At 63.2% G+C, this 56,379-nt stretch carries 51 protein-coding genes, 1 other RNA gene and 1 pseudogene (1 of these 53 only partly in view); 37 read left to right on the forward strand and 16 right to left on the reverse strand.

Annotated elements, in window-relative coordinates:
• Window positions 1–184 precede the first annotated feature (184 nt).
• Window positions 185–466, forward strand: a complete 282-nt coding sequence (locus ACWGTO_RS10945; RefSeq protein ID WP_454574862.1) for a hypothetical protein — start codon at window positions 185–187, stop codon at window positions 464–466.
• Between the two features lie 566 nt (window positions 467–1,032).
• Here the strand turns inward: ACWGTO_RS10945 and ACWGTO_RS10950 are convergent.
• Window positions 1,033–1,227 carry a hypothetical protein gene (locus ACWGTO_RS10950; RefSeq protein ID WP_454574863.1) on the reverse strand — a complete coding sequence of 65 codons (195 nt, stop codon included), beginning with the start codon at window positions 1,225–1,227 and terminating at the stop codon, window positions 1,033–1,035.
• Window positions 1,228–1,501: 274 nt separating this feature from the next.
• Here ACWGTO_RS10950 and ACWGTO_RS10955 point away from each other — a divergent pair, with 274 nt between their 5' ends.
• The gene (locus ACWGTO_RS10955; protein WP_454574864.1) at window positions 1,502–1,732 is read left to right on the forward strand and encodes a hypothetical protein; all 231 of its coding nucleotides are present in this window, start codon (window positions 1,502–1,504) and stop codon (window positions 1,730–1,732) included.
• A 75-nt stretch (window positions 1,733–1,807) separates the two neighbouring features.
• Here ACWGTO_RS10955 and ACWGTO_RS10960 read toward each other — a convergent pair whose 3' ends face one another.
• Together ACWGTO_RS10960 and tsaA are read right to left on the reverse strand one after the other, a co-directional pair.
• The gene (locus ACWGTO_RS10960; protein ID WP_454574865.1) at window positions 1,808–2,122 is read right to left on the reverse strand and encodes a DUF2293 domain-containing protein; all 315 of its coding nucleotides are present in this window, start codon (window positions 2,120–2,122) and stop codon (window positions 1,808–1,810) included.
• Entirely contained in the window at window positions 2,119–2,625 is a 507-nt protein-coding gene (gene tsaA, locus ACWGTO_RS10965; RefSeq protein WP_454574866.1) for a tRNA (N6-threonylcarbamoyladenosine(37)-N6)-methyltransferase TrmO, read from the reverse strand. The genes ACWGTO_RS10960 and tsaA overlap by 4 nt, the downstream gene beginning before the upstream one ends.
• 167 nt (window positions 2,626–2,792) lie before the next feature.
• Between tsaA and ACWGTO_RS10970 the strand changes: the two genes are divergently transcribed.
• Together ACWGTO_RS10970 and metF are read left to right on the forward strand one after the other, a co-directional pair.
• Window positions 2,793–3,815, forward strand: a complete 1,023-nt coding sequence (locus tag ACWGTO_RS10970; RefSeq protein WP_454574867.1) for an ArsR/SmtB family transcription factor — start codon at window positions 2,793–2,795, stop codon at window positions 3,813–3,815.
• Window positions 3,815–4,732, forward strand: coding sequence for a methylenetetrahydrofolate reductase [NAD(P)H] (gene metF, locus ACWGTO_RS10975; protein WP_454574868.1), 918 nt, complete (start codon window positions 3,815–3,817; stop codon window positions 4,730–4,732). The genes ACWGTO_RS10970 and metF overlap by 1 nt, the downstream gene beginning before the upstream one ends.
• Window positions 4,733–5,129: 397 nt before the next feature.
• Here metF and ACWGTO_RS10980 read toward each other — a convergent pair whose 3' ends face one another.
• Entirely contained in the window at window positions 5,130–6,047 is a 918-nt protein-coding gene (locus tag ACWGTO_RS10980; protein WP_454574869.1) for a DMT family transporter, read from the reverse strand.
• A 211-nt stretch (window positions 6,048–6,258) separates the two neighbouring features.
• On the opposite strand from ACWGTO_RS10980, the gene ACWGTO_RS10985 reads away from it, so the two are divergent.
• Both ACWGTO_RS10985 and ACWGTO_RS10990 read left to right on the forward strand, forming a co-directional pair.
• Window positions 6,259–7,479, forward strand: a complete 1,221-nt coding sequence (locus tag ACWGTO_RS10985) for an alanine racemase (protein WP_454574870.1) — start codon at window positions 6,259–6,261, stop codon at window positions 7,477–7,479.
• A 97-nt stretch (window positions 7,480–7,576) separates the two neighbouring features.
• Window positions 7,577–7,954 (forward strand): hypothetical protein, encoded by a 378-nt coding sequence (locus ACWGTO_RS10990; protein WP_454574871.1) that lies wholly within the window; start codon window positions 7,577–7,579, stop codon window positions 7,952–7,954.
• Between the two features lie 434 nt (window positions 7,955–8,388).
• On the opposite strand, the gene ACWGTO_RS10995 is transcribed toward ACWGTO_RS10990, so the two are convergent.
• Entirely contained in the window at window positions 8,389–9,618 is a 1,230-nt protein-coding gene (locus ACWGTO_RS10995; RefSeq protein WP_454574872.1) for a lytic murein transglycosylase, read from the reverse strand.
• Between the two features lie 92 nt (window positions 9,619–9,710).
• Window positions 9,711–10,514, reverse strand: a complete 804-nt coding sequence (locus ACWGTO_RS11000) for a glycoside hydrolase family 25 protein (RefSeq protein ID WP_454574873.1) — start codon at window positions 10,512–10,514, stop codon at window positions 9,711–9,713.
• A 310-nt stretch (window positions 10,515–10,824) separates the two neighbouring features.
• Between ACWGTO_RS11000 and ACWGTO_RS11005 the strand changes: the two genes are divergently transcribed.
• Complete coding sequence (locus ACWGTO_RS11005; RefSeq protein WP_454574874.1) at window positions 10,825–12,204, forward strand: serine hydrolase domain-containing protein; 1,380 nt, start codon at window positions 10,825–10,827, stop codon at window positions 12,202–12,204.
• Window positions 12,205–12,238: 34 nt separating this feature from the next.
• Here the strand turns inward: ACWGTO_RS11005 and ACWGTO_RS11010 are convergent, their stop codons facing one another.
• The 5 genes and pseudogenes from ACWGTO_RS11010 to ACWGTO_RS11030 all read right to left on the reverse strand — a co-directional run bounded on the left by ACWGTO_RS11010 (window position 12,239) and on the right by ACWGTO_RS11030 (window position 18,659).
• Entirely contained in the window at window positions 12,239–12,547 is a 309-nt protein-coding gene (locus ACWGTO_RS11010) for a HigA family addiction module antitoxin (RefSeq protein ID WP_454574875.1), read from the reverse strand.
• Window positions 12,548–12,555: 8 nt separating this feature from the next.
• A pseudogene (locus ACWGTO_RS11015) lies at window positions 12,556–12,851 on the reverse strand (type II toxin-antitoxin system RelE/ParE family toxin).
• 152 nt (window positions 12,852–13,003) lie between these two features.
• Window positions 13,004–13,669, reverse strand: a complete 666-nt coding sequence (locus ACWGTO_RS11020) for a class I SAM-dependent methyltransferase (RefSeq protein ID WP_454574876.1) — start codon at window positions 13,667–13,669, stop codon at window positions 13,004–13,006.
• Window positions 13,666–14,913 carry a DUF3419 family protein gene (locus tag ACWGTO_RS11025; protein ID WP_454574877.1) on the reverse strand — a complete coding sequence of 416 codons (1,248 nt, stop codon included), beginning with the start codon at window positions 14,911–14,913 and terminating at the stop codon, window positions 13,666–13,668. The genes ACWGTO_RS11020 and ACWGTO_RS11025 overlap by 4 nt, the downstream gene beginning before the upstream one ends.
• 98 nt (window positions 14,914–15,011) lie before the next feature.
• Window positions 15,012–18,659, reverse strand: a complete 3,648-nt coding sequence (locus ACWGTO_RS11030; protein WP_454574878.1) for a hydantoinase B/oxoprolinase family protein — start codon at window positions 18,657–18,659, stop codon at window positions 15,012–15,014.
• 176 nt (window positions 18,660–18,835) lie between these two features.
• On the opposite strand from ACWGTO_RS11030, the gene ACWGTO_RS11035 reads away from it, so the two are divergent.
• The 5 genes from ACWGTO_RS11035 to rnpB all read left to right on the forward strand — a co-directional run bounded on the left by ACWGTO_RS11035 (window position 18,836) and on the right by rnpB (window position 22,058).
• The gene (locus ACWGTO_RS11035) at window positions 18,836–19,036 is read left to right on the forward strand and encodes a hypothetical protein (RefSeq protein WP_454574879.1); all 201 of its coding nucleotides are present in this window, start codon (window positions 18,836–18,838) and stop codon (window positions 19,034–19,036) included.
• Between the two features lie 200 nt (window positions 19,037–19,236).
• Window positions 19,237–19,956 carry a TerB family tellurite resistance protein gene (locus ACWGTO_RS11040; protein WP_454574880.1) on the forward strand — a complete coding sequence of 240 codons (720 nt, stop codon included), beginning with the start codon at window positions 19,237–19,239 and terminating at the stop codon, window positions 19,954–19,956.
• Window positions 19,953–20,720, forward strand: a complete 768-nt coding sequence (locus ACWGTO_RS11045; RefSeq protein WP_454574881.1) for an N-acetylmuramoyl-L-alanine amidase — start codon at window positions 19,953–19,955, stop codon at window positions 20,718–20,720. Before ACWGTO_RS11040 ends, ACWGTO_RS11045 begins: the two co-directional genes overlap by 4 nt.
• Window positions 20,721–20,905: 185 nt before the next feature.
• The gene (locus ACWGTO_RS11050; protein WP_454574882.1) at window positions 20,906–21,610 is read left to right on the forward strand and encodes a lytic transglycosylase domain-containing protein; all 705 of its coding nucleotides are present in this window, start codon (window positions 20,906–20,908) and stop codon (window positions 21,608–21,610) included.
• Window positions 21,611–21,660: 50 nt separating this feature from the next.
• Window positions 21,661–22,058: RNase P RNA component class A (gene rnpB, locus ACWGTO_RS11055), an RNA gene on the forward strand.
• A gap of 68 nt (window positions 22,059–22,126) precedes the next feature.
• On the opposite strand, the gene ACWGTO_RS11060 is transcribed toward rnpB, so the two are convergent.
• Window positions 22,127–23,242 carry a cystathionine gamma-lyase gene (locus ACWGTO_RS11060; protein WP_454574883.1) on the reverse strand — a complete coding sequence of 372 codons (1,116 nt, stop codon included), beginning with the start codon at window positions 23,240–23,242 and terminating at the stop codon, window positions 22,127–22,129.
• A 404-nt stretch (window positions 23,243–23,646) separates the two neighbouring features.
• Here ACWGTO_RS11060 and mraZ point away from each other — a divergent pair, with 404 nt between their 5' ends.
• The 21 genes from mraZ (at window position 23,647) to ACWGTO_RS11165 (ending at window position 49,925) form a co-directional block, all read left to right on the forward strand.
• Window positions 23,647–24,120, forward strand: a complete 474-nt coding sequence (mraZ, locus tag ACWGTO_RS11065; RefSeq protein WP_454574884.1) for a division/cell wall cluster transcriptional repressor MraZ — start codon at window positions 23,647–23,649, stop codon at window positions 24,118–24,120.
• Window positions 24,117–25,133 (forward strand): 16S rRNA (cytosine(1402)-N(4))-methyltransferase RsmH, encoded by a 1,017-nt coding sequence (rsmH, locus tag ACWGTO_RS11070; protein WP_454574885.1) that lies wholly within the window; start codon window positions 24,117–24,119, stop codon window positions 25,131–25,133. The genes mraZ and rsmH overlap by 4 nt, the downstream gene beginning before the upstream one ends.
• A gap of 4 nt (window positions 25,134–25,137) precedes the next feature.
• The gene (gene ftsL, locus ACWGTO_RS11075; protein ID WP_454574886.1) at window positions 25,138–25,533 is read left to right on the forward strand and encodes a cell division protein FtsL; all 396 of its coding nucleotides are present in this window, start codon (window positions 25,138–25,140) and stop codon (window positions 25,531–25,533) included.
• 14 nt (window positions 25,534–25,547) lie between these two features.
• Window positions 25,548–27,272, forward strand: coding sequence for a peptidoglycan D,D-transpeptidase FtsI family protein (locus ACWGTO_RS11080; protein ID WP_454574887.1), 1,725 nt, complete (start codon window positions 25,548–25,550; stop codon window positions 27,270–27,272).
• A 54-nt stretch (window positions 27,273–27,326) separates the two neighbouring features.
• Window positions 27,327–28,781 carry a UDP-N-acetylmuramoyl-L-alanyl-D-glutamate--2,6-diaminopimelate ligase gene (locus ACWGTO_RS11085; protein WP_454574888.1) on the forward strand — a complete coding sequence of 485 codons (1,455 nt, stop codon included), beginning with the start codon at window positions 27,327–27,329 and terminating at the stop codon, window positions 28,779–28,781.
• On the forward strand, window positions 28,778–30,211 hold the full coding sequence (locus ACWGTO_RS11090) for a UDP-N-acetylmuramoylalanyl-D-glutamyl-2,6-diaminopimelate--D-alanyl-D-alanine ligase (protein ID WP_454574889.1): 1,434 nt from the start codon (window positions 28,778–28,780) through the stop codon (window positions 30,209–30,211). The genes ACWGTO_RS11085 and ACWGTO_RS11090 overlap by 4 nt, the downstream gene beginning before the upstream one ends.
• 18 nt (window positions 30,212–30,229) lie before the next feature.
• Window positions 30,230–31,312, forward strand: coding sequence for a phospho-N-acetylmuramoyl-pentapeptide-transferase (gene mraY, locus ACWGTO_RS11095; protein ID WP_112394568.1), 1,083 nt, complete (start codon window positions 30,230–30,232; stop codon window positions 31,310–31,312).
• Between the two features lie 8 nt (window positions 31,313–31,320).
• On the forward strand, window positions 31,321–32,721 hold the full coding sequence (gene murD / locus ACWGTO_RS11100) for a UDP-N-acetylmuramoyl-L-alanine--D-glutamate ligase (RefSeq protein WP_454574890.1): 1,401 nt from the start codon (window positions 31,321–31,323) through the stop codon (window positions 32,719–32,721).
• On the forward strand, window positions 32,721–33,872 hold the full coding sequence (gene ftsW / locus ACWGTO_RS11105) for a putative lipid II flippase FtsW (protein ID WP_454574891.1): 1,152 nt from the start codon (window positions 32,721–32,723) through the stop codon (window positions 33,870–33,872). Before murD ends, ftsW begins: the two co-directional genes overlap by 1 nt.
• 1 nt (window position 33,873) lies before the next feature.
• The gene (gene murG / locus ACWGTO_RS11110) at window positions 33,874–34,998 is read left to right on the forward strand and encodes an undecaprenyldiphospho-muramoylpentapeptide beta-N-acetylglucosaminyltransferase (RefSeq protein WP_454574892.1); all 1,125 of its coding nucleotides are present in this window, start codon (window positions 33,874–33,876) and stop codon (window positions 34,996–34,998) included.
• Window positions 34,998–36,404, forward strand: coding sequence for a UDP-N-acetylmuramate--L-alanine ligase (gene murC / locus ACWGTO_RS11115; protein ID WP_454574893.1), 1,407 nt, complete (start codon window positions 34,998–35,000; stop codon window positions 36,402–36,404). Before murG ends, murC begins: the two co-directional genes overlap by 1 nt.
• Entirely contained in the window at window positions 36,401–37,366 is a 966-nt protein-coding gene (murB, locus tag ACWGTO_RS11120; RefSeq protein WP_454574894.1) for a UDP-N-acetylmuramate dehydrogenase, read from the forward strand. Before murC ends, murB begins: the two co-directional genes overlap by 4 nt.
• Window positions 37,367–37,821: 455 nt before the next feature.
• Window positions 37,822–38,748, forward strand: a complete 927-nt coding sequence (locus ACWGTO_RS11125) for a D-alanine--D-alanine ligase (RefSeq protein WP_454574895.1) — start codon at window positions 37,822–37,824, stop codon at window positions 38,746–38,748.
• On the forward strand, window positions 38,736–39,677 hold the full coding sequence (locus tag ACWGTO_RS11130) for a cell division protein FtsQ/DivIB (RefSeq protein ID WP_454574896.1): 942 nt from the start codon (window positions 38,736–38,738) through the stop codon (window positions 39,675–39,677). Before ACWGTO_RS11125 ends, ACWGTO_RS11130 begins: the two co-directional genes overlap by 13 nt.
• Window positions 39,674–40,981: a cell division protein FtsA gene (gene ftsA, locus ACWGTO_RS11135; protein ID WP_112560390.1), complete on the forward strand. Its 1,308-nt coding sequence runs from the start codon at window positions 39,674–39,676 to the stop codon at window positions 40,979–40,981. The genes ACWGTO_RS11130 and ftsA overlap by 4 nt, the downstream gene beginning before the upstream one ends.
• 66 nt (window positions 40,982–41,047) lie before the next feature.
• Window positions 41,048–42,697 carry a cell division protein FtsZ gene (ftsZ, locus tag ACWGTO_RS11140; protein ID WP_454574897.1) on the forward strand — a complete coding sequence of 550 codons (1,650 nt, stop codon included), beginning with the start codon at window positions 41,048–41,050 and terminating at the stop codon, window positions 42,695–42,697.
• Window positions 42,698–42,972: 275 nt separating this feature from the next.
• Window positions 42,973–43,920 carry a UDP-3-O-acyl-N-acetylglucosamine deacetylase gene (gene lpxC, locus ACWGTO_RS11145; protein ID WP_436260620.1) on the forward strand — a complete coding sequence of 316 codons (948 nt, stop codon included), beginning with the start codon at window positions 42,973–42,975 and terminating at the stop codon, window positions 43,918–43,920.
• Between the two features lie 263 nt (window positions 43,921–44,183).
• The gene (locus ACWGTO_RS11150) at window positions 44,184–45,053 is read left to right on the forward strand and encodes an outer membrane protein assembly factor BamD (protein WP_181055762.1); all 870 of its coding nucleotides are present in this window, start codon (window positions 44,184–44,186) and stop codon (window positions 45,051–45,053) included.
• Window positions 45,054–45,243: 190 nt separating this feature from the next.
• Complete coding sequence (gene recN / locus ACWGTO_RS11155; RefSeq protein ID WP_454574898.1) at window positions 45,244–46,917, forward strand: DNA repair protein RecN; 1,674 nt, start codon at window positions 45,244–45,246, stop codon at window positions 46,915–46,917.
• Between the two features lie 111 nt (window positions 46,918–47,028).
• On the forward strand, window positions 47,029–49,233 hold the full coding sequence (gene ligA, locus ACWGTO_RS11160) for an NAD-dependent DNA ligase LigA (RefSeq protein ID WP_454574899.1): 2,205 nt from the start codon (window positions 47,029–47,031) through the stop codon (window positions 49,231–49,233).
• Window positions 49,230–49,925: a DUF2461 domain-containing protein gene (locus tag ACWGTO_RS11165; protein ID WP_454574900.1), complete on the forward strand. Its 696-nt coding sequence runs from the start codon at window positions 49,230–49,232 to the stop codon at window positions 49,923–49,925. Before ligA ends, ACWGTO_RS11165 begins: the two co-directional genes overlap by 4 nt.
• Window positions 49,926–49,943: 18 nt before the next feature.
• On the opposite strand, the gene ACWGTO_RS11170 is transcribed toward ACWGTO_RS11165, so the two are convergent.
• A complete protein-coding gene (locus ACWGTO_RS11170) occupies window positions 49,944–50,702 on the reverse strand; it encodes an SDR family NAD(P)-dependent oxidoreductase (protein ID WP_454574901.1) in 759 nt (252 codons plus the stop codon).
• A gap of 122 nt (window positions 50,703–50,824) precedes the next feature.
• On the opposite strand from ACWGTO_RS11170, the gene ACWGTO_RS11175 reads away from it, so the two are divergent.
• Window positions 50,825–51,553: an AzlC family ABC transporter permease gene (locus ACWGTO_RS11175; RefSeq protein ID WP_454574902.1), complete on the forward strand. Its 729-nt coding sequence runs from the start codon at window positions 50,825–50,827 to the stop codon at window positions 51,551–51,553.
• Window positions 51,550–51,846: an AzlD family protein gene (locus ACWGTO_RS11180; protein WP_454574903.1), complete on the forward strand. Its 297-nt coding sequence runs from the start codon at window positions 51,550–51,552 to the stop codon at window positions 51,844–51,846. Before ACWGTO_RS11175 ends, ACWGTO_RS11180 begins: the two co-directional genes overlap by 4 nt.
• 4 nt (window positions 51,847–51,850) lie before the next feature.
• Here ACWGTO_RS11180 and ACWGTO_RS11185 read toward each other — a convergent pair whose 3' ends face one another.
• The 3 genes from ACWGTO_RS11185 to ACWGTO_RS11195 all read right to left on the reverse strand — a co-directional run bounded on the left by ACWGTO_RS11185 (window position 51,851) and on the right by ACWGTO_RS11195 (window position 55,313).
• A complete protein-coding gene (locus ACWGTO_RS11185; protein ID WP_454574904.1) occupies window positions 51,851–53,695 on the reverse strand; it encodes an aminopeptidase P family protein in 1,845 nt (614 codons plus the stop codon).
• A gap of 84 nt (window positions 53,696–53,779) precedes the next feature.
• Entirely contained in the window at window positions 53,780–54,652 is an 873-nt protein-coding gene (locus tag ACWGTO_RS11190; RefSeq protein WP_454574905.1) for a 50S ribosomal protein L11 methyltransferase, read from the reverse strand.
• Between the two features lie 82 nt (window positions 54,653–54,734).
• Window positions 54,735–55,313: an SCO family protein gene (locus ACWGTO_RS11195; RefSeq protein ID WP_454574906.1), complete on the reverse strand. Its 579-nt coding sequence runs from the start codon at window positions 55,311–55,313 to the stop codon at window positions 54,735–54,737.
• Window positions 55,314–55,493: 180 nt separating this feature from the next.
• On the opposite strand from ACWGTO_RS11195, the gene ACWGTO_RS11200 reads away from it, so the two are divergent.
• Window positions 55,494–55,997, forward strand: coding sequence for a CreA family protein (locus ACWGTO_RS11200; RefSeq protein ID WP_454574907.1), 504 nt, complete (start codon window positions 55,494–55,496; stop codon window positions 55,995–55,997).
• Window positions 55,998–56,065: 68 nt separating this feature from the next.
• Window positions 56,066–56,379: the start of a transferase hexapeptide repeat family protein gene (locus ACWGTO_RS11205; RefSeq protein WP_454574908.1), read on the forward strand. 328 nt of this gene lie beyond the right edge of the window; 314 of the gene's 642 nt are visible here — the first part of the coding sequence; the start codon lies at window positions 56,066–56,068; the stop codon falls past the right edge of the window.

Raw genomic sequence — 56,379 nt, forward strand, 5'->3', positions numbered from 1 at the left:
TCCAACGCCCCGGGCCAACTGCGCCTGCCGCTGCCGTGAATGGAGCGGCAGGCTTCTTCGGCGGCGGCCTTTGGTGACCCATATGGGATCAGTTAGTTGGCACCGCAATTGCATAGAGAAGATATGGTTGGGGGTGGGTGAGGGTCCGCCACTTCATCGCGAACGACGGAACGGGGTAAAGCAAATGCGGATGCTGGTCGGGCCTGCCAAACGGGAAGGAACTTCTCGAACCATCTTCGATCGACCTTTGATCGACGGCCATGTCAAACCTGGAACAGGCGGCCCGGTGATAACGATTGAAGCAGAGGGCATTTACTCGGAAGATTCGAAATACCGATACCAAATTGAATTTACGCTGGGTGAACTTGAGGCACTTATCGGAAGCAGCGGCCCGGCACCTGGGGCGGGTAGGCCAGTAAGCACCGGGCCTAACCGGCAGGGGCATCAAGATGGCGGCGCCGGCTGAAGGAAGGTATACGCGCCCGCTAGTACTGGCGGAACACAACCAAATGAACGAATGACGCAACCAAAGGGTGGAAAGCCTTTTGCATTTGGCGGACTTATATCACTCCGAACGCGGCGGGCATTGACCCGGAGACGTTTCGGGAGGCTTTGCGTGGTTGCGATTTCGTAAGGCACAAGCGCAATGACGATTGGACGGTTGAGGTTGACGCCGCGAGCACGAGTCGATGCGCACCCTAGTGCTGATACGCGAAGAACGAGCCTAAGCCTCGGAAACTGTAAACTCTGCGCAATCGTAACGACCGGGATAACGCATCGGAAAGCCCGTGTCGTAACCGTTGGTTCAACCATTGCCGGTATAACAAATGGTGGGAGCGGCTCCGACACACTGTGGCGGGTGGGTTGCCGGAGCCGCCTGCGCAGCCTCGTGGGCACTTTGACCGCGCCGTCTCATTCTGGGACAGCGCGGTCAATGATTCGTTAAAATCTTCCGAAACTAATAAAGCTTGCGCTAATTGACTCGCCGGCTGTGAGCCGCGGACCCTCCAAATAGCCCCAGGGGGCCGCCTGCTACAGACTGAAGGTGTACTCGAAAATATGCCCTCGTTTCTCGTCGGCCACTTTGATCCACACGGTCTCGTGTGTGCGCAGGGTCACGTCACGTTCAGTCGCGTCCCGTGCCGCCCGCAACGGCGTTTTAGCATTGATGACGTGGGTTGCCGTGACCACGTCACCGCTCATTTCTTCAACCTGATATGTCGGCAAATCGCGCTCCTTGGGGCGGTTGTCAGGCGGAACGTGGAGGCTTGGCGTTTTGTTGCAATAGGGGACGACGATTTCCGGCTTGCAAATCGAAGTTAGCCAGACTTGGGCCCAAAAAAATGCCCAGCCGAAGGAGCCGGGCAGTTTGTCTTGGGAACCACTGAGAGGTATCAGTAGTTGCGATATTGCCGCCCCAACATGACGACCGAATGAATTCCAGGCAATGTCCCCCCAGCCGCGTTCCAGCGTTCCTAATTTTGGAAAGGAGGAGACCTCTATGAAAACTTCAGAGTTGCACGATGTCGCCGCCACGCTCGCACGGATAGCGACCCCGGCGATGGCGCCGAAGGAACTAGTCAAGGCGGTGAGGGCGGTGCACCCAAAGGCCTCCAGAAAAGACATAGCTCGCGCAGCGTTCTATTCGATTATCGCCAACACAGAAGAGGCCGCCAAGGCCAAGCATCTACAGGCGTTTGCCATCGCTGAACGTATCGAAAGTGAGACGTAGTTCGCGCGGCCCTAGGCGGACGGCCAGCCCTACAACGCTGTCGCCGTTCTGACCCGGCAATAGCCGGTAGCGGCTTCATTCTTCTTCATCATCGGCTTCGAGCAGGCGTGTTGCCCGCCAGCGGGTCAGCACCATGTTGGTCTGCTCGATGACGAAGAACCGCGCCGAGTCGCGGTCATAGCCCTCGGCCAGCAGCTTTTCGTAGTCGGTATGACCGTGCCTGATATGGGCTATCGTTGCCAGCCATACGGCAATGCCCGGCGGCAGTGTCTTCATATGTACGGCGCCGGCCTCGGCGCGGATTTTCTCCATGTCGGCATAGGGCGCCAGCGGCAGCAGTGCGGTCAGTGCTTTGGCGATGGCGCGGCGGCGGCCGGTGGGCGCGCTCACGTCTCGTCGCGCCCGGCGATGGTCGCCTCGGCAAACGCGTCGGTCGAGGCGAAGTAGGGTTTGATGTCGATCACGGGCGTGCCGTCGAGCACATCGATGGCGTCGATGTCGATGCGGCCATTGCCGATGTCGACCGCGATCAACCCGGCGACATGCAGCCCGATCGGGTTCGGCCGGGCGGGGGAGCGCAGCGAGAAAACGCCTTTCGGTTCAGCCGCATGGCGCGGTTTCTGCACAATCAGAGTCCGCGGCGCGTAATGCAGCCAGGACAGGATGACGATGTGGCTGGCGCGCTCCAGCGCAAGCAGGCCATCGCGATAGGATGGGTCGATGAATACTGTCGCGGCCTGTCCGGTTTCGCGGGCCGCTCGCATGTTCTTCGGGCAGCTTTTCCGCGTGGTCCATGGCGAGGCGATGCGGCCGATGAACACGATGTGGCCATCCGGCGGCATATCGGCCGGGTCTGCCTGCAGGAGCTTTTCGCCGTCGCGCGTCTCGAACATGGCTTTCGCCTCTAGCACAGGTTTCCAGTCGATCGTGACGGAAAAGCACTTCCCGGGCGCGAGGATCATGGGTGCGGCATTTTCTTGTCAGGAAGCGACATAGGCCTTGCCATGCCGTCAAAGCTGACATAAACATATGTTTATATCTTTTCAACGAGAATACGCCCATGCATGTTTCGCTCGATACGATGGTGGATACGTTGAAGGCGGCGGCCGAATCGAGCCGCCTGCGCATCCTGGCGCTGCTGTCGCGCGGCGACCTCACCGTGTCCGATCTCACCGAGATCCTCAGCCAGTCGCAGCCGCGCGTGTCGCGCCATCTAAAACTGCTGCTGGAGGCCGGGCTGATCGGTCGCTATCAGGAGGGCTCCTGGGCGTTCTTCCGGTTGTCGGATACCGATTCTGCCCGCGACTTCGTCATGGGGCTGGTCTCCGGCATTCGCGGCGCCGATCCGCAGGTCGAGCGTGACCTCGAACGACTGGCTGCCGTCAAGCGCAAGCGGCAGGACCGTGCGGCCGAATATTTCTCCGAAAACGCCGCCAGCTGGGATCACATCCGCTCGCTGCATGTGCCGGATCGCGCGGTGGAAGCCGCACTCCTCAAGCTGGTCGGCAAGCGGCCGTTCCAGTCGATGCTCGACCTCGGCACCGGTACGGGGCGGCTGCTCGAGATTTTCTCGCCGCTCTACCGGCGCGGCGTCGGCATCGACATGTCGCGCGAGATGCTGACGGTGGCGCGCGCCAATCTCGACAGGGCCGGCATTGCCAATGCGCAGGTCCGCCAGGGCGACATCTTTGCGCCGCCGGTCGAGCGCGATGCCTTCGATCTCGTCACCATCCATCAGGTGCTGCACTATCTCGACGACCCGGCACGCGCCATTCGCGAGGCGGCGAGGCTGTTGCGCCCGGCGGGCCGCCTGGTGATCGTCGACTTCGCGCCGCATGCGCTGGAATTCCTGCGCGACCAGCATGCACATGTCAGGCTGGGCTTTTCCGACCGGCAGATATCGGAGTGGTTCGCCGAGGCTGGGCTCGACCTAGAAGATGCCCAGGAGTTCGAGCCACGCGGCGGCAACGAGGCCAGGCTCACCGTCAAGCTGTGGCTCGGCCGCGACCGCCGCATGCTGATCGCCGAGCCTTCAAACGACACACTACCGGCCAAAGCATACCAGATTGGGGAAACCGCCTGATGAACCAGTTCCGCTTTTCCCGCCGTCCCGACATTGGCGACAAGGTCCGCGTCTCCTTCGAGTTCTTCCCGCCAAAGACCGACGAGATGGAAGCCAGACTCTGGGACACCGTCACCAGGCTCGAGCCGCTGAAGCCGAAATTCGTTTCGGTGACCTATGGCGCCGGCGGCTCGACACGCGAACGAACGGCCCGCACGGTCAAGCGCATCCTCAACGAGACGACGCTGACGCCGGCGGCGCACATGACCTGCGTCGACGCCGCGCGCCATGAGGTCGACGCCGTGGTCCGAGAATTCGCGGAAATGGGCGTCCGGCGCTTCGTCGCCTTGCGTGGTGATCCGGTGGCGGGTGTCGGCACCGCGTACCGGCCGCATCCTGATGGCTATGCCAATGGCGCCGAACTCGTCGGGGCGCTGAAGGATGCCGGCGATTTCGACATTTCGGTCTCGGCCTATCCGGAAAAGCATCCGGAAAGCCCCGACTTCGCCACCGACTTCGACATGCTGAAGCGCAAGGCCGACAATGGCGCGACGCGGGCGATCACCCAGTTCTTCTTCGACAACGATCTCTACGAGCGTTACGTCGAGAAGGCGCGCCGCGCCGGCATCTACATCCCGATCGTGCCCGGCATCCTGCCGGTGCACAATTTCACCCAGGTCGCCAACTTCTCGGCACGCTGCGGCGCACTGGTGCCGGCATGGCTGGCCGAACGGTTCGAGGGGCTGCAAAACGACCCGCAGACGCATGCGTTGGTAGCGTCGGCGGTAGCGGCCGAGCAGGTGCTCGACCTGGTCGAGCGCGGCGTCAGCGACTTCCATTTCTACACCATGAACCGCGCCGATCTGGTGTTCGCCATCTGCCATATGATCGGCATCCGCTCTCACGAGGCGGAAGTGGCGGGGTCAGCGGCAGCTTGATTTGAGCTGAAATGCAAAAGGCCGGGCGAAAAACCCGGCCTTTCGAATAGCTTAGACTATTTTGGTGCTGTCTTCTTCCGCTCTGGCGGTTACGGAAGAACGCCTATGATAAGGGCGCCAATAAATGCGAATGCAGCACAGATCATCAATGCGTTGATTGGCCTCGTGAGTCCCATGTCATAGCCTCCTCTATGAAAGAGCTATGGGCGGAGTCTAGGGTCATTTGTGCCACAGGCAAGCGGAAAATATGCTGCAATGCGACGTGATTGTGGAATTTGCGACCTGCCATTTGGCGTTAGGTATTGAAACTCTTCGGCAAATCCCCGCTGGCGGGCTGTGAATAAATTGTGACGGGGCTGTGGCAGAAGCGTGGCATAGCAGCGCTACCAGACCAGTTCTAGCGCCGACCGAACAACCGTCCGTCGATCGTCACCAACCCGAAGGCGATCAGCGCCATGCCGAAGAACTCGAACAGCGCGAGCCGTTCGCCGAGGAACAGCAGGCCGAGCAGTATGGCGCTGGCCGGGACAATGAGCGTCACCAGCGACGCGTTGGTGGCGCCGGCCGAGGCGACCAGGTTGAAATAGAGGATGTAGGCGAAGGCGGTGGACAACAGCGCCAGCGCAAACACCGCCGCCCAGACCGGCGGCGAGGCCGAGAACAGGCCGGCCGGGCCGTAGGTGAACAGCACGACCGGGATCATGATAATCGTCGACGCGGTCAATTGTCCGGTGGCGATGACGGGCGAGGGCACGCCCTTGAAGCGGCGGGCAATCATCAGCGCAACGGCGTAGGACAGCGAGGCGCCGATCAGCGCGAATTTCGCCCAGACCGGGCCACCAAGCCCGGCAAGCAGGCCGGGGCCGATCATGACGGCGGTGCCGGCGATGCCGAGCCCGATGCCGGCAAGCTTGTTCCAGGATAGTTTTTCGTCCGATGTCAGCGCGTTGGCGAGGATCAGCGTCCAGAACGGCGTCGTTGCGTTGAGCACCGAGGCGACGCCGGCGCCAAGCGCGGTCTGGCCGGCGAAGATCAGTGAGAACGGCACGACATTGTTGGCAAACGCCAGCAGGAAAAACAGGCCGGCATGCGGCAGAGCGAGGCGGAAGGACGGGCCGCGAATGGCGAGATAGAGCTGAAGCGCTATGGCCGCGATGGCGACGCGAAACAGCACCAGCACCAGCGGATGCATCTCGGCAACGGCGATGCGGGCAAAGAAGAACGAGCCGCCCCAGATGGCGCCGAGCAGCAGAAGCTGGCCCCAGTCCCTGAGCGCCATCGGTCCGCGCGGCACGGCCGTAGTGGCTATTGCCATTGTGAAATATCCTCCCCAAGACGGCATGGATGCCAGCCGCTCAGGCAGAAGGCATATCGGGTTCGGCGACAAGGGCCACCCGAAACCTGATCGTTGGCAAACGCTCGATCCGACGCTAGCGGAAGCGTCAATGCCCGCCAGACACAGAATTGTTTTCTTTAGCCGTTAGCTTGGATTAATTGTGCGCAGCCGAGAAGTTAGGGATTCGTCCATGCAGCGATTCGAGAATGCCCGCGAGGCGGCGCTGGCGCTTCGTCCGGACGACCCGGTCTACTGCTTTCGCCCGCAGGTGCTGAAGGCGGATGCCAAACAATTCATGGGCATGTTTCCCGGCAAGACCGCCTATGCGGTCAAGACCAATGGCGAGCAGATCGTGCTGAAGGCATTGATCGAAGCCGGCGTCACCGCCTTCGACGTGGCCTCGCCCGGCGAATTCGCCGCCGTGCGAGCGGTCTCGCCCGATGCCGAAATGCTCTACATGCATCCCGTCAAGGCGCAGTCGGACATCAGGCTGGCGCTGGAGAAATACGCCATCCGCGTCATCTCGCTCGACCATGAGGACGAGATCACCAAGCTGACGAGGGTGGTGCGGGCGCTCGACATCGATCCGGGCGCCATCAGCGTGTTCGTGCGCATCCAGACCAAGGGCTCGGCGGCCTACGAACTGTCGAAGAAATTCGGCGCCGGACCAGCCTATGCGGTGGAGCTTGCCGAGCGGCTCAACCGCACCGGCTACAAGGTTGGGCTTTGCTTCCATGTCGGCAGCCAGATCGAGGATCCCGACACCTATGAGCGGGCGATGGCCTCGGCCGACTGGGTGCGCAACCGGCTGACCTTCGACATTGCCGGTCTCGATGTCGGCGGCGGTTTTCCCGCCGAATATGGCCATGATCCCAACCGCAAGCAGATCGAGATGCCGTCGCTCGGCCAGATCATGTCGCGGCTGTCGGGCGACCTCAGGGAATATCAGTTCGACCAGATGCCGCTGGTGGCCGAGCCCGGCCGGGTGATCGTTGCGCGCTGCCTGTCGTTGATCGTGCGCGTGCTGCTGCGCAAGGGCAAGCGGCTCTACATCAATGACGGCATCTGGGCGTCGCTGTCGGATTCATGGACCGGCAAGATCACGCTGCCGGCGCGTTTCATTCCCGATCCGGCGATCCGCTCACGCAATGGCGAGGAGAAGAACATCGTGCCGTTCAAGGTCTGCGGCGCAACCTGCGATTCCGTCGACATCCTGTCCCGGCCCTTCTGGTTGCCGGAAACCGTCGACACCGGCGACTGGATCGAGATCGGCCATATAGGCGCCTATTCGCTGTCGTTGAGAACCCGGTTCAACGGGTTCTATCCCGACACTTTCGTCGAGGTGACGACGCCCTTCGACGAAGGCGACGCGCCGCAGGGATTTGCAAGTTTGGAGACGATGGCGGATTAGGTAGTGCTAATATTGCGACGGCGACAACCTGCGTGCTGAATATAGGTTGGAAGTGGGGATTATTTATGCTTTGTTGCGCTCATGGATTGGGGGCAACATGAAAAACAAAGCTACTTTGAAGCTTCACTGCATTGTGTCAGCGGGTCTCACTTCTCTCATTTTGTTTTCAAACCCGGCAAGCGCAAACCAGACGGATTGGATCAGGCTGGACAGAATTGAATCTTTTTCCAAAAGCGTGAGGTCTTTCGGGCACAATGGGCTCGTTACCGGCGTGAAGTGCGGTATTGTCGATGGCGGACCCTCGATGAAGTTTACCTATGAATTGGTTCCATACCAGGTTCATTATAGATACGCTTGGTCGACACTTGGCGAAGCTGATTACAAGGCGACGGCCAAGGGAGTATTCAAGCCGGGTGTAAAAGTCCTGACCTGCCACATGAAGAATTTCTACTACGCGACGCAGAACATTCGATAGGCAAACCGGAAAGCGTTGCCTACCACCCGATCATCTCCACGAAATCGTCGAATTTCTCGATCCCCAGTGACGCCGCATAGCGTCTGGTGAATTTGGCCGGCTTGAAGGGCATGGAAAAGTAGTTGAACTCCCATTCTTGGCCTCGAAAGCGATAGTCGATCCGCAAGGTCTCGCGATTGATTTCGTTGGGTTGTTCACCCTGACAATCAGCGTGTGCATCGAGGTCAGAGCATGCAATCTGCCCTCGGCATATTTGGCTCGGATGTGGCGAATTAGGTCGACCATCGGCTGTCGGTCGAACGCGTCCTTTGGTTAGCGAGACATGGAATGCCTCGTTATCAGGCCATGGCCTAGGAGTTGCGGTAGACGCGCGTAGCTGTTCTTTGGATCGAAACGGCTCATGCACGGCTCCCCCGACCCGATGACGTCAACGGCTACAACTTTGCCAGCAGTTCCGGCGTCGGCCAGCCGTCGACCGGCATGCCGAGCCGCATCTGTTCCTTGCGGATGGCTTCGCGGGTGTTGGTGCCCAGAATGCCGTCGACGGTGCCGACGTCATAGCCCCTGGCCTCGAGCTTGGTCTGCAGTTCCTTCATCTGGTCGCCGTTGAGCCCGGTTTCGGGATTGCGCGGATCGAACTGCTTTGCCCCGGCCAACCGTGTGGCAAAGTTGGCGGCGGTCAGCGCGTAGGTGAAGGACTGGTTCCATTCGAGATAGACGTCGAAATTGTCATAGGCGAGGAAAGCAGGGCCCTTGCGGCCCATCGGCAACGCCAGGCCGGCCTTCAGGCCGTTGTCGATCAGCGGCGTGCCGTCGGGGTTGGTGACGCCCCATGCGGCCCATTGCGACAGCGGCAGCTTGTTGGTGCGGCCGGTCTGCTCCCACGGCATATCCTCGGGCACGCGCACTTCCTCGATCCAGGGCTGGTCGCGTTTCCAGCCGCGCGACAGCACCTTGTTGGCCGTGGTCATGATCACGTCGGGCACGCTGCGCCTGAGGTCGACGATGCCGTCGCCATCACCGTCGACACCGCGCGCCAGATAGTCGGAGGGCAGGATCTGAGTCTGGCCGACCTCGCCGGCCCAGGCGCCGGCGACGTCGGCCGGAACGACGCCGCGATCGATCAGCATCAACAGCGGCACCAGTTGCGGGCGGAACAGCTGCGGGCGGCGGCAGTCGTGCGACAGCGTCACCAAGGCGCTCAGCGTGTGGAAATCGCCCTGGACGGCGCCGAAATCGGTCTCCAGCCCCCAGAAGGCGGTGATGACCGGCGCCTGGACGCCGAACTGCTGGTCGGCGCGGGCAAAGACGTCGGCGTATTTCTTCAGATTTGCCGCACCCTGCTTCAGCCGGTAGGCCGAGATCATGCGGTTGGAGAACTGGATGAAGGTCTGGGCGAAGACGCCCTGGGCGCGATCGCGCGCCAGCACCTTGTCGTCGATGGTGGCGGCTTCCAGCGCGTCGAGGCCGACAGCGCCGACACCGGCAGCCTTGGCTTCCGCCGCCACGCCTTGTTTCCAGGCTTCGAAGTCGCCGCCGCATTCCTGCGCCGCCGCAGGCATGGTCGCGGCGCTAAGCAGCAGGGCGGCGAGCAGCCCGGAGCGCAGTCGGCTCTTCGACTGTTTCCGGCGTGGATATCCCAGTGGTTGCAAGTCGGTGCGCATGGGACGTCGAAAAGCAGGCGGCAGAGCCGGTGTCAACGGGTGTTCTGCCGCAGCCACTTGTTCCGGGCGGTCTCGCTGCCGTTGCACCGGTGTCAATGCGTGTTCTGCCGCAGCCACTTTTTCCACGCGGCTTCGCTGCCGTTGAAAACGTTGATGTCGGACTTGCCGGTCATGCCGGGAACGATGCCGGTTCCGGTGTACTGCCAGAAGGCGAAGGGATGGCTGCCATATTTCTGGCGGGGGTGGCCGGCGACGGAGCGCAGCCAGTAGGGATAGCCACGGAAAGTCGCGAGCTCATTGTCATCGAAGAAGTCGACCGAGGTGTAGATGATCGGCTTCTTGCCGTAGTGCCGCTCGACGATTTCGAGAAAGGTGGTCATCTCCGCCCGCACCGTCGCCGAATCCGGGCGCAGCCGGCAGGTCGGCGATTTCGGGTTCCATTCCATGTCGAGCACCGGCGGCATGGCCGAGCGGTCGACGGGCACGTTTTCGATGAACCAGCGCGCCTGGGTGGCGGCCGGCGTGCAGAAATAGAAGAAATGGTAGGCCGCGCGCGGGATGTCATTGGCTTTGGTGCGGGCCCAATGCTCGTTGAAATACTCGTCGAAACGATCGCCGCCCTCGGTTGCCTTGATGAAGGCGAAGGAGATGCCGCTGGCCTTGGCTGTCGGCCAGTCGACCGAGGTCTGGTATTTGGAGACATCCGTACCGTGAACGGCATAGTTCCAAGGCGCGCCGCTGTCCCATTCATGCGGCTTGGAGTCTTCGAAGCGCGGTGCGCGCACCGCAACCGTCGGGCTGCTGGACGAGGATGGCGACATCGACGGCACGAGATCGCCGGCGGTCGAGCAGGCGGCCAGCAGCGTCAACGTGATGAGGGCCGCGAAACGGCGCATCGCATTTCCCGAGCCGGAATCAGCCGGTCGCTGTTGGGTTGTTGCGGGTGGCCCCTCGGTGCCTTTGATAGCACGTACCAGCCCTCAGACGATCGCCCCACAGCATCGTCTGATTCTCCTCTTTATGCATGTCGTTGCCCCAAAACCGCTGAACACTTTTGGGCGACATGCACCATGTGATCGCCGATCATGGTTGATAACAGGTTGACGGCGCTCGACAAGAATACCGATTTTGCGGAAGCAATGGCGGCAAATCGATGACATACATCGAGCCGGAAGCCACCGGGCAGCGGAAAAACAGGGACGGGTGATGCGGATCGTCGTGAAGATCATCAAATGGCTGCTCGGCCTGGTCCTGCTGGCGGTTGCCGCGCTGTTTGCCTGGCTCTACATCGCGCCGCCGGAACTGATCCGCGTCGGCTCCGGCTATTCGGCCAAGATCGTCTGCTCGAATGTTTTTATCGCCGGACGTGACCCCAATGAGGTGCTGGCTGTCGATGTGCAGGCGCCCGGCCATCCGCTGCTCATGTTGATGAAAGTGTCTGTCGACAAGAATAGGGGGACCGTCTCGGCCGGGCTGCTTGGCTTCTTCGGCAAGAGCGTTGCCGTCGCTCGCGACGGCTTGGGCTGCGCCTCCGTTCCCGATGGTGATGTCGGCAAAGTTCGGCGCACGACAATCCCTGCCAAAGCGTCGGCGGCCACCAAGGGCGATCTGTGGCCTGAGGGAGATCGGGTCGATGCCTCGCAGAATCCGGAGATCGGCAAGATCCTCGACGATGCACGGATGACCGGTCTCGGCATGCGGGCTGTGGTGGTGGTGAAGAACGGCCGCATCGTCGCCGAGCGTTATGGCGACGGTTTTTCGGCGAAGACGCCGCTACTCGGCTGGTCGATGACCAAGACGGTCAACGCCGCGCTCGTCGGCACGCTGGTCAAGGACGGCAAGATGGCGATGACGAACCAGGGCTTGTTCGGCCCCTGGAAGGCGGACGGCCGCGCCGCCATCAGTCTCGCCGACATGATGGCGATGTCGAGCGGGCTGGAATTCAACGAGGATTATGGTGACGTCGCCGACGTGACGCGCATGCTCTATCTTGAGCCGGACATGGCGGGCTTTGCCGAATCCAAGCCGCTGACCGGCGAGGTCGGCAAGGTCTTTTCCTATTCGAGCGGCACGGCGGTGATGCTGTCGCGGCTCTGGCAGGATGCCATTGGCGACAAGGCGAAGGCGCTGGCTTGGCCAAGGACGGCGCTTTTCGCGCCGCTCGGCATGCAGAGCGCGGTGCTCGAAACTGACGAAGAGGGCACCTTCGTCGGCTCATCCTATCTCTACGCCACGGGGCATGACTGGGCGCGCTTCGGCCAGTTCCTGCTGCAAGGCGGCGTGTGGAACGGCAACCAGATCCTGCCGGCAGGTTTCGTCGACTGGATGCGCGAGCCGGCAACTGCTTCAAAGGTCTACGGCAAGGGCCAGTTGTGGGTCGAGGCGCCGGGCGACGAGGAAAACCCAGGCGCCGGTGTCGCCGCCGGCCTGCCCAAGGACACGTACTGGATGGAGGGCCATGACGGCCAGACGGTCGCCATCGTCCCGTCGGAGCAGTTGGTGGTGGTGCGGCTCGGGCTGACGCCGGCCAAGTTCCGCTATCGCCCGCAGGTGATGCTTGGCACGCTGGTGAAGGCACTGCATTAGAGGAATGTGTCGCTCGACCGCCGCAAAAACTTCCCTACGCGGCGGTCGGCAACGGTTTGGCGCGATCGACACGCGCTCGTTCGTTAGGCGAATTCATGACTTGCCAAAGATCGTTGCGGCGTTGGACGTTCAGCCAGAAATCCGGGCTGTTGCCGAACACTCGCGCCAGAATGAGCGCGGTCGCTGCCGTCACATTTCGGCGATCGTTACACAACTCGTTCACGTGCTTGCGCTGGACGCCCATCGCTTCGGCCAAAGCTGCCTGTGTCAGGCCGAGCGGCTGCATGAATTCTTCCGAGAGGATTTCGCCAACCGTTGCGGGCTTGCGCGCGGTCATCAACATGTCTCACCTCATCTATAGCTGTGGTCGTCGAGATAGATTTCCGACGCCTCGCCGCGGCCACCGTCCCAGCGGAAGACCAGCCGCCATTGCTTGTTGACGCGGATCGAATGGAAGCCTTCAAGGTTGCCACGCAACTTCTCGAAATGATCGGAGGGCGGCACCGTAAATCCTGGTCAGTCATCGCGTCGTCGATCATCTGGAGTTTGCGAAACAAGCGGCCTTCGAGATCGGACGGGATGTTGCGGGAGTGGATGTCGTCCACAAAGAAAGCCCGTAGCCATTCGTCTCTAAAGCCGACGATCATCGCATGCATCCAAGCATCAAGGTAATGTACCACTCAGTGGGACACGTAGCAATGCGCTCGCAGTTGGTGCCGCTCATGCTCGCAGTTGGTGCCGCTCGTAATGGACGAGAGCGGCAGGCCCTCAGACTTCAAACTCAGGACTTTGATACAGGTCAGATGGCGATCTTGACGATCGCCAGCCAGGCATAGCCGCGATAAAGCGTGCGGAAACGCAAGGTTGCGCCGGTTCGCCGAGATTCCGATTCCAGGACTTCGCGCAACGATTCACGCGGCGCAACGTGGAATTTCTTGAGCCAACCGCGCAACACGGCCCGGAACCAGCGCGGCAAGCCTTCCTGCTGGCCGAAGTCGACGACATGCAAGGAACCGCCGGGCGCGAGTGCCGCAAGCGCTGCTGAAACCGTCTTTTCCCAGCCGGGAATCATCGACAGCGAATAGGACACGAGGATGCGGTCGAAGCGCTCGACGCCAAACAGGGCCTTGGCGTCGAAATCGGTGGCATCGCCGCGCGCTAGCACGACGCGGCCGGACAGGCCTTCGCGGCCGATCGCCTTGCTGGCGGTCTCCAGCATCTCGGCCGAGATGTCGAGGCCGTAGAAGCGGGCGTCGGGATAGCTGCGGGCGGCAAGCGCGATGTTGCGGCTGGTGCCGCAGCCGAGCTCAAGCACAGTTCCTCTCGCCGGTACATCCAGCCCCGATATCATCTGGTCGCGGCCGAGCAGGTAGTATTTGCGGGTCAGGTCGTAGACATGGCGCTGCCAGCGATAGACGCCGTCCATCAGTTCGGCATGGTCGGCCGGCAACTCGCTCGTGCTCATGCGGGGCGCTTCACATAGAGGTGGAAGCCGCCATAGATCGCCGAGCGGTCGCGGGCGGAATAGTCGCGTGAGGCCTCTTCCTCGTAGTTCCACTGGTCGAGCAGCGAAGTCGAGACACGGCCGGGCAACAAGCTGGGTTCGGCCGCGGTGCGGAAGATGACGCGGGCGCCGACCGAAGCGGTGCGAGTGATCTCCGACCACAACGCGTTGAGCTGGTCATCTGTCATCCAGTCCTGCGCGTCGAGCAGGATGAAGCGATCGACGGTCCCGGCATCCTTGCCGGCCAGGAATTCGATCAGGTTGGCATGGTGGATGCCGACGCGATCGACATTGTTGCGGATCGCCTTGTAGTTGGCCTCTTCGAGATAGGCGGGCAAGGCGGCTTCGCCCGGATTGGGGTAACGGCGGGCAAAAGCCTGCCAGGCGAAGTAGTTGTTCTTCAGAGGAAAATCGCAGGCGAGCTTTTCCAGCCGGGCCTTCAGCACGCTGGCCATCGAACCGTCGCCCGAGGTGATCAGCGAATCGTACTGCGCCGGCGGAATGCCGAGGCCGAACAGCGAAGCCTTGCGCGATGTCGCCCAGCGCAAGAGCTTCTTGTCGAAGACCGGCGCCAGCTCCTCATTGAAGAAGCGGCGCTGGTCGGCGATGCTCTTGGCCTGCATGATCCCAGAGGGATCGACACCGAAGAATTTCGCTGTGCGATGGCCCATGGCGATGAACAGGCCGAGCAGGCCGGTCTGGTAGAAATTGCGGTCGAAGACGGTGATGCGCCGGCGGCCACGCCAGTTGCGGCGCTCCCAATAGTGGCGGCTGACCGGATCGAGATGCGGCGCGATGAAGCGGTCATAAGCTTCCGAATTGTGGCTGGTGTCGGCGGCGCCGAAGAAGCGGAACAGATCACCCTGCGAAGGCAGATGCCGCACCGCCTCCAGCTTCATCCGGTTCAAGGCGATGTGGGCGGCGTTGAGATCGACCGCATCGACGCGTTCGGGCGAACGGGTGAGATAGGCGAGGATATTGCAGCCGCCGGAGGCGATGGTGATGACGCGGTGGCCCTGGCCAAGCTGCATGGCCTCCATGTCGACTTCAGGGTCTTCCCAGATCTGCGGATAGACGAGGCCGGAAAACAGAAGCGCAAACAACCGTTCGGAAAGGCCGGCCTTGGACAGCGGGCGGTTCTGATAGACGGCTTTTCCAACTTCCTTGCCACGGCGAAAGACCAGATCTGCCGAAACGTCCGTCATGGCTAATGATTCCCCATTTGCTTTGGCGCAAGCGGGTAGCGCAGCGTCATGACAGGCCGGTGACAGGCTGTTGACTGCCTGATGTCAGCTCCCGGATATCAGCCTTTGGCGAACCCACCAGGCGTCGGTGTCGTCAGGATGACGGCGTTGCCGGCGTCGAGCACGGTCTGGTCGCAAGCCTTCAGCACATCGATTGTGCCGTCCTTGCGGCGAACCTTGGTTGAGCCCACTTCGCCGTCACCGCCGCCGTCGAGACCTTGCGGCGGGCGGTTGCGGTGCGAGGACAGGATGGCGCATTCCATCTTTTCGAGGAAGCGGATCGTCCGCTTGGTGCCGTCGCCGGCGCTCCATTTGCCTTTGCCGCCGGAGCCTTCGCGGATGTGGAAATCCTCCAGCAGCACGGGAAAGCGCAGTTCCAGCACTTCGGGATCGGTGAGGCGCGAATTGGTCATGTGGGTGTGGACGCCGGAGGTGCCGGCAAAGCCGCGGCCGGAGTTCATCCGGCCAGCCGGCGAACCGGAGCAGATGGTCTCGTAATACTGGTACTGCTTGTTGCCGAAGGTCAGGTTGTTCATCGTGCCTTGCGCATTGGCCATCGCGCCCATGGCGCCGAACAGCGCGTTGGTGACATGCTGCGAGGTCTCGACATTGCCGGCGACCACGGCGGCTGGGTAGGCGGGCTTCAGCATCGAGCCGTCGGGGATGATGATGTTGATTGGCCGCAGGCAGCCGGCATTCATCGGGATCATGTCCTCGACCATGACGCGGAAGGCGTAGAGGACGGCGGCGCGGGCGACGGGTTCTGGTGCGTTGAAGTTGTTCTTCATCACGGGCGAGGTGCCGGTGAAGTCGACGGTCGCCTCGCGCTTTTGCCGGTCGACCGTGATCTTCACCTTGATCACCTGGCCGGTGTCGGTCGGGTATTCATACTCAGACCTGTCGGGCAGCCGCTCCAGCACGCGGCGCACGCTTTCGGCGGCATTGTCCTGGACATGGCCCATATAGGCTTCGACGACATCGAGACCGAAATGCGCAACCATCTTGCGCAGTTCCGCCACGCCTTTTTCATTGGCGGCGATCTGCGCCTTGAGGTCGGCGATGTTCTGGTGCGGATTGCGGGCGGGGTAGGGGTGATCGGTGAGCAGCGTTTGCAGCTCCGCCTCGCGGAATTTTCCGCGGTCGACAACACGGAAATTGTCGAAAAGCACGCCTTCCTCGTCGACCGTGGTGGCAAGCGGCGTCATGGAGCCCGGTGCGGTGCCGCCAATATCGGCATGGTGGCCGCGCGAGGCCGCCCAGAACAAGATCTCCTGCTTTGCGTCATCGAACACCGGCGTCACCACGGTGATGTCGGGCAGATGTGTGCCGCCATTGTAGGGTGCGTTCAGGGCAAAGACGTCGCCGGGGTGGATGTCACCGGAGTTCAGCCGGATGATGGTTTCGACCGAGCGGTCCATGGAGCCAAGATGCACCGGCATGTGCGGGGCGTTGGCGACCAGCGCGCCATGGCGGTCGAAGACGGCACAGGAGAAGTCCAGCCTTTCCTTGATGTTGACGGAATAGGCGGTGTTCTGCAGCGTGACGCCCATCTGTTCGGCGATCGACATGAAGAGGTTGTTGAAGACCTCCAGCATCACCGGATCGGCTTCGGTGCCGAGGGCAGCCGAGCGCACCTTCTGTTCCGTGCGGCGGATGACGACGTGATTGAGGTCGGTGATTTCGGCGCGCCAGCCCGGCTCGATGACGATGGTCTGGTTCGGCTCGATGATCAGGGCGGGACCTGGGACCAGATTGGAGGGGCGCAGATTTTCACGGCGATGGATGCCGGCCTCATGCCACCGGCCCTCGGTGTAGATGCGCCGCGTTCCAGAAGCGCCGGCTTCAACCCTTGACGGTCCGGCCGGCGCAACGGCCTCGACCCTGGTCTCTGCGATTTCGGTGCCTTCGACGCCAACCGTCTCGACGATCATCGGCTTGTCCTCATAGACGAAACCGAACTGCGCCTTGTGGGCGATTTCGAAATTGCGCCTGGCCTGGAAGATCGAGTCGGCCTCGAAATTCACCGGCAGCGTCGTGTCGGTGCCGTCATAGCGAATGTGCAGCACCGGCTTTGCGGCAACCTTATCCTGCGCGATGCCTTGCGCGGCGAGTTCGACGATGACGGCTTTTTTCAACGTGGCAATGAGGCTGCCGATCTCGGTCCTGGATTCTTCGGCAAGCGGCTTGAGCAGCGCCTGCTGGCGCGACGCGAACACTGACGACAGGCCGATACCATAGGCCGACAGCAGGCCGGAGAAGGGGTGGATCAGCACCGCCTCCATGCCCAATGCGTCCGCAACCAGGCAGGCATGCTGACCGCCGGCGCCGCCAAAACAGTTCAGCAGATATTCGGTGACGTCGTAGCCGCGCTGGACGGAGATCTTCTTGATGGCATTGGCCATGTTTTCCACCGCGATGGTGACAAAGCCTTCGGCGACGGCTTCCGGCGTGCGGCCGTCGCCGATTTCGGCGGCAAGCGCGGCGAACTTCTTGCGCACGGCGGCAACGTCCAGCGGTTGGTCCTGGCCGGGGCCGAAAATCGCCGGGAAGAAATCGGGCTGCAGCTTGCCCAGCATGACATTGGCGTCGGTGACGGCGAGCGGGCCGCCGCGCCGGTACGCGGCCGGGCCGGGATTGGCGCCGGCGGATTCCGGGCCGGCGCGGAAGCGGCCGGCTTCGTAGTGGAGGATCGAGCCGCCGCCCGCGGCCACGGTATGGATGCGCATCATCGGCGCGCGGATGCGCACGCCTGCAACTTCGGTGTCGAAGGCGCGCTCATATGCGCCGTCAAAATGGGCGACATCGGTGGAGGTGCCGCCCATGTCGAAGCCGATGACTTTCTCGAAGCCGGCCAGCTTTGCCGTCTCGACCATGCCGACGACGCCGCCGGCCGGGCCGGACAACAGCGCGTCCTTGCCCTGGAACAGGTCGGCAGCGGTAAGCCCGCCAGACGACATCATGAACATCAGGCGAGGGGATTGGCTTGTCCCCGCTGCCGACGCCTCTGGCGTAGCACCCAGCTCTCCCGCCACGCGTTGCACATAGCGTGACAGGATCGGCGAGAGATAGGCGTCGACCACGGTGGTGTCGCCGCGGCCGACCAGCTTGATCAAAGGCGAGACCTCGTGGCTGACCGAGACTTGGCTGAACCCGATCTTGCGGCAGACTTTCGCCACCGCCTTCTCGTGATCGGGATATTTCCAGGCATGCATGAAGACGATTGCCACCGCGTCGATGCCGTCGGCGCGCGCCTGTTCGATGGCGGGACGGCAGGCGGCGATGTCGAGCAGGCGCTCGACATCGCCATTGGCGCGCACGCGTTCGTTGATCTCGATGACCCGCTCGTAAAGCTGTTCAGGTAGGATGATCTCCTTGGCGAAGATGTCGGGCCGCGCCTGGTAAGCGATCCTCAGCGCATCGCGAAAGCCCTTGGTGATGAGCAAAAGCACCCGGTCGCCCTTGCGCTCCAAAAGCGCGTTGGTGGCGACGGTGGTGCCCATCTTGATGTCGCCGATCAGGGCGGACGGGATGGCGGCGCCGGATTTCAGCCCCAGCAATTCGCGGATCCCGGCTATCGCCGCATCGGGGTAGGCTTCAGGATTTTCCGACAGGAGTTTCCTGGGATGCAACCCGCCCTCGGGCGCGCGCCCAATCACGTCGGTGAAGGTGCCGCCGCGATCGATCCAAAAATCCCATTTCTTGTCCACGAAGAGCTCCGGCATGTCATTTGGTTTCAAACTGTTAGTGTGCCATCGCCCGGCCTGCAATCGCCGCTCTTGATGTTACATGCGGAAACGCAACGTTACGAAACTCATGGGCGCCTGATGCATTTCCTGTTCGACCGTTCACCGCAACGTGAACGTGTGTTGAAGGAGAGATCGTCATGAAAAAGCTCATTCTTGCTTCCGTTTCCGCCCTGGCCCTGCTCGGCGTTGCAGCCTGCAGCGACAGCGGGACGGATAACACCACCACCCAGAGCACCAATCCGCCAGCCGCCGAGCCGATGAAGCCGGTGACGCCGGATGCCCCGAAGCCCGCAGAACCGGCTCCGGCAACACCTGCTCCTGCCGCCCCGGCGCAGTAGCAGCAGTCTCGGTCACTTTGATGTGACGCGAGAGGAGGCCGGCTTCGCGCCGGCCTTCCTGCGTTTAGGGGCCACCCTGGCGGTTTCGGGACTACGGTCGGCTAATTCCTGTGGCGTCCCGTCGGCTGTCTGCGTAAATCGATTCACCCCTGCGGCACTCTTGGCTTGATAGCGGTGGCCGGCGGCCCTAATAAGCGCTTATGTCGATTTGGGATCGCCTCGGCGAGTTCATCATCCGCGTTTCCTCGTCAGCCAATTCGGGCGTCGCCGAAGTGGTCGAGGCTGTGCGCACTGTTTTTTCCGGCGATGCGGATTTGCGCCGGCGCGTTGCCTTCTCGGTGGCGATGATTGCACTGTCGGCGAAGATGGCCAAGGCTGATGGCATCGTCACCCAGGACGAGGTGCGAGCCTTCCAGGAAATATTCGAGGTGCCGAGAGAGCAGACCCGCAATGTGGCGCGGCTCTACGATCTGGCCAAGCGCGACGTTGCCGGGTTCGAGACCTATGCCGAGCGCATGGCGCAGATGTGTGGTTCGGGCCACTCCAACTGCGTCATGCTGGAAGACATACTTGACGGCCTGTTCCATATCGCCAAGGCCGACGGGCTGGTGCATGAACGCGAAGGCATTTTCCTGCACCGCATTGCCGAGATTTTCCGCATCGACGAAGTGCACTACGAGGCCATCATGGCCAGGCACGTCAATCTCGGCGCCGGCGACCCCTATCTTGTGCTCGGCATCGAACGCGGTAAGCCCTTCGACGAGGTCAGGAAGCGCTATCGCAAACTGGTCTCCGACAATCATCCGGACCGGCTGATCGCGCGCGGTCTCCCACAGGAGTTCATCAAGATCGCGACGACCAGGGTTGCGGCGATCAACGCGGCCTACGAGATGATCGAGCGGGGCCTCAGGCACGCATGAGCGGCTTCCTGCCCGACGAGCCGCGCGCCGAGGTCAGGGTATCGCCGAATTTTGGCCCGCGGCGCGAGACGCTCAGACCCGATATGATCGTGCTGCACTATACTGGCATGGCTACGGGTGCCGCCGCCGAAGCCTGGCTGTGCGATCCGGCCAGCGAGGTTTCCTCACACTATCTCGTCCACGAAGACGGCCGCATCGTCCAGATGGTGCGCGAGAGCGACCGCGCTTGGCACGCTGGTGCCAGTTCCTGGTTCGGGCGCACCGACATCAACTCCTGCTCGGTGGGCATCGAAATCGTCAATCCCGGCCATTCGCTCGGTTATTCGACCTTTCCCAAGCGACAGATAGAGGCGGTGATCGGGTTGTGCAAAGGGATAATCGGGCGCCATTCCATTACGGCGCAACGGGTGCTCGCCCATTCCGACATCGCGCCAGGGCGCAAGATCGACCCGGGCGAGAAATTCCCCTGGAAGGCGCTGTTTGCGGCGGGGGTCGGCCATCTTGTGCCTGCGGCGCCGATCCGCCGCGGCGCGGTGCTGAAAGCCGGCGATACCGGCGCCGAGGTCGAGGCGCTGCAGTCGATGCTGGCGCTCTACGGCTATGGCGTCGAGATATCCGGTATCTTCGACCGCCAGACCGAGATCGTCGTCGAAGCGTTTCAGCGGCATTTCCGGCCACGCCTGGTGGATGGCGTAGCCGACGGCTCGACAATCCGCACGCTGCAAAGCCTGCTGACTTCCCTCACGTCAGCTGCGTCTAAATAACCTTTTTCTGATATTCGAGTTACAGCCTGTCACTGAAAGTGAATTGCCTCGCCTTGTTCGACACAAATTCGGCCCTCAAAGGCAGTTCGTGCAAGTTATCAGGCCTTCATCCCCCCGGAAGTCCCGATATTGATTAGGCGTTGCTGCGTGAAGATCTTCGCGCGGCCCAGACAGAACAGGACCACATGCAGAAATTGACCGTTGTAACGGCAGCTATTGCTGCCGGCGTGATGACTTTTGCCTTCAATGCGGCCGATGCCGCACCTCTGAGCCAGAGGGCAGACCAGGGCTTCATCGCCGCACCCGCCAAAACCGCCATGACGAAAGCGAGCCCGAAAGCCAAGAGGACAGCCACTGCCAAGGTGCAAAAGGCAGCAGTGGTGAAGGTCAGAAAAGCGACGGCCAAGAGGCATTTGAAGCGCGGCAGGAAGAGCATCGACCGGACGACGACCGCATCGATCGGTCCGAGCACTGCTGCGGAATCGACGGCGGCGGCCGCGCTCGGCGGCCAGTATTCAGCGATCATCGCCCGCTATGCTGCGGCCGAAGGCGTGCCGGTATCGCTGGCCAAGGCGGTGATCAAGATCGAGAGCAATTACCGGCCCAACATCGTTGGCAGCGCCGGCGAGATCGGTCTGATGCAGATCAAGCCGGCAACGGCGCGGATGATGGGCTACAACGGCTCGACCAAGGGCCTGTTCGATCCCGACACCAACATCAAATACGGGATGAAGTATCTCGCCATGGCGCGCAATCTCGGTGGCGGCACGACCTGCGGCACCATCCTGAAATACAATGCCGGCCATGCCGCGACCCGGATGAACCCGGTGTCGGCCGCCTATTGCGGCAAGGTCAAGGTGCAGATGGCGGCATTGGGATCGCCGGCATAAGTCTGCTTTTTCATTTGCGTTTTCGCACGTGAACCCCTTTATACGCTCTGCCAGCTGGCCGGGCGGCCGCACCCGCAAAGCCGAAAGGCTGCGGGTGAGGAAAGTCCGGGCTCCATGGAGACACGGTGCCGGTTAATGGCCGGCGGGGGCGACCCCAGGGAAAGTGCCACAGAAAGCAAACCGCCACGATTTATCGGGGTAAGGGTGAAAGGGTGGGGTAAGAGCCCACCGCGCGACTGGCAACAGGAGCGGCACGGTAAACCCCACCGGGAGCAAGACCGAATAGGGACGGTGCGAGGGGAAACCTTCGAGGGCTGTTTCCGGCCCACCGTCCGGGTAGGTTGCGTGAGGCGCATGGCAACGTGCGTCCAAGATGAATGGCCGCCACGTTCTCGCCCCGCAAGGGGCGAGGGCCATACAAAACCCGGCTTACAGGCCAGCTGGCAGTTTCTCCCACTGCATCGTGACGAAATCCTTTGAGATCAGCAGGTTGCGCCCTCGGGTGCGCCTGTTGATTCAAGCGCCGATCTTCTCCAGCGATGTCTCGATCGCCTGCCAGAGTTCTTCCACCGGCTCGCAACCGACCGATAGGCGCACGAAGCCGGGCGGAACCGAATCTCCTCGCTTGGCCCGCCGCTCGGCCGAGGTGTGGACGCCGCCGAACGATGTCGCCGCCTGCATCAGGGTGCAATTGTTGATGAAGTCCTCGGCCTTGTCCCCGGACGCGAGTTCGAAGGAGACGAGAAAACCGAAACGCTCCATCTGGGCGCGGGCGAGATTGTGCGACGGGTCGCCTTCAAGGCCGGGATAGCGCAGGCCGCTCACCGCGCGATGGTCTTTCAAGCGCTTCGCGATCGCCTCCGCCGAAGTGCACATGCGGTCGAAGCGCACGTCCAGCGTCTCCAGGCCGCGATGGACCAGCCATGCCTCGAACGGCCCGGGAATGCCGCCCGCGGTCTCGCGCCAGCCGGTGACGGCGGCGATGATGTCGGGGTTGCGGCTGGCGACATGGCCGAACAGCACGTCGGAATGACCATTGGCCGCCTTGGTGTCCGCGGCAACGACAATGTCGGCGCCGAGATCGAGCGGGCGTTGGCCGAACGGCGTCATCGTCGTGTTGTCGACGACGACCGTTGCGCCCGCCCTATGGGCAGCCTCAGCGACGGCTGTGATGTCGCAGATGTCCAGTCGCGGATTTGACGGGGTTTCGACATAGACGAGGCGATAGCCGTCGAAGCCGCCGTCGAGGAAAGTCGATGTCGGCCTGAGATCATAGCTGATGCCGAAGGGCTTGAGAAAGCGCTCGGCCAGCGCCCGCGTGGCGTGATAGCCGTCGGAAGGCAAAAGGACGCGGTCGCCGGTTTTCAGCAGTCCAAAAAACACCGCAGAGATCGCCGCCATCCCCGAGGGGAAGCCGACGCATGGGGCGTCCTCCAGATGCGCCAGCATGTCCTCGACCGCATCCCAGGTGGCGTTGCTGTAACGGCCATACTGACTGTAGCCGGCGCCGTCGCCCGGGTTGTGGAAAATGGCGGCCATGGTCAGCGGCAAAGGGATGGGGTCGCCTTTGGCAAGCCCGCCGCGACGCAGATGGGCAAGGGAGGCCGCGCGTGACCTGGCTGTTTCGGACATGGATTTCTAACCCTGTTGCTGAGCGAAAAAGATGACCGACGCTATGCGCGGCAGCGGTGCACGGCAAGCCGCCTCCGGTTGGGCCAAGGCCGCTCTAAACGGTTCGTTAGGCTTAATGGAGGATAAAGACGGGAGTGCTGTCAGAGCTGCTCTCACCGGTTGTGGCGCGCGCGTTTGTGAAGCTTGATCCCGTTGACGCCCATAGTGCCCCATGATATCCCATCTCGATACCAAAGCCTTCGTTCCGCGTCAGGGTAAAGCGTACGCCAATCGGGCAGCCGCGGCGGCTGTGCGTTTGCCGGGTTTTGCCGTTGGGAACGAAGCCGTTTTTCGGCAGGGGACGCGCTGCGGCGCGGACGAAAACATGGAGAGGGGTGCGGCGGCGGAAGCGGCTGTAACGTGTCATGGACCGGTTTCTGTCAAGCGCGGTGAACAGGATCGATGCGAAGGGGCGGGTCTCCGTTCCGGCGCATTTCCGCGCGGTCGTGCAGAAACGCGGTTATTCGGAGCTCTACGCGCTGCGCGGCCTGGATGTCCCGGCGATGGATGTCGGGGGCCTCGACCTGCTCGACCGCTACGAACAGCGCATCGCGCTGGAAGATCCATTTTTGCAGACGGCGGACGACATGTCCTTCTTCTGCCATGGCGACGGGACGTTCCTGAAACTCGACCAGGACGGCCGCATCACGATGAGCGATTTCATCCGCGAGCACACGGGCATTTCGACGGACGTGGCCTTTGTCGGCCGCGGCAACTTCTTTCAAATTTGGGAGCCGGGTCGCCTTGCCGCCTATGGCGCGCAGGCGCGCGCCCGGCTTTTGCAGCTTCGGCAGGGGACGACGGCTCACGAGGCCAAGGCTGGGGAGCGACCGGAATGATGGCGGGTCACGGCGATGATATCAGCGCCGTTGGCGGACCGGCCCGTCACATTCCGGTCCTCCTTGCCGAAGTGCTGGAAGCGCTTTCGCCCAAAGCCGGCGATGTGATCGTCGACGGTACGTTCGGCGCCGGCGGCTACACCAAGGCGATCCTGGCAAGCGGTGCCTCTGTGGTGGCGATCGATCGCGATCCGGACGCCATTGCCGCCGGGCGGAGCCTGGAGCAGCAATCCGACGGCAGGCTGAGGCTGGTGCAGGCGCCGTTCTCGACGCTGGACGAACAGGTCGAAAGCGCCGACGGCGTTGTCCTCGACATCGGCATTTCCTCCATGCAGGTCGACCAGGCCGAGCGCGGCTTTTCGTTTCGCGCCGACGGTCCGCTCGACATGCGCATGGCGCAGGCGGGCTTGAGCGCCGCCGATGTCGTCAACAGCTTCAAGACGGGCGATCTTGCCCGCATTTTCGGTTTCCTTGGCGAAGAGCGCAACGCCGGTCGCATTGCCCGCATGATCGAGGGCCGGCGTGAAAAAAGACCCTTCGAGCGCACGCTCGACCTCGCCGACGCCATCGAGACGCATATCGGCCGCGCGCCGAAGGACAAGATCCATCCGGCCACCCGGGTCTTCCAGGCACTGCGCATCTTCGTCAATGACGAGCTTGGCGAACTGGCCAAGGCCCTGGTGGCGTCCGAGCGCGTGCTGAAGCCCGGCGGGCGGCTTGCCGTGGTGACGTTCCATTCGCTGGAAGACCGCATCGTCAAGCGCTTTATCGCCGACCGCGCCGACGCGGTGACCGGCTCGCGCCATATGCCCGAGGCGCATGCGCGCAGCGCGACCTTCCGCAAAGCCGGTGGCGGCGTCACGCCCGGTGACGCCGAAATAGCAGCCAATCCGCGGGCGCGCTCGGCGAGGCTGCGCGCTGCCATCCGTACCGAGGCACCGGCGCGCGCCGGCGATCTTTCAATTTTCGGCCTTCCCAAGCTTCCCGGCATCCAGGCGCCGCGAGAGAGGTGAACACTTGTTTCGAACCAGCGACATAGTCCTGATCGCCGTCATGGTCTCGGCCGCGGCCCTGACCTACAAGGCCAAGCGCGAGGCCGAGGAACAACTGGCTTCGGTACAGAAGATCGAGGCACAGATCCGCTACGAGGAGGATACTATAGACCTTCTCAAGGCCGACTGGAGCCTGCTGACCCAGCCGTCGCGCCTGCAGAAGCTGGCTGAAACCTATAAATCGCAGCTCGCGCTCGAGCCGGTCGGGGCACGTCAGATCGTCGGGATCGACGATCTTCCGGCAAAACCGCTCAACATCGAGGACCTGTCGTCGCAGCGGCTGGGCGGCATGGCCGATAACTCCGGCAAAGAACCAGCCGGCGGCAAGGATCCCGTGGTGACCGGAGCCATCGTCCAATGAGCGTCGGGTTCCCAATGAGCGTCAAGCTTCCGAAGATCGGTGGATTGCTGAAGCGGCGCGCAAGGACCGGCGAGGACGGCTCGATCGTCGTCGAGGGCGCGCGCAAGGCGACCGGCGGAAAAGCCAAGACCCGCATCGTTATGACGATGGCGGTGTTTTTCGGCATCTATTCGACCATTGCCGGGCGGCTGGTCTATCTCGGTTTTCAGAACCCCGATATGTCGAATGGGCCGCAGAGCCGGGTGACGGCGTCGCGGCCCGATATCGTCGACCGCAACGGCGAAGTGCTCGCAACCGATATCAAGACGGCATCGCTGTTTGCCGAGCCGCGCCGCATCGTCGATGCCGACGAGGCGATCGAAAAGCTGTCGACCATTCTGCCCGACATCGACCCCGAACAGACCTACCACAAGCTGAAGAGCGGCGCCGGCTTCGTCTGGCTGCAGCGGCAGCTGACGCCCAAGCAGCAAGCCGACATCATGCAGCTCGGCATTCCCGGCATCGGCTTTCGCACCGAAAAGCGCCGCTTCTATCCGGCCGGCGTGACCTCGTCCTACATTGTCGGCCTCACCAACATCGACAATCAGGGCATCTCCGGCATGGAGAAATACATCGATGAGCAGGGCCTGAGCGACCTGCAGGCCTCCGGGCTGGCGGTGGCAAAAGACCTGAAGCCGGTGCAGCTCTCGCTGGACCTGCGCGTCCAGCATGTGGTGCGCGACGAGATCGCCGCCGGCCTCGAGCGCTATCGCGCCATGGGCGCCGGCGCCGTCGTCCTCAACATCAAGACCGGCGAAGTGGTGGCCATGGCCTCGGTGCCGGATTTCGATCCGAACAATCCCTTCAATGCGCAGGACAAGGACCGGCTTAACCGCATGTCGGCCGGCCTCTACGAAATGGGCTCGACCTTCAAGAGCTTCACCTCGGCGATGGCGCTCGATTCCGGCAAGGCCAACATGAACAGCCGTTTCGATGCATCGCATCCGATTCGTGTCGGCCATCAGGCCATCCACGATTTCCATGGCAAGAACCGCGTGCTGTCACTGCCGGAAGTGTTCCTCTATTCCTCCAACATCGGATCGGCCCGTGAGGCCGAAATGGTCGGTATCGAGGGGCACCGCGAATTCCTGCATCGCCTTGGCCTTTTGGACAGGATGCAGACCGAACTGCCTGAAGTCGCCCGCCCGACCGAACCGAAGGTCTGGAAACAGGTCAACTCCTTCACCATCGCGTTCGGCCATGGCGTGTCGACGACGCCGCTGCAGGCTGCCGTCGGCTGCGCGGCGCTGATGCAGGGCTACCTGATCCAGCCGACATTCCTGGTCCGCAGCGAGCAGGAAGCAATGGCGGTGGCCAAGAGAGTGGTCAGCGAAAAGACTGTGGAGGGCATGCGCTACCTCTACACGCTCAATGCCGAGAAAGGCTCGGCCAGAAACGCCAGGGCCCCCGGGTATCGCGTCGGCGGCAAGACCGGAACGGCCGAGAAGGTCATCAATGGCCGCTACTCGAAGGAACTGAATTTCAACACCTTCGTCGCCGCCTTCCCGATGGACGATCCGCAATATCTGGTGTTTACGATTGCCGACGCTCCGCATCCGGAAAAGCCAGGGATGACCGACGTCGCCGCCAACAATGCGGGTGTCATGGCCGGCAATATCATCAGGCGGGCAGCCGCCATGCTTGGCGTGAAGCCAGATTTCAGCCATGAAAATGGTGCAACGCTGGTTTCCTATCAGTGATTCTTGGGGCGCGCCGGCAACTGCGCGCTATTTTGTTGAGATAAACGGGGTTCGATGCACCTGAGAGATTTAGCCGGTATCCTGCCTGTCGAGGGAACAGCGTCCCGCGATGTGGAGGTAACCGGGATTTCATCGGATTCCCGTCAGGTAAAGCCGGGTGTCGTCTTTTTTGCGCTTGCCGGCAGCAAGGCGGACGGCGCTGCCTATGCCGCCGATGCGGCGAAGCGCGGCGCGGCGGCGATTGTTGTGGGCAAGACCAGCGCGGTTACGGGCCTGTCGGTCCCGGTTCTCAGCGTTGACGACCCCCGCCTGGCATTGGCGCTGAGCGCGGCAAGTTTCTTCGGCAAGCAGCCTGACACCATGGTCGCGGTGACCGGCACCGCCGGCAAGACTTCGGTCGCCGCCTTCACCAGGCAGATATGGGAGCAGGCCGGCTTTGCCGCCGCTTCGATCGGCACCACCGGCGTGGTGGCGCCAGGCCGCAACGACTATGGCTCGCTGACCACGCCCGATCCGGTGGCTTTGCACCAGTTGCTCAAGGAATTGGCTGAGGCCGGCGTCACCCATGCTTCGATGGAGGCTTCCAGCCACGGTCTCGACCAGCGCCGGCTGGACGGCGTCAAGCTTGCCGCCGGCGGCTTCACCAATCTTGGCCGCGACCATATGGACTATCATCCGACGGTCGAGGATTATCATCGCGCCAAATTGCGCCTGTTCGACACGCTGCTGCCGCAAGGCGCGCCGGCTGTCATCTTCGCCGACGATCCGTGGTCGGCGCCGACGATAAAGGCGGCGCAGGCCGCGGGGCTCAGTCTGCTGACGGTCGGCCGCCACGGCGATTTCCTGCGCCTGAAGCGGGTCGAGCACGAGCGCCACCGGCAGCGCGCCGAGGTTGAGGCCGACGGCGTGATCTACGAGATCGACCTGCCGCTGGCCGGTGATTTCCAGATCGCCAACGCCCTCGTTTCGGCGGGCCTGGCCATTTCCACTGGAACACCAGTCGCCAAGGCTTTGATGGCGTTGGAGAAACTCCAGGGGGCACCAGGCCGGCTCGACCTTGTCGGCGCGACCGTCAATGGCGCGCCGGTCTATGTCGATTATGCCCACAAGCCGGATGCGCTGGAAAATGTGCTGGCCGCGGTGCGCCCGTTCACCACCGGTCGCGTCATCGTCGTGTTTGGCTGCGGGGGCGACCGCGATAGGGGCAAGCGGCCGATCATGGGCGAGATCGCCACGCGGTTGGCCGATGTCGTCATCGTCACCGACGACAATCCACGTTCGGAAGTCCCCGAAACCATCCGAGCCGCCATCCTCGCGGCTGCGCCCGGCGCCATCGAAATCGGCGACCGCCGCAAGGCGATCCACGAAGCGGTCGCGATGCTCAAAGCCGGCGATACGCTGATCGTTGCCGGCAAGGGCCATGAAGAGGGCCAGACCATCGGCGCCGAGACATTTCCTTTCTCAGACCATGAGGAAGTCCGCTCGGCGCTGCGGGAGCGGGCCGCATGAGCGTGCTCTGGACTGCCGATGCGCTGGTCGACGCCATGGGTGGACGGCCGCTCGGACCGATGCCGGAGGGCATTTCGGGGATATCGATCGACAGCCGCAGCCTGCAGCCGGGCGATGCTTTCTTCGCCATCAAGGGCGAGGCGATGGATGGCCATGATTTCGCGACCGCGGCGATCAAGGCCGGCGCCGGCGTGCTGGTTGTCGCCGAAGGCAAATTGCCGTCGCTCGGGCGTCTGACGGCGCCGATGATCGTGGTGCCGGACGTGCTGGCGGCGCTGGAAAAGCTTGGCGCCGCCGCCCGCGCGCGCTCCAAGGCGAAAATCATCGCGGTGACCGGCTCGGCCGGCAAGACCACCACCAAGGAAGCGTTGCGCCATGTTCTGTCGGCCGTCGGCAAGGTGCACGCCTCGGCGCAGTCGTTCAACAATCACTGGGGTGTGCCGCTGACGCTGGCGCGCATGCCGGACGATTGCGACTACGCGGTGTTCGAGATCGGCATGAACCATCCCGGTGAGATCCGGCCGCTGGTCAAGATGGTCCGGCCGCATGTCGCCATCGTCACGCTGATCGCCGCCGCCCATCTCGGCTTCTTCAAAAATCTCGACGAGATCGCCAAGGCCAAGGCCGAGATTTTTGAAGGCATCGAGCCTGGCGGTGCTGCATTGTTGAACCGTGACGATTCACGCTGGAAGCTGCTCGACAAGATGGCGCGCGCCGCCGGCATAGAACATGTCTTCAGCTTCGGCGAAAACGTCCGCTCGACCTACAAGCTGACCAAATGCGAGCTGCATGCCGACCATTCCGTCATCACCGCCAGGATCGGCGGGCAAGAGGTGACGGCCCGCATCGGCGCGCCCGGCCGCCACATGGTGCAGAATGTGCTCGCTGTCCTCGGTGCGATACATCTCATTGAGGCTGATATCGGCAAAGTGGCGGAGGCGCTGGCGGATCTCTCTGCCGAGCGCGGCCGCGGCAAGCGCCATGTGCTGCGCCACCCCAAGGGACCGATCACCCTGATCGACGAGAGCTACAACGCCAATCCGGCATCGATGAGTGCGGCCATGGCGCTGCTCAATGCGACGCCTGTCACGGGCGAGGGCCGCCGTATCGCCGTGCTCGGCGACATGCTCGAGCTCGGCGACCATTCGGCCAAGCTCCATGCCGCCCTGGCCGAACTGATCGTCGGCACCGGGACAAATACAGCTTTTCTCGGTGGCCCGGAAATGCGGGCGCTGGCCGATATCCTGCCCGCCGAAATCACGACGGAATACCGCGCCGGCGCCGAGGAGTTGAAGCCGCTGCTGTTGTCGGCGCTGAGGGCCGGCGACGTGGTGATGATCAAATCGTCGAAAGGCATCGGCTTTTCAAAACTGGTCGAGGCCTTGCTGGGCAAATATCCGGCGGAAGCCGCAGGCACGAAACAGAACTAGTCCCGGGGACGGAATCGAATGTTTACATTGCTCGTCGATTTTGCGGACAAGGTCTCGGTCTTCAATGTCTTCCGCTACATCACCTTCCGCACCGGCGGCGCGCTGATCACCTCGGCGCTGATCGTCTTCATCTTCGGGCCGACCATCATCAATTCGCTCAGGCTCAGGCAAGGCAAGGGCCAGCCGATCCGCGCCGACGGGCCGCAGACGCATTTCAAGAAAGCCGGCACGCCGACCATGGGCGGACTGATGATCCTCTGCGGCATCGTCGGCTCGTCGCTCCTATGGGCGAACCTTTCCTCGATCTATGTCTGGGTGGTGCTGCTAGTGACGCTGGGCTTCGGCTCGATCGGCTTTTACGACGACTATCTCAAGGTGACGAAGCAGTCGCATCTCGGCTTTTCCGGCAAGGCGCGGCTGGCGCTGGAATTCGTCATCGCCGGCATTGCCGCCTGGGTGATCATGCATAATGGCCAGGCGCCGTTCTCGTCGTCGCTGACTTTCCCCTTCGCCAAGGAATTCATCATCAATCTCGGCTGGTTCTTCGTGCCGTTCTCCTGCTTCGTTATCGTCGGCGCCGGCAATGCGGTGAATTTGACCGACGGCCTCGACGGACTTGCGATCGTGCCGATCATGATTGCCGCGGCATCCTTCGGCGTCATCGCCTACCTCTCGGGCAATGCAGTCTTCGCCGAATATCTGCAGATACATTTCGTGCCCGGCACCGGCGAGCTGGCTGTCGTGCTCGGCGCCGTCATCGGCGCCGGTCTCGGCTTCCTCTGGTTCAATGCGCCGCCGGCGGCGATCTTCATGGGCGACACCGGTTCGCTGGCCATGGGTGGCCTGATCGGCACCGTCGCGGTCGCCACCAAGCACGAGATCGTGCTGGTCATCGTCGGGGGCCTGTTCGTGGTCGAAATCCTGTCGGTCATCATCCAGGTCGGCTACTTCAAGATGACCGGCAAGCGCGTCTTCCTGATGGCGCCGATCCACCATCATTTCGAAAAACTAGGCTGGACCGAAAGCCAGGTGGTGATCCGCTTCTGGATCATCGCAGTCATCCTGGCGCTGGTCGGCCTGTCCACCCTCAAGCTGAGATAGGAGGCCGCTTGATCCCCGCCGCATCCTTTTCGGGCAAACGTGTTTCGCTCTTCGGGCTCGGCGGCTCGGGGATCGCCACGGCGCGCGCGCTGATCGAGGGCGGGGCCGACGTGCTGGCCTGGGACGACAATCCAGACAGCGTCGCCAAGGCAGCTGGACAGGGCATTGCGACCGCCGATCTGCGCGGCGCCGACTGGGCGAAATTCTCGGCTTTCGTGCTGTCGCCCGGCGTGCCGCTGACGCATCCCAAGCCGCACTGGACGGTAGAGCTGGCGCGTGGCGCCGGCGTCGAGGTGATCGGCGACATCGAACTGTTCTGCCGCGAGCGGATCTCGCGCGCGCCGACTGCACCGTTCATCGCCATCACCGGCACCAACGGCAAGTCGACGACCACGGCGCTGACCGCGCATATCCTGAAATCGGCAGGGCGCGACACGCAGATGGGCGGCAATATCGGCCGCGCCATCATGACGCTCGATCCGCCGCAGCCCGAGCGCCACTATGTCGTCGAATGCTCCTCCTACCAGATCGATCTCGCGCCCTCGATCAATCCGACGGCCGGCATCCTGCTCAATCTGACGCCGGATCATCTCGACCGTCACGGCACCATGCAGCACTACGCCTCGATCAAGGAGCGGCTGGTCGCCGGCAGCGAGACGGCGATCGTCGGCGTCGACGATAGCTGGTGCACGCAGATCGCCGACCGGCTGGAGCGGGCGGGCAGGCAGGTGATCCGCATCTCCAAGCGGCTGCCGCTGACCGATGGCTATTTCGCCGACGGCTCCAATCTGATGGAAGCCGTACATGGCCGCTACAGCCGCGTCGCTTTCCTCGAAGGCATCGGCTCGCTGCGCGGCCAGCACAATGCGCAGAACGCGCTGGCCGCGGTCGCTGCCTGTTTGAAGGTCGGGCTGGACCTTGGCGAGATACAGGCGGGGCTCGAGAGCTTTCCAGGTCTGGCGCATCGCATGGAGCAGGTCGGCCGCAAGGACCACGTGCTGTTCGTCAACGATTCCAAGGCGACCAACGCCGATGCGGCAGCACCGGCGCTGTCGAGCTTCCCGCGCATCTACTGGATCGCCGGCGGACTGCCCAAGGAAGGTGGCATCGAGCCGCTGCGCGGGTTCTTCCCCCGCCTCGCCAAGGCCTATCTCATTGGCGAGGCAGCGCCCGCCTTTTCGGCGACGCTCGGTGAAGCCGTGCCTTACGAGATCTCGGGCACGCTGGCCGCTGCGGTCGACCATGCCGCGAACGACGCGGCCAAGGATGACAGCGGGGAGGTGGTGGTGCTGCTGTCGCCTGCCTGCGCCAGTTTCGACCAGTTCAAGAATTTCGAAGTTCGCGGCGAAGCCTTCAGGCAAGCTGCGAATGCTATCGAGGGTGTGAAACCCATCGGAGGGGCACGATAATGCAGAGCCGTCTCGACAAAAGCCCGGTTGCAACCTGGTGGTGGACGATCGATCGCTGGTTCCTGGCGGCGTTCCTGTCGCTGATGGGCCTCGGCATCGTGCTGTCCTTCGCGGCAAGCCCGGCGGTGGCCGAACGCATTGGCCTCGACAGTTTCCACTTCGCCACCAGGCAGATCATCTTCACCGTGCCAGCACTCGGCGTGATGCTGGCCGTGTCTTTCCTCGAATCCAGACAAATTCGGCGCATGGCGCTGGTCATCCTGTGCATCATGCTGGTGCTGATGGTGGCCGTGCTCTACATCGGCGTCGAAGTGAAGGGCGCGCGGCGCTGGGTGTCGTTTGTCGGCATGTCGATCCAGCCGTCGGAATTCCTGAAACCTGCCTTCGTCATCGTCTGCGCCTGGCTGTTCGCCGAACACAAGCGCCAGCCCGACATTCCCGGCAATCTGTTCGCGCTGCTGCTCCTGATCCTGGTCATCTCACTTTTGGTGGCGCAACCCGATCTCGGCCAGACCATGCTGGTGACCGGCACCTGGGGCGTCATGTTCTTCATGGCCGGGCTGCCATGGCTGTGGATCATCGCGCTTGGCGCTACCGGCGCCACCGGCCTGTTTGCCGCCTATACGGTGTTCCCGCACGTCGCCGCCCGCATCGACAAATTTCTGACCGGCGAAGGCGACACGTTCCAGGTCGACATGGGTCGCGAGGCGCTGATCAACGGCCACTGGTTCGGCGTCGGGCCGGGCGAGGGCACGGTCAAGCGCGTGATCCCCGATGCTCATGCCGACTTCGTGTTTTCAGTCGCGGGCGAAGAGTTCGGCCTGATCATGTGCTTCTTCATCATGTCGATCTTCGCCTTCATCGTGCTGCGCGGCCTGAGCACCGCATTGAAGGAACATGACGATTTCACCCGCTATGCCGTCGGCGGCCTGGTCACGGTGTTCGGCCTGCAGTCGGTCATCAACATGTGCGTCAATCTGCAGCTGATGCCGGCCAAGGGCATGACCCTGCCATTCATCTCCTATGGCGGCTCCTCGCAGATCGCCATTGCCATCTCGATGGGCATGGTACTGGCGCTGACGCGCAAGCGACCGGAAAAGCGCAAGCAGATGGGCTTTGCCCTGTCGCAGCGCGCCTTGCCGGCGGAGTGATATGGCGAGGGGTGTCATTCTTCTCGCGGCGGGCGGAACCGGTGGACATCTGTTTCCGGCCGAGGCGCTGGCGCATGAGCTGATCGAGCGCGGCTGGAGCGTGCATCTGGCGACGGACGACCGCGCGGAACGGTTTGCCGGGCATTTCCCGGCCGCCGCCATCCATCCGATCCAGTCGGCGACGATGGGCTCGAAAAACCCTGTCGCCCTGCTTGGCGCGTTCTGGAAGATCTGGCGCGGCGTGCGGCAGGCTTCCGCCGTCATCGCCAGGATCAAGCCTGACGCGGTTGTCGGCTTCGGCGGCTATCCGACCTTGCCGCCGCTTTATGCCGCGACACGACGGAAGGTGCCGACGCTGATCCACGAGCAGAACGCGGTGATGGGCCGGGCCAACCGGGCGCTGTCCGGCCGTGTCGACGCCATTGCCGGTGGCTTCCTGCCCGAAGATGAAAGTGCTGCTGGCGCCAAGACGGTCATAACAGGCAATCCGGTCAGGCCGCCGATCCTGGAGGCCGCAAAGACGCCGTACACGCCATCCGCCGGGGAAGAGCCGTTTCGGCTCCTGGTGTTCGGCGGCAGTCAGGGCGCGCAGTTCTTTTCCGATGCCATGCCGGCGGCCATCGCACTGCTTTCCGATGCGCAACGCAAGCGGCTGGTGATCACCCAGCAGGCCCGCGCCGACGACGTGGCGCGGGTGAAAGCCGGCTATGCGGCCCTTGGCGTCCATGTCGAGGTCTCGCCCTTCTTCACCGATATGGCGCAGCGCATTGCGGCGGCGCATCTGGTGATTTCGCGCTCCGGCGCCTCGACGGTCTCGGAAATCGCCGTCATCGGCCGGCCGGCGCTGCTGGTGCCTTATCCTTATGCGCTGGACCACGACCAGGCAGCGAACGCGGCCGCCCTTGCGGCGGCCGGTGGCGGTGAAGTGCATCCGCAATCGTCGCTGTCGCCGGAGCGCATCGCGGCGCTTGTTGGCGGGCTGATGGACAATCCCGAGCGGCTGGCGGCCATGGCTGCCGGCGCAAAGTCTGCCGGCAGGCCGAACGCGGCACGGTTGCTCGCCGATCTCACAGAGGCTATTGCGTCCAGAAAAACCGTATCGGACTTCAGGAAAGGGACGCATTGATGAAGATGCCGCAGACCATCGGCCTTGTGCATTTCATCGGCATTGGCGGCATCGGCATGAGCGGCATCGCCGAGGTGCTGCACAATCTCGGCTACAAGGTGCAGGGCTCCGACCAGGCCGACAGCGCCAATGTGCAGCGTTTGCGGGACAAGGGCATCGAATGCTTCGTCGGTCACAAGGCCGACAATATCGGCGCCGCCGAAGTGGTGGTGGTGTCGACGGCGATCAAGAAGACCAATCCGGAGCTGAAGGCCGCGCGCGAAAAGCTGCTGCCGATCGTGCGACGCGCCGAGATGCTGGCCGAACTGATGCGCTTCCGCCAGGCCGTCGCCATCGGCGGCACGCATGGCAAGACGACGACAACCTCGATGGTGGCGACGCTGCTCGACGCCGGCGGGCTCGACCCGACCGTGATCAACGGCGGCATCATCAACGCCTACGGCACCAATGCCCGCATGGGCGATGGCGAATGGATGGTGGTCGAAGCCGATGAGAGCGACGGCACCTTCCTCAAGCTGCCGGCCGAAATCGCCGTCGTCACCAATATCGATCCCGAGCATCTCGATCACTATGGCAGCTTCGACAAGGTACGCGAGGCGTTTCGCCAGTTCGTCGAGAACGTGCCGTTCTACGGCTTTGGCGTGATGTGCACCGACCATCCGGAAGTGCAGGCGCTGGTCAGCCGCATCGAGGACCGCCGCGTCATCACCTATGGCGAGAACGCGCAGGCCGATGTGCGCTTCACCAACCATCGCATGGCGGGCGCCGCCAGCGAGTTCGACGTGGTGATCCGCGACCGCAAGAGCGGCGGCCAGACGACCATATCGGACCTGCGCCTGCCGATGCCCGGCCGCCACAACGTCTCCAACGCCACCGCTGCGATTGCGGTCGCGCATGAGCTCGGCCTGTCGGCCGAGGCGATCAAGAAGGGCCTGTCGTCCTTTGCCGGCGTCAAGCGGCGCTTCACCCACACCGGCTCGTGGAACGGCGTCGAGATCTTCGACGATTACGGCCATCACCCGGTCGAGATCACGGCGGTGCTTAAGGCGGCACGGAGCGCCACCAAGGGCCGTGTCATCGCCATCGCGCAACCGCATCGCTTCACCCGGCTGCACGATCTGTTCGACGAATTCTCGGTCTGCTTCAACGATGCCGACACGGTGATGCTGGCGCCGGTCTATGCGGCGGGCGAGGAGCCGATCGATGGCGTGACCTCTGAGGCGCTGGTGTCGCGCATCCGCTCCGGCGGCCATCGCGATGCGCGCTATATCGAGGGTCCGGCTGCCATCGCCCCCATCCTTCACGAGTTGGCCAAGCCCGGCGACTTCGTCATCTTCCTCGGCGCCGGCAACATCACCCAATGGGCCTATGCGCTGCCCAAAGAACTCGGCGGTGCGGTCTCATGATGCGCGGCCAGGACCTGCTCGACAAACTGGGCGACCGGCTTACCGGCTTGCGCGGCCGGCTGACACCGAACGCCGAGATGGACAAGATCACCTGGTTCCGCGCCGGAGGCCTGGCCGAGGCACTGTTTCAGCCGGCCGACGAGGAAGACCTTGCGGCCTTCCTGCGCGCCGTGCCGGAAGAGATCCCGCTGACCGTCGTCGGTGTCGGCTCGAACCTGTTGGTGCGCGACGGCGGCATTCCGGGTTTCGTCGTCAGGCTTTCGGCGAAGGGCTTTGGCGAGGCCGAGGCGGTTTCGCCGACCGGCATCAAGGCGGGAGCGGCGACGCCCGACAAACGCGTTGCTGCCGTCGCCTATGAGGCCGGCATTGGCGGCTTTCATTTCTATCACGGCATTCCCGGCGCCATTGGCGGCGCGCTCAGGATGAATGCCGGCGCCAATGGCGTCGAGACGCGCGAGCGCGTCGTCGAGGTGCGGGCGCTCGACCGCAAGGGCAATCTCCACACGCTCAGCAATGAAAACATGGGTTACGCCTATCGCCATTCGGCAGCGCCGGCCGGGCTGATCTTCACCTCGGCCATTTTCGAAGGTGTTCCCGAAGACAAGGCGGCGATCAAGGCGGCGATGGACGCCGTCCAGACGCATCGCGAGACGGTGCAGCCGATCCGCGAGAAGACCGGCGGCTCGACCTTCAAGAATCCCGAAGGCACTTCGGCCTGGAAAGAGATCGACAAGGCCGGCTGCCGTGGACTGATGATCGGCGGCGCGCAGATGTCGCCGATGCACTGCAACTTCATGATCAACACCGGAACCGCGACCGGCTACGACCTCGAATATCTCGGCGAGACGGTGCGCGCCCGCGTGCTTGAAAATTCGGGTATCCGGCTGCAGTGGGAAATCAAGCGCCTCGGCAATTTCCGCCCCGGCCATGCCGTGCAGGAATTCCTCGGGCAACTGCTTTAAGGCGCATTGATATTCAGGTGAGGCCGGCCTGCAAACGATGGCCTTCTGCGCTTCCGGTGCTCACGGACCCAATGTCCGCTCCGCTCCGGTTCTCGAACGCCACCATTTTCGGCTCGGCCTGACCTGAATCTCAACGCACCTTGGTGCGTTAGCGCGTGCTGAAGTTCATGTGATGCATGAACTTCGAACGGTCTGAAATACCCGCCGGACCGTTGCTGCAAAGACTCACAATCCGCTTTTTCTAGCTGTTTTTACGGAAAGTGAATCTGTCGGAATCATAAGCACTTGCCAGCGAATCAACTCTCTGATTCTCTGCCCTAAAGCGTTTCCTGATTTGAGTCGTTCGGCGCGTCGATCGCGTTTTCCGTCGGGGGGGCAACCTGCCGGGAGACTCGGACTCAATCTGGTCGCTGAATGCGTGGTTGCGGGCCCGCCGTGAGAGGGGATGACGGGATATGAAGAACAAGCATGTGGCTGTCCTCCTGGGCGGATTCTCGTCCGAGCGGCCCGTGTCTCTGTCTTCGGGGAAGGCGTGTGCCGATGCGCTTGAGAATGAAGGCTACCAGGTTACCCGCGTCGATGTCGCGCGCGATGTCGGCGCCGTGCTCGCGGAGCTCAAGCCGGATGTTGTCTTCAACGCACTGCACGGCCCGTTCGGCGAGGACGGCACCATCCAGGGCATCCTCGAATACCTGGCCATTCCCTACACTCATTCGGGCGTGCTCGCCTCGGCGCTCGCCATGAACAAGGAGCAGGCCAAGAAGGTGGCCAAGGCTGCCGGTATTGCGGTGGCGGAATCGAAGGTTGCCAGCCGCTTTGCCATCCAGAACAAGCATCCGATGAAGCCGCCCTATGTGGTGAAGCCGGTCAATGAAGGCTCGAGCTTCGGCGTCGTCATCGTCCATGAAGGCCAGTCGCATCCGCCGCAGGTCATCGGTTCGTCCGAATGGAAATATGGCGAGACCGTCATGGTCGAGCGCTACATCCATGGGCGGGAGCTGACCTGCGCCGTCATGGGCGACGTGGCGCTTGGTGTCTGCGAGATCATTCCGACCGGCCATTCCTTCTACGACTACGATTCAAAATACGTCGCCGGCGGATCAAAACACGAAATCCCTGCTAAAATTTCACCGAATATTTACCAAAAAATACAGACACTGGCGCTAAAGGCACATCTGGCTATCGGCTGTCGGGGCGTTTCCCGGTCGGACTTCCGCTATGACGATCGTCACTCCGAAAACGGCGAAATTGTCTGGCTCGAGATCAACACTCAGCCTGGCATGACGCCGACGTCTTTGGTGCCTGAAATCGCCGCCCAAGCGGGGCATCCGTTCGGCGATCTGTTGAGTTGGATGGTGGAGGACGCTTCGTGTCTGCGTTGAAATGGGGACAGGACAAGGGCAGGGGCGGCGCCGGGCCGGCGCTGTTCGGCATGCCGTTGTCGTTCGACCATTTCGTACTGCCGCGCGTGCTGCGCAGGCCGGTGCGCGTGCTGGCGCGCCTGGGTGGCGGCGACTTCGTCGCGCCGCGTTTTTCCGCGGCCATCCTGTCCCTTTCGCTCATTGCATCAAGCAGCCTCTATGGCGCCATTCTCGGCGGCCATGCCGACGACATCGTCCAGAGCATCACCGCCCGCACCGGCTTTGCCGTCGACCAGATCAAGGTGGTGGGCAATCGCCAGACCTCGGAGATCGACATACTGGACCGGCTTGAACTCGATGGCTGGACGTCGCTGATCGGCTTCGATGCCGAGGCCGCGCGGGAGCGGATCGACACATTGCCCTGGGTCGAAGTGGCGGCCGTGCGCAAGGTCTATCCGCATACGCTGGAAGTGCGCGTCGAGGAGCGTGAGCCCTTCGCGCTCTGGCAGCAGGGTTCGGAGCTTTCCGTCATCGAGCGGTCCGGCGCGGTGATCGCGCCGTTCTCGGGCGGCAAGCAGGCCTTGCTGCCGCTGATCATCGGCACCGGTGCGCCGGCCAAGGCTCCCGACTTCGTGGCCAAGATCAAGAAATTTCCCGAGCTCGCCGCGCGGGTCAAGGGCTACATCCGCATCGGCGAGCGGCGCTGGGACCTCAAGCTGGAAAATGGCATCACGGTCAAGCTGCCCGAGGATGGCGAGGATCAGGCGATTGCCGATCTGGTCCGCATGGATCATGACAACGGTCTTCTGACGCGAGATATCGCTGCCGTCGACATGCGCATCTCCGATCGCCTGGTCGTGCAGCTGACGCCGGAAGCAGCGACGCAGCGCCAGGCCGCGCTCAACGAAAAGCCGCAGAACCTGAAGCGCAAGCCGGAGACGAAGATATGAGCTGGCTTGGCGGCAACAGCGATGCCTCTTCGCGCCGCTCCGGCACGCTGACCGTGCTGGATGTAGGCTCGAGCAAAGTTTGCTGCGTGGTGGCGAAGCTGAAGCCGCGCGAGGACGGCAAGCTGTTGCGTGGCCGCTCGCATCGGATCCAGGTGATCGGCATCGGCCATCAGAAGTCGCAGGGCGTGAAGTCGGGCGTGGTCGTCGACCTCGACCGCGCCGAACACGCCATTCGCCTGTCCGTCGACGCCGCCGAGCGCATGGCGGGACTGACCGTGGACTCGTTGATCGTGAACATGACGGCCGGCCGGCTGAAGAGCGAAACGTACTCGGCCACCATCAATCTCGGTGGCCATCAGGCCGACGAAGCCGATATCAAGCGCGTCCTTGCTGCAGGCGCCAAGCAGGCACTCAAGGCCGAGCGCGACGTGATCCATTCGCTGCCGGTCGGCTTTTCGCTGGACGCCGAACGCGGCGTGCGCGATCCGCGCGGCATGGTCGGCGATCAGCTCGGCGTCGACATGCATGTGCTGACGGGTGATGCAGCACCGCTGCGCAATCTGGAACTCTGCATCAACCGCTCGCATCTTTCGGTCGAGCGCATGGTGGCGACGCCCTATGCCAGCGGGCTTGCGGCGCTGGTCGACGACGAACTCGAAATGGGTGCAGCCTGCATCGACATGGGCGGCGGCACGACGACGATCTCGGTGTTTTCGGAAGGCAAGTTCGTCCATGGCGACGCCATCGCCATCGGCGGCAACCATGTGACGCTGGATATGGCCAAGGGCCTGTCGACGTCGCTCGACGCCGCCGAACGGCTGAAGGTGATGCATGGCTCGGCGCTGCCCGGCAGTGCCGACGATCGCGACCTGGTTTCGATCCAGCCGATCGGCGAGGAAGGCGAGATGCCGCTGCAGATCCCGCGCTCGGTGATGACGCGCATCATCCGCGCCCGCATCGATGAGACGCTGGAACTCCTTCGCGACCGGCTGAACAAGTCCGGCTACGGCAATGCCGTGGGAAAACGCGTCGTGCTGACCGGCGGCGCCAGCCAGCTCGCCGGCCTGCCGGAAGCGGCGCGCCGGATTCTCGGACGCAATGTGCGCATCGGTCGCCCGCTCGGCGTGGCGGGCCTGCCGGAAGCCGCCAAGGGGCCGGCTTTCTCGACGGCGGTCGGACTGCTGATCTATCCGCAGATGGCGAGTTTCGAGAGCCATCCGGCGAAAGGAATTTCCGGTCTCAGGATGACCGGAACGGGCGGAAAACTGCATCGCATGAGTCAGTGGTTGAGAGACAGTTTCTAATTGACGGGGACAGCCCCATAGGCGGCCGCGGCGGCGAAGCGGCGGGAAAGGCAAAGGACGGAGACAATGACCATCAATCTGCAAAAGCCGGATATCACCGAGCTCAAGCCGCGGATCACCGTGTTCGGTGTCGGCGGCGGTGGCGGCAATGCCGTCAACAACATGATCACCGCCGGCTTGCGCGGCGTCGAGTTCGTGGTGGCCAACACCGACGCGCAGGCGCTGACCATGTCGAAGGCCGAGCGGCTGATCCAGCTCGGCGCGCACGTCACCGAGGGCCTAGGCGCCGGATCGCAGCCGGAAGTCGGCCGCGCGGCGGCTGAGGAGTGCATCGATGAGATCATCGATCACCTCTCCAACACCCATATGTGCTTCGTCACCGCCGGCATGGGCGGCGGCACCGGCACCGGTGCTGCTCCGGTCGTTGCCCGCGCGGCGCGCGAAAAGGGCATCCTCACCGTCGGCGTCGTCACCAAGCCGTTCCATTTCGAAGGCCAGCGCCGCATGAAGACGGCCGACATGGGCATCGAGGAACTGCAGAAATGCGTCGACACCCTGATCGTCATCCCCAACCAGAACCTGTTCCGGCTGGCCAATGACAAGACCACCTTCGCCGACGCCTTCGCCATGGCCGACCAGGTGCTCTATTCCGGAGTTGCCTGCATCACCGATCTGATGGTCAAGGAAGGCCTGATCAATCTCGACTTTGCCGACGTTCGCTCGGTGATGCGCGAGATGGGCAAGGCGATGATGGGCACCGGCGAGGCTTCGGGCGAGGGCCGCGCGATGGCCGCCGCCGAGGCAGCGATCGCCAACCCGCTGCTCGACGAGACCTCGATGAGGGGCGCCAAGGGCCTGCTGATCTCGATCACCGGCGGCCGCGACCTGACCCTGTTCGAAGTTGACGAAGCCGCGACCCGCATCCGCGAAGAGGTCGACCAGGACGCCAACATCATCCTCGGCGCCACCTTCGACGAGGAGCTCGAAGGCGTCATCCGCGTCTCGGTTGTCGCGACCGGCATCGACAAGTCGGCGGCCGAAATCGCCGCGGTGCCGATCTCGATCCGCGCCGTGCCGCCGCAGCAGAAGCCTGTCAGCCGTCCGGCTCCTGCGGCGGAAAGCCGGCCAGCGCCGGTCCAGCAGACCTATGAGACACGCGCGGCCGATCCGGTCGCCGAGGCGATCCAGCTTGCCGAAGCCAATGCGGCGGCAATGGCTCGTCCGGCGCCGATGGCCCAGGCGGAAGACTTCCGCCCGCAGAGCAAGATCTTCCAGGCCCCGCCTGCCCAGCACCCTGTCGTGCAGCAGGTGATGCAGCCGGCGCCGCTGAGGGAAATGCCGCAGCCGGTGGCTGCCGCACCGCAGCGCATGCCCCGGGTGGAAGATTTTCCGCCGGTGGTGAAGGCCGAGGTGGAAGCCAAGGCCCGTCCGGCCGACCATGAAAACAGCGGGCCGATGGGGCTGCTCAAGCGGCTGACCAACGGGCTGACGCGCCGCGAGGAAGAGCCAGCCCGGCTGCAGCCGGCACAGCCGCGCGAACCGAAACTGCGCCAGGCAGCGCCGGAAATGCGCCGCCTTGCCAGCCAGGATCCGCAGCTCTACGCGCCGCGCCGCGGCCAGCTCGACGATCAGGGCAGGTTGACGCCACAGACCAGGTCCGCCCAGGAAGACGACCAGCTGGAGATCCCGGCTTTCCTGCGCCGCCAGGCCAACTGAGCCGTTAACGGTATGTAACACTTGTTAACAGGCAGACGAGAGATCGTTTGCCTGTTAACACTTAAAGTGGTTTGATAACAATGCGTTACGATACGACGCTCACAGCAGGACGCGGTTACACAGAGTAAGAAACCGTGATTTGGAGTCTCCCTGACGGGCCACTATCTTTGCCGCAGCACTTTCGGTGTGCTGGGATTCGGGGAGTTGGCCCTGCCTGCCGATAATCAAGAGCCGCGCCCTTTGGGGCTATAAAGCGGACACGGGCGTTATGGGCTATGGGGTTTGTCTTGCAAGACTACCAGACGACACTTCGATCGCGTGCAACGCTGACAGGTACCGGCGTTCATAGCGGCAAACCGGTCACGGTCAATTTCCTTCCCGCGGACGCCGACACCGGCGTCATCTTCCACCTTTCGAACGGAAGCGAGAGCCGCGAGTTCCGTGCGCTGGTTGCCGAAGTCGGCGCAACCGACCTCTGCACCATGCTCGGCGATCCGGCAGGCGAACATATCGCCACCGTCGAACATCTGATGGCGACGCTCTTCGGGCTCGGCATTGACAACATCGTCATCGAGATCGACGGCCACGAGGTTCCGATCCTCGACGGCAGCGCGGTGGCGTTCGTCGAAGCCATCGACCAGGCCGGCATCGAGACGCTGGCGGTCAAGCGGCGCTACATCAGGGTGGTCAAGCCGGTCCGGATCGAGAACGGCGCGTCCTGGGCCGAGTTCAGGCCCTATAGCGGCACGCGCTTCGAGGTCGAGATCGATTTCGAAAGCCCGGCAATCGGCCGTCAGCTGTTCGCCTCCGACATCAACCCCGACGTCTTCCGCCAGGACATTGCGCGCGCCCGCACCTTCGGTTTCATGAAGGATGTCGAGCGGCTGTGGGCGGCCGGCTATGCGCTGGGCTCGTCGCTGGAGAACTCTCTGGTGATCGGCGACGATAACCGGGTGATCAACATGGGCGGCCTGCGCTATCCGAATGAATTCGCCCGCCACAAGACGATGGATGCGATGGGCGATCTGGCGCTGGCCGGCGCCCGCTTCATTGGCTGCTTCCGTTCCTATCGCGGCGGCCACCGGATGAACGCCGCGGCCTTGCGGCGCCTGCTGTCCGACCGTTCGGCCTTCGAGGTCGTCGAGACCACGCGCCGCGAGCGCGGCCGCACCGCCGAGATGAGCGCCGTCACCGGGCCTGTCTTTGCGCCCTGGGTAATCTGATTCTTAACGGTTTTCTGGCTTTCTTGGCGCCGGTTGGTGTTGCATGGATGCATCACTGGCCAGTGAAAGCGCTTGCATTTCGGGGCAACGCCAGGCCGCCACAAAAATGTGCGATTGGCTAGACATAGCGTTGCTGGGCAAGGCAGTTATGGTTTATGGCTGCTGCCGTCTATTTGGTGCATGTCGCTCAAAAGTGGGGATCAGTTTTGGGGGAACGCCATGCGAAAGGCATTGAAATAACGCCGAAAGGGCGCAATCCAATCATGTTCTTCAAGCGAGTTGGTCAATCGAAAGCGCCGTATCGGGCTGTTTTCCTGGCGCTTTCGGTGGTTGTGCCATCGCTGTTCCTCTCGGCCTGCATGTCGTCGGAGAAAGACGTCGATCTGTCGACCTATGTCGACCAGACCGAACCGGCGGACGTCCTTTACAATCAAGGCCTTGCCAATCTGAACGCCGGCCGCCTGGATGAGGCGAGCAAGAAGTTCGACGCCGTCGACCGCCAGCACCCCTATTCGGAATTCGCCCGCAAATCGATGGTGATGGGTGCCTTTGCCGACTACCGCGCCGGCCACTATGACGAGGCGATCGGCTCGGCCAAGCGCTATCTCACGCTCTATCCGTCGACCGACGACGCCGCCTATGCGCAGTATATTATTGGCCTGAGCTACTACCGCCAGATCAAGGACGTGACCCAGGATCAGAAGGAAGCGCGCCAGACCGTGCAGACGATGCAGGATCTGGTGACGCGCTGGCCGACCTCGGAATATGTCGACGACGCCAAGGAAAAGATCCGCTTCGCCAACGACCAGCTCGCCGGCAAGGAGATGCAGATCGGCCGCTACTATCTCGAACGGCGCGAATACATCGCCGCCGTCAAGCGCTTCCGCAACGTGGTCGAGAACTATTCCAACACCCGCCACGTCGAAGAGGCGCTGGCGCGTCTGACGGAAAGCTATTACGCGATGGGTCTGACCTCGGAAGCGCAGACAGCTGCCGCCGTGCTCGGCACCAACTATCCCGACAGCCAGTGGTACAAGGATTCCTACAAGCTCTTGCAGAGCAACGGGCTCGAGCCGCGCGAGAATGCCGGATCGTGGATATCCAAGGCCGGCAAGCTGATCACCGGCGCCTGAAGCCTCTACAGAAGGGCAGACCGCGCTTTTCGGATTGATCCGACGCTCAAACAAAAAGATAGTGCGGCGCTGCGACTCCACCGGTCGCATGCCGCATTGAGGCGCGTCGCGCCTTAAGTCTTTTGTCTTGTGCATGCCGTTGTCCCAAAGCGATCCGCTTTGGGACGACATGCGATAGGTTCGGGTTCTGATGCTTTCCAGACTGTCGATCCGCGATATCGTCCTGATCGAGAAGCTGGATATCGACTTCCAGCCCGGCCTTTCCGTGCTGACCGGCGAAACCGGCGCCGGCAAATCCATCCTGCTCGACGCGCTGTCGCTGGCGCTTGGCGCGCGCGGCGACGCCTCGCTGGTGCGCCACGGCGCGGCGCAGGGCCAGGTCATTGCCGTGTTCGACGTGCCGCGCAACCATCCGGTGCGCGCGCTGCTTGCCGAAAACGCCATCGAGGACGACGGCGACATCATCCTGCGCCGGCTGCAGACGGCGGATGGCCGCACCCGTGTCTTCGTCAACGACCAGCCATCCAGCGTCACCCTGATGCGCGACATCGGCCACGCACTGGTCGAAATCCATGGCCAGCACGATGAGCGCGCTCTGGTCGATCCGGGCGCACATCGCGAATTGCTGGACAGTTTTGGCGGTCATCTCGGTGCTGCCCGCGCGACGGGCGAGGCATGGCGCTACTGGCGCGGCTGCGAACAGGACTTCGCCAGGCACCGCGCCAAGGTCGAGGCGGCGGCGCGCGAGGCCGATTATCTCAGGGCGTCCGTCGCCGAACTGGCCAAGCTCGATCCGCAGCCCGGCGAAGAGACGCAGCTGGCGGAACTGCGCGCCACGATGATGCGGGCGGAAAAGATCGCTTCGGAAATACATGACGCGCAGGATGTGCTGTCTGGCCCTTCCTCGCCGCTGCCGCAGCTCGCCAGCCTGCTCAGGCGGCTGCAGCGCAAGGCGAGCGAAGCGCCGGGTCTGCTCGAGGATGTGGTGAAGTCGCTGGACGAAGCGATGCTGTCGCTCGATGCTGCGCAGTCCGGTGTCGAGGCGGCTTTGCGCGCCGCCGAATATGATCCGCAGCGGCTGGAGAAGGCGGAGGAGCGGCTGTTTTCGCTACGCGCGGCGTCACGCAAGCACAGTGTGGCCGTCGACGATCTGGCGCAGCTGCGCGATACGATGTTGGCCGACCTTGCAGATCTCGATGCCGGCGAGGGGCGCCTTCATGTCCTGGAAAAGCAGGCTGCAGCCGCGCGCGAGGCCTATGACATTTCCGCCGCGCAACTGTCCTCGCTTCGCCATGCGGCGGCGGTCGGCCTGACCAAGGCAGTCATGGCCGAACTGCCGGCGCTCAAGCTCGAGCGGGCCGAGTTCATCGTTGAACTGGCCAGCGACGGCGAGAACCGCTTGGAAGAAGGCATCGACCAGGTCGAGTTCTGGGTGCGCACCAACCCCGGCACCAGGCCCGGCCCGATGATGAGAGTCGCATCCGGCGGCGAGCTGTCGCGCTTCCTTCTCGCGCTCAAGGTGGCGCTGGCGGACCGCGGCTCGGCGCCGACGCTGGTCTTCGACGAGATCGACACCGGGGTCGGTGGCGCCGTGGCCGATGCCATCGGCCAACGGTTAGCGAGGCTGTCGACGCGCGTGCAGGTGCTTTCGGTGACGCATGCGCCGCAGGTCGCGGCGCGCGCGGCAACGCATTTCCTGATCTCCAAATCCGGCGGCTCGGAAAAGGTCGCCACCGGCATTGCCGAGATGGACCGGGCGGCGCGCCAGGAAGAGATCGCACGCATGCTGGCCGGCGCCACCATCACCGACGAGGCGCGCGCCGCGGCCGAGCGGTTGCTGCGCGAAAATACCGCCGCTGCTTAGGCTGTCGCATGGCTTTGGGCAGAGTCAGGATATGGCTCCATCCCGCTGTTCGGGAATGATTTTTCCGAGATCCTGATTTATGGTGTCGCGCCACTGTCCAGGGACCGCTGCATGTCTGAAAAACCAGTCGAATCGTTGAACGAAAACGAGGCCGCGGATGAGCTCCAGCGGCTGGCCGAGGAGATCGCCGGCCATGACCTGCGCTACCATGCCGAGGACGCGCCGACGATCACCGACGCCGAATACGATGCGTTGCGGCGGCGCAACCTTGCCATTGAAGAGCGCTTTCCCGGTCTGGTGCGCGAGGATTCGCCTTCGCTGCGGGTTGGTGCTGCGCCGGCGGAAGGCTTTGCCAAGGTGCGCCATGCGGTGCCGATGCTCAGCCTCGCCAAGGCATACACCGACGAGGATGTCGCCGATTTCATTCACCGTGGCCGGCGCTTCTTCGATCGCGACAAGGATCTCGACATCGCATTTACGGCCGAGCCGAAGATCGACGGCCTGTCGGCGTCGCTGCGCTATGAACGCGGCGTGTTCGTGCAAGGCGCTACGCGCGGCGACGGCGCTGTCGGCGAAGACATCACCGCCAACCTCAGGACCATCGCCGACATCCCCGCCAAGCTGAAGGGCTCGGGCTGGCCCGAGACCATCGAGATCCGTGGCGAGGTCTACATGACCTATGCCGAATTCGAGGCGCTGAAGGTGCGTTCGGCCGCGGTTGGCGGCCAGGACTATGTCAACCCGCGCAACACGGCGGCGGGATCGCTGCGCCAGAAGGATGCGTCCGTCACCGCCAGCCGCAATCTCAAATTTTTCGCCTATGCGTGGGGCTACACCACGCAAGATCCTGCGCCGACGCAATTCGAGTCGGTGCAAAAATTCGCCGAGTGGGGATTCAAGGTCAGCCCGCTGATGGTGCGGGCGAAGTCTGTCGAGGAACTGATCGCGCAGTATCACAAGATCGAAGAACTGCGCTCGTCGCTCGGCTATGACATCGACGGCGTCGTCTACAAGGTCGACCAGCTGGAACTGCAGCGGCGCTGGGGGTTCGTCACCGGCGAGCCGCGCTGGGCGGTAGCGCACAAATTCCCGGCTGAGCAGGCGATGACGACGGTGCAAAAGATCGACATCCAGGTCGGCCGCACCGGCACGCTGGCGCCGGTGGCACGGCTGGCGCCGGTCACCGTCGGCGGCGTGGTGGTCGAAAACGTCACGCTGCACAATGAGGACTACATCAAGGGATTCGACAGCAATGGCCTGCCGATCCGAGACGGCATCGATGTGCGCATCGGTGACACGGTTGTCATACAACGGGCGGGCGACGTGATCCCGCAGATCGTCAGCGTCGTCATCGACAAGCGGCCAGGCAATGCCGTGGCTTACGAATTCCCGCACACCTGTCCGGTCTGCGGTTCGCCGGCGACGCGCGAGGTCAACGAGAAGACCGGCAAGGAGGATTCGCGCCGGCGCTGCACCGGCGAGCTGATCTGTGCCGCGCAGGCCGTGGAACGATTGCGCCACTTCGTCTCGCGCGGTGCGCTCGACATCGAGGGCCTTGGTGCGGAAAACATCGACCTGTTCTTCAATTCGGGACTGGTCAAGACAGCCGCCGACATCTTTACCCTCAGGGAGCGCCGGCCAGCCGTCACCAGGGCGCTGGCCGAGCGGCGCGAGGAGCAGGCCAGGCAGCGTGAGGCGGCATCGGGCAAGGCGCGCAAGAATGTGCGCGGTGTCGACGACCGCAATTATGAAGGCCTCGACAAGCTGTTTGCGGCCATCGATTCGCGCCGCGAGCCGGAACTCGACCGTTTCATCTTCGCGCTCGGCATCCGCCATATCGGCGAAACGACGGCGGCCGTGCTTGCCCGGACGTTCTCCACCATCGAGGAGCTGATCCGCGTCGGCAAGGAGACTGCGGCGGCCGAGGATCCGCACAGCGTTTTCCCCTCCATCAACGGCATCGGCGACACGGTGATCGATGCGCTGCGCGATTTCTTCGGCAATGAGCGCAATGACGATGTGCTCGACAAGCTGCTCGAGCAGGTCAAGCCGAAGCCTTATATCGTCACCGTTTCTGCCGACAGCGAGGTTGCCGGCAAGACCATCGTGTTCACCGGCACGCTGGAAAAGATGACACGCTCCGAAGCCAAGGCGATGGCCGAACGGCTCGGCGCCAAGGTGGCAGGTTCGGTATCGGCGAAGACGGATCTGCTGGTGGCCGGGCCGGGTGCGGGCTCCAAACTGAAGCTTGCCAGTGAACTCGGCGTCGAAGTCATCGACGAGGACACCTGGCTGCAGCGGGTCGGCAAGGCGTGACCGGCGGCGCATTCAAAGGCTTTGGTCCGAAAGCCATTCCGTTCTTCAAGGCGCTGGATTTCCACCAGAGCCGCGAATGGTTCCAGGAGAACCGCGCGCTTTACGACAGCGATCTGCATGGGCCGATCGGCGATTTGGTCGAGACGCTGACGGAGCGTTTTGCAGCGGCGGGGCTTGGCCTGCGCGGCGACCGCAAGAAATCGCTGTTCCGCATCAACCGCGACGTCCGCTTCGCCAAGGACAAACGGCCCTACAACCGGCATGTTTCGGCCATCCTGTCGCCGGATGGCAGCAAGACGGGGCTGGGCGTATTCTACGTGCATATCGGGCTCGAGCGCTGCTTCGCCGACGTCGCCTGGTGGAACCCTGAGCCGCCGCTCTTGCTGGCGATGCGCAAGGCGATCACCGATCGGCCCGGCGATTTCCGCAAGCTGCTTTCAACGTTGAAGAAAAACGGCCTCGAATTCGAAACCGAAGGCCGCATGAAGCGGGCGCCGCGTGGTTTCGAGAAGATCGCCGACGCCGATCTCGCGGAGGCCGTGCGCAACCGGCATTTCGTCGTCCAGCGTGTCATCGATCCGGCCGAAATTCACGCGCCGGCGCTGGTCGACGAGCTTGTCGATTTTACATTACGCGCCAGGCCGCTGCTCGACTGGGGCAGGGCGATCCAGGGCACCGTGCCGCGGAGCTAGCCCAGGCACGCTGCGTGGCTACATCCGCATCAAAAGACCGCCGTCGACCGGCAATTCGATACCGGTGATGTAGCTTGCCGCATCGGAAAGCAGGAAGAGAGCGGCATTGGCCATGTCCTGCGGCGTGCCGATGCGGCCGAGCGGGGTGTAGTCGGCAACGGCGGCGCGCTTCTCCTCGGTGTCCCAGCGCGCCTGCAGCGGCGTCAGCGCCATGCCCGGGCAGATCGAATTGGAGCGGATACCATCGCTCGCCAACTGCATGGCGAGCGACTTCGACAGCGCGCAGACGCCGGCTTTGGAGGCCTGGTAGGCATCCTGCGGTTTGGGATCGCCGCGATACCACTGGATGGTCGAGAAATGCACCATGGCGCCGCCGCGCCCGCCGGCGCGCATATGCGGAACAACCGCCCGCGCGGTATGGACGAAGGATTTCAGATTGATGTTGAAGACCTGGTCCCAGACATCGAGGTCCATTTCAAGGGCTGACTTGTCGCGGCCGAACCAGAGCACGCCTGCGACATTGGCGAGATAGTCGATGCCGCCGCGCTCGCGACCTGCCGCTCCAATGGTCTGCTCGACAAAGGTGGCGTCGGTGAGGTCGCCCTGGGCGAAGGTGAGCCGGTCGTCATAGGCGGCAAGGGACGCCGGACGCGGCTTGATGTCGATGGCGGTGACCGAGGCCCCGGCATCGAGCAACGCCAGCGTGATTGCCTCGCCCATACCGCCACCGGCGCCAGTGACGACCGCGTGCCTGCCGGTGAAATCGTAGACGATCATGTGAACCCCTCGTGAAGCTTCGCGACGCCTTACATCAGTTTCGCTGATCTGTTGGCTCAAGCGAATTCGTCTGACTTTTCGAACGTTGGCTCCTACATAGCAGCGCGACTGGGAAATGTGACATGTCGGCAGAGACCTTAACCGAAAAATCTGTGGCCAGCGATTTCTGGGACGGCGTACGGCTGTCGTTGCCGGTGGTGGTCGCCGCGGCCCCGTTCGGGGTGCTGTTCGGTGCAATCGCGGTGGATAACGGCTTTTCCGTTCTCGAAGCTTTTCTGATGAGCGCCACCATCTATGGTGGCGCCAGCCAGATGGTCGGCATCGAGCTGTTCGGCCAGCACGTCGCGCCTTGGCTGATCGTGTTGTCGATTTTTGCGGTGAACTTTCGTCATGTGCTCTATTCCGCCGGCATCGGGCGGCGCATCGCGCACTGGCCTGTGATCCAGCAGGCGCTGGGCTATTTCGTCCTCACCGATCCACAATTCGCCATCGCCGAAGCGAGGGCAGAATCCGGCCGTCCCGTCGGCTTCGTCTGGTATATGGGCGTCGGCCTGCCGGTCTACGTGTTCTGGGTGATCGAGAGCGGCCTGGGCGCCGTGTTCGGCAAGCTCATCCCGGACACGCACGCACTCGGCATCGATTTCCTGCTGCCGATCTATTTCCTTGGCCTGGTGTTGGGCTTTCGCAAGCGGCCTTTGTGGCTGCCGGTCGTGATCGCCAGCGCCGCCGCCTCGATCATTGCCTACAAGACCGTCGGTTCGCCCTGGCACGTTTCCATCGGCGCCATTGCCGGCGTGCTCCTGGCGGTTATCCTGCCGCCGCACCATAGCGGCGTGGAGGCAAAGCGATGAGCGCGACCTTCTGGATCATCATTGCCGGTGCGGTCGCCACCTATCTCACCCGCGTCGGCGGCCATCTGGTGATCTCGCGCTTCGACCACATCCACCCACGCGTCGAGGCCGGCCTGAACGCCGTGCCGGCCGCGGTGCTGACGACGCTGGTGGCGCCGGCCGCCCTTAGCGCCGGGCCGGCCGAATGGGCGGCGCTGATCGTCACCGCCGTGGTGTCGTTGCGCGGCGGCCTGATGGCGATGTTTTTGGCCGGGGCGGCCGTGCTGATCCTGGCGCGGCAGTTCGTCGGGTAGAAGCTCAAATCTTGGCGTCGTGCGGCAGCGGAGCCGTCGCCTTCTCCAGCCAGGCCAGCGTCTCGCCGTCGAGCATCGGGCCGATCTCGGCCAGCACCCAGCCGTGATACCGGTCGAGCCATTGCAGCTCGTCGCGATGCAAGAGGTCGGTGCGGATCAGGCGCTTGTCGATCGGCGCCAGTGTCAGCGTCTCGAAACTGTGCATGGCGATGTCGCCGCCCTCTACCGGTTCGGCCGGCGTCACCAGGATCAGGTTCTCGATTCGGATGCCGTAGGAGCCTTCCTTGTAGTAGCCGGGTTCGTTGGAGAGCATCATGCCGGCAAGCAGCTTTTCGGTGCCGGTGCGGGCAATGCGCTGCGGTCCTTCATGGACGGCCAGATAGGAGCCGACGCCATGGCCGGTGCCGTGGGCGAAGTCGCAGCCATGCTTCCACAGCGCCATGCGCGCCACTGCGTCGATTTCGGAGCCGCGCGTGCCGGCGGGGAACCGCAGTGTGGAAATACCGATCATGCCTTTCAGTACCAGGGTGAAGCGCTCGCGCATTTCTTCGGTCGGCTGGCCGATCGGCACAGTGCGGGTGATGTCAGTCGTGCCGTCCTGATACTGCGCACCGGAATCCAGCAGGAACAATTCGCCGGCGGCGAGCTTTCGGTTGGTGGCGCGCGACACGCGATAATGCATGATGGCGCCGTTCGGGCCGGCGCCGGAAATGGTGTCGAAGGAGACGTCGCGCAACGGCATCTGCGTTTCCTCGCCGGTCAGCCGGCGCGTCTCTTCCAGTTTGGTGACGACGGTTATTTCGTCGAGCGAGCCCGGCTCATGCCGCTCCAGCCAGCACAACAGCTTCGCCACCGCCGCGCCGTCGCGGCGATGCGCTGCGCGGCTGCCGGCGATTTCGGCCTGGTTCTTGGTCGCACGCGGAATGCGGGCGGGATCGGGCGCGGAAACAACGGTGCCGCCATTGTCCTCGACCAGCATTCTGAGCTTTTCCGCCGCCAGCACCGGGTCGAGCGCGATCCTTGCGCCGCCCTTGGCAAGGGCGACGACTGCCGCCTCGAACTCGGCGGGCTCGTGCAAGTCGGCAAGCTGAGTGAGATAGGCCGCGACCGTGCGCGAAAACTTGCGCTGGTCCATGAACAGCTGATGTTTGCCGTCGGCGGCGAGGATCGCAAAGCCGAGGGCCAGCGGCGTGTGCGGCACGTCGCCGCCGCGAATGTTGAAGGCCCAGGCGATCGAGGAGGGATCGGTGAGCACGGCGTGCGTTGCGCCGTCCTTGCCGATTGCCGTCGCCAGCCGCACCAGCTTGTCCTTGGCCAGTTCGCCGGCGAAGCCGATCGGGTGAATCTCGACGGGTGCTGCCGGCAGTGCCGGCTGATCCTTCCAGATGATATCGATCGGATTTTTGTCGAGCGGCACCAGCGTCGCGCCGGATTGCTCGGCCGAGGTTTTCAGCGCCTTGACCTCGTTGATCGTGTGCAGCCAGGGGTCGAAGCCAAGCCGCGCTCCCTTGCCGAGATTGTCCTTGATCCAGGACGCCGGTGGATTGTCGACCAGGCTCTCGATGGCAAAAATGTCGAGATCGACCTCACCGCGCACCTGCAGCGTGTAACGCCCGTCGACGAACATGAAGGCGCGGTCGCGCAGCACGAGTGCGACGCCGGCGGAGCCGCTGAAGCCGGTCAGCCATTTCAGCCGCGCCGAGCGGTCGGCGACATATTCGCCCTGATGCTCGTCGGCGCGGGGCACGAGGAAACCATCCAGGCCATTGTCCGCCAGCCATTGCCGCAGCAGCTTCACGCGCGGCTTGCCGACACTGGCATCGCCGGCGGAATCAAAGGTCTGGAACATGGCGGGTCCTCCTGTATTGCGAGCGACCGTAGCGCATGACCCGGAAAACCGGAATCGATTTTCGATGACGCGAATTGGTCCAGCTCAGTGCTTGAGGTGGATCGTCACCCAGCCCTCGCGGTGCAAGGTCCTGACATGGCGAAAATTCTGGCCGACATAGGCCGAGATCACCGCGTTGCATTGGCGATCGAGGATGCCGGACAGCACGATCGAGCCGCCGAGCCTGATATGCTTTGCCATTTCCGGCGCGAGCCGCATCAATGGGCGCGCCAATATGTTGGCGACGATAAGGTCGAAAGGCGAGCGCTCGCCGAAGATCGGGTGGTGGAAGCCGGGCGCCGTCACGGTTTCGACCAGGGCTTTCACATGGTTGAGGCGGGAATTGGCGGCGGCGACCCGGACGGCGATCGGATCGATGTCGGTCGCCAGCACCGGAATATGCGCCAGCTTGGCGACGGCAATGGCCAGCACCGCGCTGCCGGTGCCGAGGTCGAGAGCATTCCTGGGATGCTCGCGCCGCACCACCCGCTCCAGCATTTCCAGGCAGCCGGCGGTGGTGCCGTGATGGCCGGTGCCGAAGGCAAGGCCGGCTTCGATCTCGATGGCGAGTTCGCCGCTATGGCGCTTCCGGCGGTCATGCGCGCCATGGACCAAGAAACGCCCGGCGCGCACCGGCTTCAGCCCTTCCAGCGAGCGCGCCACCCAGTCGATGTCAGGCAAGACCTCGCGTTCGATAGGCTTCGGTAGCGAAAGTCCGGCAAGGATGTCTTTCAGCCTTGTCTCAACCACATCGACATTGCCGTCGGCATAGAGCGAGACTTCGTAGATATCGCGGTCCTCGTCGACCTCGAGCACGGCAAGCGGCAGGCCTTCATCCTCGAAAGCCAGTTCGAGCGCGGCGAAGATGCTGTCGGCTTCGACCTTGCCAGCGATGAAATGGAGCCTGGTCTGCACCATCAGCTGGTCTCTTGTTTGAGCATGATCTCCGGACAAAACCTTTTTGTCCGAGAAGACGGGATTCCACTTTTCGGGATCATGCTTAGCCTGCCGCCAGCCGCTTCAGCTTGGCAATCGCAGTGTCGGCGCTCTCACCGTAAGCGATGGTGCCGGCGAACTCGCCCTTGGCATTGAGCAGCAGCACCGAGGCGGTGTGGTCCATCGTGTAGTCGCCGTCGCCGGTGTCGACCTTCTTCCAGTAGATGCTGAAGGACTTCGCCATCGCGTGCACTTTATCGGGATCGCCCGATATGCCGACGATGCGGTCGGAAAAATTGCCGACATAGGTTTTCATCACCTCGGGCGTGTCGCGCTCCGGGTCTACGGTAACGAAATAGGCATTGAGGTTCTTGCCGTCGTCCCCCAGGGTCTTCAGCCAACCGGCCAGTTCAAACAGCGTGGTCGGGCAGACTTCCGGGCAATGGGTGAAGCCGAAGAAGACGACGCTGGGATGGCCGCTCCGCAAGGCGGCCTCGGTGATCGGTCCGCCTTTCTGGTCGACCAGCGCGAAGGCGCCGCCATACGGCTCGCCGCCATAATGGCCCTTGTACCAGTCGAAGGTGAGCCAGCCGATGCCGGCCGCCATCAGAACCAGAATGCCGACCAGGATTGAACGCATCATCAGGAAGTGTCCGTCGTGATTTTGATGGGCGCCGGATTGGCGCCTGCAGCGGCAGTCTTAGCCGGTCGCGAGGGTCTAGGCAAAGATGCCGCGTTGCCGCAACCGGGCTGAGCACTAACCTTGCAAACAGCAGGCCCTTATCCCACCTGAGGCCGGCAAACTGAACCTGAGGAGGCTTCCTTGCTACGACGGATTGGGCAGAAACTGTTCGGCGGCGCGCTGGCCGCATGCATCGCCCTTGGCGCCGGTGCTGCCGCGGCCGAGGAAGTCGGCAAGGTCGGCGTTGACTGGCTCGGCAACGACATCATCGTCGAGGCCATCAAGGATCCCAAAGTCGACGGCATTACATGCCACGTCTCCTATTTCGACCGCGGCGTGATCGACCGCCTGCAGAAAGGCAACTGGTTTGAGGACCCGTCCGATTCCTCGATTTCCTGCCGCCAGACCGGGCCGATCACCATCGGCGACATCGACATGAGCGAGGGCGGCGAAGAGGTGTTCAAGCAAAGCATCAGCCTGATCTGGAAGAAGCAGGTGGTGAACCGCATCTACGACAAGAAAAACGAGACGCTGATCTATCTGTCGCATTCGCGCCAAGTGCAGGACGGCTCGGCGAAAATGTCGGTGACCACCGTGCCGCTGTTCGGCCAGAGCGTGGTGTGGACCAACGGCCAGCCGAAATAGCCGGTTACTCTAGGCTGTTTGGTGATGTGACAATTGCTTCCGCAATTGCGCGGAGGTAAAGCCGCGCCATGGACCGTACTGAAAACCTTGTCCTGAAAGACCCTGAGCCGCGGATTCATCCGACCGCGGAGCTCAAGGCGTGCAAACTCGGGCGCTATGCCTCGATCGGCGAGCGCGTCGTGCTGCGCGAGGTCAATGTCGGCGACTTCTCCTATTTCGAGCGCCACGCCGAGGCGATCTACACCACGATCGGTAAATTCTGCTCGATCGCTGCCAACAGCCGCATCAATGCACTGGAGCATCCGATCGAGCGGCTGACCCAGCACAAGCTGAGCTACCGGCCGAACGAGTATTTCCGCTGGCTGGGCGTCGACGCGGCGTT

The sequence above is a fragment of the Mesorhizobium sp. PL10 genome (assembly GCF_053714315.1).

Coding starts and splice junctions, on each gene's coding strand:
- ACWGTO_RS10945 (WP_454574862.1), top strand. CDS start 185: ATGCGGATGCTGGTCGGGCCTGCCAAACGGGAAGGAACTTCTCGAACC.
- ACWGTO_RS10955 (WP_454574864.1), top strand. CDS start 1,502: ATGAAAACTTCAGAGTTGCACGATGTCGCCGCCACGCTCGCACGGATA.
- tsaA (WP_454574866.1), bottom strand. CDS start 2,625: ATGTTCGAGACGCGCGACGGCGAAAAGCTCCTGCAGGCAGACCCGGCC.
- ACWGTO_RS10970 (WP_454574867.1), top strand. CDS start 2,793: ATGCATGTTTCGCTCGATACGATGGTGGATACGTTGAAGGCGGCGGCC.
- metF (WP_454574868.1), top strand. CDS start 3,815: ATGAACCAGTTCCGCTTTTCCCGCCGTCCCGACATTGGCGACAAGGTC.
- ACWGTO_RS10980 (WP_454574869.1), bottom strand. CDS start 6,047: ATGGCAATAGCCACTACGGCCGTGCCGCGCGGACCGATGGCGCTCAGG.
- ACWGTO_RS10985 (WP_454574870.1), top strand. CDS start 6,259: ATGCAGCGATTCGAGAATGCCCGCGAGGCGGCGCTGGCGCTTCGTCCG.
- ACWGTO_RS10990 (WP_454574871.1), top strand. CDS start 7,577: ATGAAAAACAAAGCTACTTTGAAGCTTCACTGCATTGTGTCAGCGGGT.
- ACWGTO_RS10995 (WP_454574872.1), bottom strand. CDS start 9,618: ATGCGCACCGACTTGCAACCACTGGGATATCCACGCCGGAAACAGTCG.
- ACWGTO_RS11000 (WP_454574873.1), bottom strand. CDS start 10,514: ATGCGCCGTTTCGCGGCCCTCATCACGTTGACGCTGCTGGCCGCCTGC.
- ACWGTO_RS11005 (WP_454574874.1), top strand. CDS start 10,825: ATGCGGATCGTCGTGAAGATCATCAAATGGCTGCTCGGCCTGGTCCTG.
- ACWGTO_RS11010 (WP_454574875.1), bottom strand. CDS start 12,547: ATGTTGATGACCGCGCGCAAGCCCGCAACGGTTGGCGAAATCCTCTCG.
- ACWGTO_RS11020 (WP_454574876.1), bottom strand. CDS start 13,669: ATGAGCACGAGCGAGTTGCCGGCCGACCATGCCGAACTGATGGACGGC.
- ACWGTO_RS11025 (WP_454574877.1), bottom strand. CDS start 14,913: ATGACGGACGTTTCGGCAGATCTGGTCTTTCGCCGTGGCAAGGAAGTT.
- ACWGTO_RS11035 (WP_454574879.1), top strand. CDS start 18,836: ATGAAAAAGCTCATTCTTGCTTCCGTTTCCGCCCTGGCCCTGCTCGGC.
- ACWGTO_RS11040 (WP_454574880.1), top strand. CDS start 19,237: ATGTCGATTTGGGATCGCCTCGGCGAGTTCATCATCCGCGTTTCCTCG.
- ACWGTO_RS11045 (WP_454574881.1), top strand. CDS start 19,953: ATGAGCGGCTTCCTGCCCGACGAGCCGCGCGCCGAGGTCAGGGTATCG.
- ACWGTO_RS11050 (WP_454574882.1), top strand. CDS start 20,906: ATGCAGAAATTGACCGTTGTAACGGCAGCTATTGCTGCCGGCGTGATG.
- ACWGTO_RS11060 (WP_454574883.1), bottom strand. CDS start 23,242: ATGTCCGAAACAGCCAGGTCACGCGCGGCCTCCCTTGCCCATCTGCGT.
- mraZ (WP_454574884.1), top strand. CDS start 23,647: ATGGACCGGTTTCTGTCAAGCGCGGTGAACAGGATCGATGCGAAGGGG.
- rsmH (WP_454574885.1), top strand. CDS start 24,117: ATGATGGCGGGTCACGGCGATGATATCAGCGCCGTTGGCGGACCGGCC.
- ACWGTO_RS11080 (WP_454574887.1), top strand. CDS start 25,548: ATGAGCGTCAAGCTTCCGAAGATCGGTGGATTGCTGAAGCGGCGCGCA.
- ACWGTO_RS11085 (WP_454574888.1), top strand. CDS start 27,327: ATGCACCTGAGAGATTTAGCCGGTATCCTGCCTGTCGAGGGAACAGCG.
- ACWGTO_RS11090 (WP_454574889.1), top strand. CDS start 28,778: ATGAGCGTGCTCTGGACTGCCGATGCGCTGGTCGACGCCATGGGTGGA.
- mraY (WP_112394568.1), top strand. CDS start 30,230: ATGTTTACATTGCTCGTCGATTTTGCGGACAAGGTCTCGGTCTTCAAT.
- ftsW (WP_454574891.1), top strand. CDS start 32,721: ATGCAGAGCCGTCTCGACAAAAGCCCGGTTGCAACCTGGTGGTGGACG.
- murG (WP_454574892.1), top strand. CDS start 33,874: ATGGCGAGGGGTGTCATTCTTCTCGCGGCGGGCGGAACCGGTGGACAT.
- murC (WP_454574893.1), top strand. CDS start 34,998: ATGAAGATGCCGCAGACCATCGGCCTTGTGCATTTCATCGGCATTGGC.
- murB (WP_454574894.1), top strand. CDS start 36,401: ATGATGCGCGGCCAGGACCTGCTCGACAAACTGGGCGACCGGCTTACC.
- ACWGTO_RS11125 (WP_454574895.1), top strand. CDS start 37,822: ATGAAGAACAAGCATGTGGCTGTCCTCCTGGGCGGATTCTCGTCCGAG.
- ftsA (WP_112560390.1), top strand. CDS start 39,674: ATGAGCTGGCTTGGCGGCAACAGCGATGCCTCTTCGCGCCGCTCCGGC.
- ftsZ (WP_454574897.1), top strand. CDS start 41,048: ATGACCATCAATCTGCAAAAGCCGGATATCACCGAGCTCAAGCCGCGG.
- lpxC (WP_436260620.1), top strand. CDS start 42,973: ATGGGGTTTGTCTTGCAAGACTACCAGACGACACTTCGATCGCGTGCA.
- ACWGTO_RS11150 (WP_181055762.1), top strand. CDS start 44,184: ATGTTCTTCAAGCGAGTTGGTCAATCGAAAGCGCCGTATCGGGCTGTT.
- recN (WP_454574898.1), top strand. CDS start 45,244: ATGCTTTCCAGACTGTCGATCCGCGATATCGTCCTGATCGAGAAGCTG.
- ligA (WP_454574899.1), top strand. CDS start 47,029: ATGTCTGAAAAACCAGTCGAATCGTTGAACGAAAACGAGGCCGCGGAT.
- ACWGTO_RS11170 (WP_454574901.1), bottom strand. CDS start 50,702: ATGATCGTCTACGATTTCACCGGCAGGCACGCGGTCGTCACTGGCGCC.
- ACWGTO_RS11175 (WP_454574902.1), top strand. CDS start 50,825: ATGTCGGCAGAGACCTTAACCGAAAAATCTGTGGCCAGCGATTTCTGG.
- ACWGTO_RS11180 (WP_454574903.1), top strand. CDS start 51,550: ATGAGCGCGACCTTCTGGATCATCATTGCCGGTGCGGTCGCCACCTAT.
- ACWGTO_RS11185 (WP_454574904.1), bottom strand. CDS start 53,695: ATGTTCCAGACCTTTGATTCCGCCGGCGATGCCAGTGTCGGCAAGCCG.
- ACWGTO_RS11190 (WP_454574905.1), bottom strand. CDS start 54,652: ATGGTGCAGACCAGGCTCCATTTCATCGCTGGCAAGGTCGAAGCCGAC.
- ACWGTO_RS11195 (WP_454574906.1), bottom strand. CDS start 55,313: ATGATGCGTTCAATCCTGGTCGGCATTCTGGTTCTGATGGCGGCCGGC.